Genomic DNA, 55,199 nt, shown 5'->3' with positions numbered 1-55,199 from the left:
GAGGACAGTGGCCCGCCCCGTAAGAGGATCATCAGGTAAGCGGATCACCAGTTCAAAAAAGCCCCAGCCCGCAGGGCCGGGGCTTTTTCGCGCCCGAAAACCACCATCCCGCGCACGAAATCCGTCCGGCGCCGAACCCGGGGGCTTGATCGGGAACAGGATTCCTATATGATTATCAAAATTCATATAGGAAATCATGACCGCCCCTCCAGAACTGCCCCGAGAGAAGAGATCCATGCCTTCCATTACCTCCATCAAGACCCAAGACGTGCGGTTTCCGACGTCCCTGGAACTCGACGGCTCCGACGCGGTCAACGTTGACCCGGACTACTCCGCCGCGTACGTGGTCATCCGCACCGACGCGGGCGATGAAGGCCACGGCTTCGTGTTCAGCTGCGGCCGCGGCAACGAGATACTGACGGCCGCGATCGACGCCTACGCCCGCCTGCTGGTAGGCCGGGACATCGATGAACTGATCTATGACCTCGGCGGCGCGTCCAAGCGGCTCGTCCATGACTCCCAGCTCCGCTGGCTTGGGCCTGAGAAGGGCGTGACACAGATGGCGTGCGGCGCCCTGGTGAGCGCCTTGTGGGACATCCGCGCCCGCCGCGAGAACAAGCCGCTCTGGCTCCTGCTGAGCGAGATGGCCCCCGAAGAGCTCGTGGACGTGGTGGACTTCACCCACATCCGGGACGCCCTCAACCCCCAGCAGGCGCTGGACATCCTGCGCGCTGGCCAGGACGGAAAGGCCGCCCGCATTGCGGCGCTCATGGCTGACGGGTTCCCGGCCTACACCACCTCGCCGGGCTGGCTGGGCTACAGCGACGAGAAGCTGGTGCGTCTGAGCAAGGAAGCGGCTGCCGACGGCTTCTCAATGATCAAGCTCAAGGTGGGCGGCGACATCAACGATGACCGCCGACGCATGGCCCTGGCCCGCCAGGCAGTGGGCGACCTCCCGATAGCCATCGACGCCAACCAGCGGTGGGAAGTGTCCGAGGCCGTCGAATGGGTCAACCAGCTCGCGGAATTCAACCCGTACTGGATCGAAGAACCGACCAGCACGGACGACATCCTGGGCCACGCCGAAATTCGAAAGGGCGTTTCCCCGGTCCGCGTTGCCACCGGCGAGGCCGTGGCGAGCCGCATCGTGTTCAAGCAGCTCCTGCAGGCCGGCGCCATCGACGTCCTGCAGCTCGATTCCACCCGTGTGGGCGGCGTCAACGAAAACATTGCCAACCTCCTGCTCGCGGCCAAGTTCGGCGTCCCCGTCTGCCCGCACGCCGGCGGCGTGGGCCTCTGCGAGTTGGTCCAGCACTTCTCCTTCTTCGATTACGCCGCTGTCAGCGGCAGCCAGGAGGGCCGCATGATCGAATACGTCGACCACCTTCACGAACACTTCGCCGAGCCCGTCCGGATCGTCAACGGCCGCTACGCCGCGCCGAAGCTGCCGGGCACGGGAGCCGAAATGTTTGCCGCCTCCCGCGTCCGCTGGGAATTCCCGGCCGGCGCGGGCTGGCAGGAAGTGGGCAACCGCGCCGCGGTCACGGGCGCATCCCTGGCCCCTGCCGGAGCTGGCCGATGACGGCCGCGGCGGCTACCGCCGTCGAACCGACTACCGCCGTTGAACCGGCTGCCTCGGGCGAGGCCACCGACGTCGACCGGCTCAACACAGCCGTCGAGGCGGCGCAGGCCGCCTTTGAAAAAGGCCGCACGGCGGATCCCGCCACGCGCTCCGGATGGCTCGAGGCCGTCGCGGCCGGCCTGGAGCGGGACGCGACGGAGCTCGTGGACATCGCCCGCCGGGAAACGCATCTGGGCGGACCGCGGCTGGAGGGCGAGCTGAAACGCACTGTCTTCCAGCTGCGGCTCTTCGCGGACGAAATCCGCCGGGGCGATCACTTTGACGCCACGATCGACCACGCGGATCCGGCCTGGGGCATGGGTCCGCGGCCGGACCTGCGCCGCTACAACGTTCCGCTCGGCGTCGTCGGAGTCTTCGGCGCCTCGAATTTCCCCTTCGCCTTCAGTGTCATGGGCGGCGACAGTGCGTCGGCGCTGGCAGCCGGCTGCGCCGTCGTGCACAAGGCGCATGACGCGCACCGGGAACTTGCTTCCCGCACCGCCGAAACAGTGGCTGCAGCGCTGGACGCCGCCGGGGCGCCGCCAGGCCTTTTCGCAGTCGTGACCGGACGGCAGGCCGGCGAAGCACTCGTGGACCACCCGCTGGTGAAGGCCATCGGCTTCACGGGCTCGACGGCGGGCGGCCGGGCGCTGTTCAACCGGGCCGCAGCGCGGCCCCAACCCATCCCCTTCTTCGGGGAGCTGGGCGGCATCAACGCCGTTTTCGTCACCCGCAGCGCCTGGGCAGCGCGCCGACAGGAAATCCTCACCGGCTTTGCCGGCTCCTTCACCCTGGGAATGGGCCAGTTCTGCACAAAGCCCGGGCTCCTGTTCGTCCCCGCCGGGCACGCGGCGGACGCCGGTGCCGAACTCCGGAAGGCTCTCGCGGAGTTCGCGCCGTCGCAGCTGCTCAGTCAGCGGCTGCACGGCGGTTACGTCGACGCGGTCCGGGCGCTCCGGGAGGCGGAGGGCGTGGATGTCCTCGTCGAAGGCGACTTCGCCGAGGCGCCCGCCCCCACCGTCCTGCACACCACCGCCGACGCAGTGCGCAAGGAGCCGGACATCCTGCGCCAGGAGATGTTCGGCCCGGCAAGCCTGGTGGTCGAATACGGTGACGAGTCGCAACTGGCCGGGCTGGCTGAACTGTTGGAGGGCCAGCTGACCACCACGCTGCAGGCCGAAGAGGACGACGACGTCACAGAGCTCGCAGCCCGGCTGAGCGACATCAGCGGCCGCGTCCTCTGGAACGGCTGGCCCACCGGCGTCACAGTCAGTTACGCCCAGCACCACGGCGGGCCGTACCCGGCCGCGACGTCTTCCACCACCTCCGTGGGAACGGCGGCCATCCGCCGCTTCCTGCGGCCGGTGGCGTACCAGTCGTTCCCCGCCGCGCGCCTGCCGGAACCGCTGCAGGACAGCAACCCCTGGGGCGTTCCGCAAAGGGTGGACGGCGTGTGGCACCATCCGACTGCGGCCGGCCGTTCACCAGAGGCGGGTCGGCTGTGAGCGCCCTGCCGCTCGACGCGTCAGCGTCAGTCCTGCCCGAGGACGCGGAGCAGGCCCTGCTCATCGGCCGTGTCTGGGACGTCGAAACGGGCGGCCCGCGCGTGGCGGCGGTCAGTGGTGAGTCGGTGTTCGACCTGCAGGACGTTGCCTGCACGGTTTCGGAACTTCTCGAGCTGCCGGACCCGGCCGCAACGGTGCGCGCCGCCATGCTGGACCCGGAACGGAGCCAACCGCGGTGGGCGACGTCAGACGTCCTGAGGGCCACTCTGGCAGGGGACACCAGCCGGCCGCACCTGCTGGCGCCGGTTGACCTGCAGGTCATCAAGGCCTGCGGCGTAACGTTCGTGGACAGCATGATCGAGCGGGTGATCGAGGAGCGCTGCGCCGGCGACGCCGGGCGGGCGGACGAAATGCGGGAGCTCGTTGGCAAGGCCCTCGGCGGCAGCATCGGTGCGGTCCGTCCCGGCTCCCCGGAGGCGGCCGAGGCCAAGCGGGTCCTGATCGCCGAGGGACTCTGGTCCCAGTACCTGGAAGTGGGCATCGGTCCGGACCCGGAGGTCTTCACCAAGGCGCCGGTGCTGTCCTCGGTGGGGCTCGGCGCGGGCATCGGCATCCCGGCGTTCTCCTCGTGGAACAACCCGGAGCCGGAGCTGGTCCTGATTGCCATGTCACAAGGCAAAGTGGTGGGCGCGACGCTCGGCAACGACGTCAACCTCCGCGACGTGGAAGGCCGCAGCGCCCTGCTGCTGGGCAAGGCGAAGGACAACAACGCCTCCAGTGCCCTGGGACCGCTGATCCGGCTGTTCGACGACAGCTTCACACTGAACACTTTGAGGGAGGAAGAGATCCTGCTGCGCGTCGATGGCCCGGACGGCTACCGGCTGGAGGGCCGCAACACAGTGGCGAGGATCAGCCGGCCCTTCGAGGAGCTCGTGGCGGCTACCCACGGAAGGCACCACCAGTACCCGGACGGCTTCGCCCTGTTCACCGGCACGCTGTTCGCGCCCACTCAGGACCGGGATCAACCGGGGCAGGGCTTCACGCACAAGCACGGCGATGTGGTGACTATCCGCAGCCGCCACCTCGGTGCCCTGATTAACTGTGTAGGTGCTTCCGAGGACCTGCCGGAATGGACGTTCGGCCTGCGGCAGCTGTTCGGCTACCTTGAGGCGCAGAGCCGCCAGCCGGCAGGATCCGCCGGGCGCTAGCCTGATCCGGACAGGCCGGACAGCCGGGCAGGGGAGTAAGCGCCCCTGCCCGGCTCCGGCACGCTGGCTCAGATTTTGGGGCCCGGGTGTCGCGCCGTCTCAGGCGTTGTGCGACGCCGCGGCGGAGGACAGCGAGGCCAGTCCCTTTTCGAAGTCGCCGCCCACCATCTTGTCCATGTTCATGAACAACGCAAAAACCTTGCCGATGCCCTTGTTCTCGCCGTTCATGGTCCAGGTGACGCGCGTGCCGTTGCCTTCGGGGACGAACGTGAAGTTGGTGGGGTTGACGGCGGCGAACGGCTTGGTGAATTCCAGCCGGATGTTGATGCTGTCCAGTTCCTGGGCGCCGACGATCTCCATGGTGCCGGAGCCCGCCTTGCGGTTGCCGCTCCAGGCGTACTTTGCGCCGACACCGGCTTCCGGGCCCGAGTAGGTGCGGCTCATGGTGGGGTCCACGGATTCCCACGGGGACCATTTGGTCCATTCGCGGAAACTGTTGACCAGCGGGAAAACGTCCTTGGCAGGGGCGGGAATGAGGGCGCTGCGTGTGACCGTATAGGTTGACATGGCCCCATCCTAAGGCCGGGTTCGGGGCATCGGGAGGAAGGTCTGGCCCGGCGGTTCCCAGCACGCCACCGTGTGGGAGCCTTGCCGAGACAAAGGATGCGGACACCGACCCTCACTGACAGCAACGCGGGGCCACATGCCGCGCAATAAACGGCCCGGATTGGGCCGGAGTGACCCCGCGCTGCAGCATGGGCTAGCTGTTGGCGGCCGCGTCGTCGTAGCCCTGCTGGGTGCCGTTGCCCCGGCCACCACCGCCCGGGCCGCCCATGCCCTCCTCGGTGCCCGTCACCTTGAAGCTGGCGTCCAGCAAGACGGTGGCCCGGGTGCCGTCCGCCTTGGTGATGTGGGCTTCGTACGTGGCGCCGTCGGCGTCGGTTTCCATTCGCTCGATGGTCGCGTCGGGCTGGGCAGCCTTGACGGCGGCCTCGACCTTGGCGGCGGTGTCGCCAGTCAGGACTTCCTCGGTCTTGCCGTTGGCCTGATGCGGCCCGCGGGTCCCGCCGTCTGTCCCGGCAGCGCCGTAGCCCTGCGTTGTGGACGACGCCGCCGACGACGTGCCGCTGTCGGCCATTGCCGGGAGTGCGGCGGCGCCGATCGCACCGCCTCCGGCTGCCGCGGCCAGGATGATGCCGGCCGTCACCTTGTTGATCTTGGACATGTGAATCTCCTATTCTCCGGACCCGGGCGAACGGGCCGGCCGCCTCTGCGGCCTGGGAAAATACTCTGATTCAGGCTTGTGTCCCTACTTCGCGGCCGCTGTGCCAGGCCTGTGAATGCCCGCCGCCAGTAACTTTGTGGTTCCCGCCGCTACTTCGGCGCCTGCTGCGATGTGTGCGCCTGCCGCGATTTCTGCCCCTGCTGCAATTTCAGCACAGCGCAGCGCGTCCTCCAGCCGTGCCACGGCGGGCGCGTAGCCAGGGCCAGCCAGCGTCCGCAGCAGCTCCGTTTCCCGCATCGCCTTGATGAATGCGGCGGTTTCCGGCCGTGCCACGTCCGCCATGTCAGGGAAGTCGATGGCCAGCGCCGGATCCAGTTCGTACCGCTGCCAGCGCTTCAGGACAGCATCGTGGAGATCTACGGCGGCCCGGCGGGCAGGCAAATCCTCCCGCTGGCGGCGCCGGGAGGCATACCAGCCCAGAATCTGCGGGCTGCTGCGGTACGCGGCAACGCCGCTGGCGCCGGTGACGGCGGCCAACGCCAGTCCAGCGAGCGGTGATGTCACCGCCGGGATCAGAAGGGCCGGAATTATCACGGCTGCCCCGCAGAAAAGGTCCCAGAACAGCGGGTCTGAACTGTCGCCGTCGGGCCTTCCGGCATGGTGCCGTACGGCGAAGACGGTGCAGGAAGCGGCGGCCACCAGCACCGCACCCCAGAAGACAAGCTGCAGCGCCCCAATCAGGACGGCTTCCGTTACGGCGGGCACTCCACCACCTCCAAGCAACGGGGCCCGGTAATTCGGGCTCCACTACAATTGCATCCCCTGCGGCCCCGGTGGTCAATGGGTCGCCGGGCCGCGCCAGCGACTGGCCGTGGCAAACGGTTTGCAGCGGGCGGCGCTCGGCGTAGCCTTGGCGGCATGCGACTCAAAATGTGCAGCATCCACGTCCAGGATCCGGCAGCGGCCCACTCGTTTTATACCGAGACCCTCGGCTTCGAGACCCTCATGGCCATGCCGGAACACAACCTGTTCATCGTTAAGGATCCGGGTGCCGCGGGCGGCGCGGGGCTGCTGCTGGAGCCGAGCGATAATCCAATCGCGGCCGCTTACATGACCGGACTTCACGACGCCGGGATCCCGGCGATCGTCTTCGGCGTCCCCGACGTGAAGGCCGAGCATGGGCGGCTCACCGCCGCGGGCGTCCGGTTCCAAGGCGAACCGTCGGAAGACCCCTTCGGGATCTCGGCCGTGTTCGACGACGGCTGTGGCAACTTCGTCCAGCTCCACCAGGACTGAAGGCCGTTCGCCGCAAGACCGCTGGCTTAACAAGACCGCTGGCTTAAAAGGTGGGAGACCTGAATGGACGCCGTTGACGCCTTGAATGAGATCGCGTTCTGGCTGGAACGCAGCGCCGCGCCAACGTTTAAGGTCCAGGCCTTCCGGAAAGCCGCCGGCATCATTGGCGACATCGCCCCTGAGGAGCTGACGGAGCGGGCACAGGACGGCCGGCTGAAGCGGACCAAGGGGATCGGGGACACGACGTTCCAGGTAATCCGGCAGGCGGTCGACGGTGGAGTGCCGGATTACCTGGAAAAGCTGAGGCAGAGCGGCGCGGAACCTCTCGCCGCCGGCGGCAAGGGGCTGCGACCTCTGCTGCGGGGAGACCTGCACAGCCACAGCGACTGGTCCGACGGCGGATCGCCCATTGGCCTCATGGCGGATGCCGCCCGCACCCTCGGCCGCGAGTACCTTGCCCTGACGGACCACTCGCCGACCCTGAAGATTGCGAACGGGTTGAGTGCCGAGCGGCTCAGCGAACAGCTCGAGGTTGTGGCCGCCGTTAACAAGGTCCACGCCGGTCCGGGGCCCGGCGGGTTCAGGCTGCTGGCTGGAATCGAGGTGGACATCCTCGAAAACGGCGAGCTGGACCAGTCTCCGGAGATGCTGGACCGGCTCGATGTGGTGGTGGCCAGCGTGCACTCAAAGCTCCGCGCGGACCGGAGCACCATGACGGACAGGATGCTCGGCGGCATCGGGGACCCGCACACCAACGTGCTGGGGCACTGTACCGGGCGCCTGCTGCAGGGCTCGCGCGGCACCCGTCCGGAGTCGGAATTCGACGCCGAACGCGTGTTTGCGGCGTGCGCGGAAGCCGGCGTCGCCGTCGAAATCAATGCCCGGCCCGAGCGCCAGGATCCGCCCGACAACCTCATGCAGCTGGCCCTCGATGCGGGGTGCCTCTTCAGCATCGACAGCGATGCGCACGCGCCCGGCCAGCTGGACTTTCTGCAGTACGGAGCCGAGCGGGCGGAACTGAACGGGGTGCCGGCGGACCGGATCATCACCACGTGGCCGCTGGAGCGGCTGCTGGAGTGGCTGAAATCGGGGACATAAGACATCTGGCCACGTGGTCGCATTCCATCACCGCGGCACCAACTAAGCGTGGTGACTATTACGTTGCAGAGTGGTAAACCTTAATTGTTCCGCTGAGGAACCCCGGCGGGCCCGTTCTCACTGCGAGGTGCACCATGACTTCCATGAATCCTGCCAATCATCTCGACGAACTGGGCCACAGAACACTGCGCAGGGTACGCGGGCGCATCATGCCGCTCATCGTCCTGCTCTATTTCGTGGCTTACCTGGACCGGAACAACGTGGGCTTCGCCAAGCTGACCATGAGCGAGGACATCGGGCTGAGTGCTTCAGCGTACGGGCTCGGTGCAGGCATCTTCTTCCTCGGCTATGCGTTGCTGGAAATTCCCAGCAACGGCGGCATGTACAGATTCGGCGCCCGAAAGTGGATAGCCCGGATCCTGATCTCCTGGGGCGTCTTTGCCACCGCCATGGCCCTGGTGAACGGGGAAACCACGTTCTACGTCGTCCGCTTCCTGCTGGGCGCGGCCGAGGCCGGATTCTTCCCGGCCATCCTCTTCTACCTGACCCTGTGGTTCCCGGCCGCCCAGCGCGTCACGGTCCTGGGTATCTTCATCCTGGCGCAGCCGGTCTCCAACGCCCTGGGCGCCCCTGTGTCGGGCCTGCTCCTCCAGATGGAAGGCATTGCGGGCCTGCACGGCTGGCAGTGGCTCTACATCATTGAAGGCATTCCGGCCATCCTGCTCGGCCTGCTCACCCCGATCCTCATGACGGACCGCCCGGGCCATGCGAAGTGGCTGCCGGCGGAGGAGCGCGAATGGCTGACCAAGACCATGGACGAGGAGCTCGCCCACAAGCAGAAGGGCCAGCCGCACCACTTCCTGGCCGGCCTCAAGGACCCCCGGACGATTGCGTACTCCGCGCTGTACTTCGGCCTGGTCTGCGGAATCTACGGCCTCGGTCTGTGGATGCCCACCATCGTTGCCGCCCTGGGCAAGTTCAGCACCACCCAGGTCGGTTTCATCGTGGCGATCCCGTACACGATTGCGGCGGTTTTTGTGTACTTCTGGGGCAGGCGCTCCGACCGGACGGGTAACCGCGTGCTGCACGCCAGCATCAGCATGGTCCTCGCTGCCGTAGGTCTCCTGGCTGCCGGCTTCCTGGTGCAGGTGAACGCTATTCTCGCCCTGATGGCGCTGACCCTGGCGGCCATGGGCATCTACTCGGCCATTGCCCCGTTCCTGGCGATGCCTTCCACGGCCTTGGTGGGAGCCGCGGCCGCCGCCGGTCTTGCCATGGTGAATTCACTGGGGAACCTGGGCGGTTTCGTGGCTCCCTACGCGGTGGGGCTGTTCAACGACGCCACGGGCGACAACCGCTCAGGCCTCGTGTTCCTGTCGGCGGTCCTGGCCATCACGGCAGTTGCCACCTATCTCTACGGACGCAGGCGGCCGGAAGGTCATGTGAAGCCCGGTACCCGTGCAGCCGTTGGTGAGGAAGCGGTTGCTGCCGACGAGTTCGACGACACCAAGTACTGACAACAGGCGACGAGAGGCTAAGGGACATGACGCATCACGAAACGTTGCCGGCCGAGCGAACCGCGGTGCTGACCGGCGCCGCGTCTCCGCGCGGCATCGGACGGGCGACGGCGGAAATGCTTGCCAGCCAGGGGTGGTCGGTGGCGATCCTGGATATCGACGGCGACGCGGCGCGGCTGGCGGCAGAGGAAATCACCGCCGTCTACGGCGTCAAGGCCACGGGGGCGGGCGCGGACGTCTCCGACCCGGCGGCCGTCAACGCCGCCATCGACGAGATCGAGTCCAGCATGCCGCCGATCGTTGGCCTGGCCAACCTTGCCGGCATCAGTTCGCCCACGGAATTCATGGATGAGACGCTCGAGGCGTGGGAGCGCGTGTTCAAGATCAACATGACCGGCACGTTCCTGGTTACCCAGCGTGTGCTCAGGGGCATGATCGAGCGCAAGCTCGGCAGAGTTGTCAGCGTCTCCTCCATTTCGGCCCAGCGTGGTGGAGGCACCTACTCCAAGGTGGCGTACAGCGCCTCGAAGGCGGCCATCATCGGCTTCACCCGAGCCCTGGCCCGGGAAATGGGCCAGCACGGCATCACCGTCAACTGCGTCGCTCCGGGGCCGGTGGACACGGACATCATGGGCGGAACGCTGACGGATGAACGCAAGGCCGCCATGTCCGCCGACATTCTGATGGGCCGGGTTGGCACCGTGCGGGACATCGCCGCGCTCATGGTGTTCCTGATGGGCGAGGACGCCGGCTACATCACGGCAGCGACGTATGACATCAACGGAGGGCTGCAGATTTCCTGAGGGTTCCGGGCCCAACGATCAGGACCGGGTGAACAACGGGCGTCCTACCCTTCGCACTCCGAGCAGTACTTTTTTCCGTCTTTTTCCCGCGCGAGCTGGCTGCGGTGATGGACCAGGAAGCAGGACATGCACGTGAACTCGTCCTCCTGCACCGGGATGACCTGGATGAGCAGCTCTTCGTGGGAGAGGTCGGCCCCGGGAAGGTCGATGCCTTCTGCGGTGTCGGCTTCCTCGACGTCCAGCAGGGCTGTCTGGGATCCGCCGCGCTGGGACTGCATCGCTTCGATCGATTCGGTCCCCGGCTGATCCTCTTGATTGACGCGCGGTGCGTCGTAGTCGGTTGCCATGGTGGTTTCACTCCTTCGCATGGGGGTCGGATTGGCGCCCATTCGCAGGCATCAACTCTACTGCCCTGCCAAGTATTCCCGGGGAGAGCCGGCGCCTGAAGTACAACTTACGGAGCGCACAAAAGTCCGGTGGCTACCGGCGCATTGCCGGCAGCCACCGGACTGGGTGGCGGAGCTGCCTGAAACTCTGCAGCCTCTCCGCGATTGTTGGTGATGCCCGACGTGGCCTAGCGGTTCACGACGGTGGCTGGCCCGGCCGTTCCACCTACGGTGGACTCAATCCAGACTCTGCCGGGGTTGCTGGCTCCGGCTGCGGCGTTGCGTAGCCGGAGGTTGTAGTCGCCACCGGTCGCCGGTGCGGCCGCCGCAGTGACGGCTACCTGGCCCAGCACGGGGCCGGTTGGGCTTCCGGAGTGGATGGTAATGACGCCGCCGACCACACTGCTGGTGCCGCTGATCCTGAGATCGCCTGCCCTCCACTGTGCGATACCGATCGTTACCGTGTCCGCTACCGGTGTCACGGTGACCTCGTCTGTCCGGACCGTGGTGCCAACCGTGACCGTCAGCCTGAAAGTGAGCGGACTGTTCGTCATCGGTGATTTGAAGACCGGCAGACTGAACGTCGGCTTCAGCGTGGTGCCGCCGGTAATCGTCACCTGGTTCGGATCAGTTGCCCCGGAAAGTACCTGTTCCCATTCGTACTTGGCGCCCGTTGTGGTGGATCCGGTGCCGTCCAGTGCCACGGTGGTGGCTGTGGTGCGGCGGGCGACGCTCTGGTCCGGGCCGGCGATGGCCACGACGGCGCCTTGGGCGGTCGCGGACGCGGTCTTGGCCGATTCGGGACTGGTGCCGTTGATGTTGCTGGCCCTGATGGTGAACTGGTAGGCGGTGTCGCCGGCGAGTCCGTCATAGACCAGGGACGTGGCCGTGCCGGGAGCCGTCTTGGGGGCGCCGAACGCGGTGCCGTCAGCTGTGTAGGCCTGGATCGTGTACCCGGTGATGGTCAGGCCGGGCGCGCCCGCGTCCGGTGCGGTCCAGGTCAGGCTTGCCGTACCCTGGCCCACGACGGGTGCTCCTGAGAAGGCCGGGGCGGCCGGTACGGGGTCGTTGGTGATGGAGAAGTTCAGTGTGCCGGCCTGGGACACGTTGCCCGAGGGGTCGATGGCGGCGAACTTGAGTGTGCCGGTCTGGGCGATGTTAACCGGGCCGGTGTAAAGGGTTGCGGCATCGGAAGTGACGCCGCCGGGGAGGACGGGTTCTGTTCCGTTGGTGGTGAAGAAGATGCTGCTTCCGGCCTCGCTGGCGGTCAGGGTGACGTTCTGGGCCGTGGAGAAAGTGCCTCCGCTGGGCGTGGCCGTCACTGTCGGGGCGGTGGTGTCAGTTTGCGGGATGGCGTGGACCCCGGGGAAGGTGTCTCCGGTGCTGCTTTCGGCCACGACGTAGACGTCGTAGTTCTCTCCGGCAGCCAGTCCGGTGATGGTGGTGCCGGAGGCTGCCTGGCCGGTGATGCGCTTGCCAATTTCTACTTGTTCGTTGGCGGTCACGGTCTGGGCGACCGCGGTTGCCCGGTAGCCAGTGATGGCCGGTGTGCCCGGGATAGCTACAGCGGGGGTCCAGGTCAGTTTGAGTCCGCCGGACACTTTCGCGGCAGAGACGCTGGTTGGCCCTGGAGGGCCGGACTGGAGGGGACCGTTGGGGCACCCGCCCATGCCCGGGCCGCCGGGTTCGCCGAACTCGGCGATGGTCACGCCCTGTCGGTTGGCCGCGGCGTCCTCCAGTTCCCAAGCCATGGCGCGCTCACCGAGTCCGGCGTTCGCGGCGATCTCGGCGTTGGCGGGGTCATCGAAAACGTAGGTTGCGGTGAAGGTGTTGGGACCGTCGACATCGAATTCAAGGCTGGAGGAGTAGCCGCCCTTGGGGGCCGCGGTGAGGAGGCCGGGGACGGCGCGAATATCGCGGCGGGCGATCGTGGTGGCGGTCAGGGCCGGCTCAATGATGCGCTGTTCCATTTGAGCCCGGTTGACGCCGGTCCCTACGTGTCCTTTGACCGTAACAGTGCTGCCGCTGAGGATCGAGTCGGCGGTGACATAGGTGTCCAGGACGCGAGTGTCGCCGGCGGCCGTGGCGCCGAACTTGAGGGAGACGGTATCGCCCGGCTGGATATCGGGGGTAACGTTCAGCCCCGTACCGGCCCCCCAGCAGTACCCGCCGGGGTGGTTGACTTCAAAGGCAACGTCTCCGCCAGAGACCACGCCCTTCGCCGAACCAATGACGCCGACTCCTGCGCGGGTGACCTCCACGGTTGCTGTCTCGCCCTTGTGGCTCTGGTAACCCTCGACAGTAACGAAGTCGCGGTTGGGAAAGACCAGGAGGTTGTCGGGGAAGGTCGGCACGGCCGCGCTGGCGGCCGGGATGGTGAACATGGACGTTGCGCAGACCACGGCCGAAACGGTTGCAATGATTCCGGCCCTGCGGGTACCGGGAAGGCGTGAAGTGCGCGCTTCCGGCTCGTGTTGTGCTGATTTCATGATGACCTCATCGATCCGAGGTGCGCGATACCTTCACGCACAATCACAGAATCAATAGGCCGCCTTGGGGAAACGCTGTTCTTCGCGGGCATTTCGAGCGTCTCCCCCCGCCATTTCTGCGGCCCCCTTGGGCCCCCAAATGGTGGGGGAGCGGACCGGATGAGCGGGGCCGTTCGTCGCGGCGGCAGATGGTTTGGCCGCGCCCCGTCTGGCTTCTGTGGGCGGCAGGCCGGCTGGGGGGCAAGGCCCCCCAGCCGCGCTCGCGTCCCCTCGGGATGGGGGATCAGGAGTCCGGGTTATCGCAAGGGTTACGGCAGCTTTCGTGCTGCCGGAAGCTCCAGCTAGGCCTGGCGCGCCTTCTTGGCGTCTTTCTTGGAAGCCTCGTCTTTGACGCGCTGAGCCTCGGCGCGCACCGCGGCGTGGGTGGAGCGCTCGGCGACCAGCCACGCGGGGGGAGCCTGCAGCAGCGCGGTGATTTCCGCCGTCGTCAGGGCCTCTTCGACGCCGCCGCGGGCCAGTCCGCTGATCGAGACATTCAGCTTCTGCGCCACCACCGGGCGGGGGTGCGGGCCGTTGCGGCGCAGCTCGGCCAGCCACTCCGGCGGGTTCGCCTGGAGTTCTGCGAAATCGGCGCGCGTGATGGTTGAATCCTGGAACTCCTGGGGTGTTGCGGGCAGGTAGATGCCAAGCTTCTTGGCAACGGTGGCCGGCTTCATGGACTGGGAGTTAGCAGAGGTCATGCTTCAAGGGTATCTGGCTGCGTACCGGAAGGGGACCAACGGTGAACCGAGAGCGGGCACCGCGCGGGGCACTGGCGGTACTGAGCTCCGGCGGTACTGCACTGGCGGTACTGAGCGCGGGCGGTACTGTGAACGTGTGCCCGCTGAAGATGAATCCACATTAGCCCCCGCCCCGCCAGAACCCGGCCAGCGGGAGCTTCGCTTCGCGTACGTCGCCGGCGTCACGCCGGGAAAGTGGATCCGCCGCTGGGAAGAGCGGATGCCGCATGTTCCGTTGCGCGGCTTCATGTCCGACGGCGGCACGCAGCTTTCCGTGCTGCGCGACGGTTCTGCCGACCTCAGTTTTGTGCGGCTGCCCGTGGACCGCGAGGGCCTGAATGTCATTCCGCTGTATGAAGAACAGCCGGTGGTGGTGGCACCCAAGGGCCATGAGATCTCGGTGTTCGAGGAAGTGGCACTGGAGGACCTCGCGGAGGAGACCTTCCTCGACGCCGACGGGCTCGGCGGGCCGGAAGCTGCCCTGCAGGTGGTGGCGTCGGGGGCGGGCCTGCTCATCCTGCCCATGTCCGTGGCCAGGCACTTCAACGTCAAGGACACCGTGGCCCGCCGGCTCACAGGGGCGCCCGGCACCGAAATTGCCTTGGCGTGGCCCAGCGATGCCACGGACGAGGTGATTGAGGAGTTCATCGGCATTGTCCGCGGGCGCACAGCCCAGAGCTCCCGGCAGCCGTCCGCCCAGCAGGAGAAGCCGAAGAAGGAACCCAAGCCGGACCGCCGCGGCACCGGCGCCAAGAAGCCCAAGGTGGCCCAGCGCTACGCCCCCAACCCGGACAAGGGCCGCGGCCGCGGCTCGCGGAAAAAGGGCAAGCGCTAGCCAAGCACCTGCGCTCTCAGCGCTCTCAGACGCCGTGAATGGCGACCTGCTGGGCCTCGGACCGGTCAAGGTACGCCAGCATCAGCTCTGACGCGCGCTCACCGTCCCCGGCTTCCAACGCGGCGCAGATCTGCTCGTTGTCCTTCAGGTATCCGCTGTAGAACTCGGCGTCCACCGTGGCCTTGTGGAAGAACAGGCGCATCTCGGCGAGCACCTGGGACATGATTGTGTCCAGGCGCCGGCTTCCGGCCATGGCCACAATGGCGCGGTGGAAATGCTGGTTGGCGCTGCCGAGCCCCTCATTGTCATTCGCGGCCGCGGCTTTCTTGCCCTCTTCCACAGCGGCGCGCACGGCCGCAATCTGCTCCGTGGTGCCCCCGTTCCGGATGGTGCTTACCTCGATGGCGCGGCGGACGGTGTAGACGTCGTGGATGTCACCGGCGCCAAGACTCGCCACGAACACACCGCGGTTGGGATGCCGGACCAGGAGCCGCTCGCTGGCCAGCTCGGCGAAGGCCTCACGGACAGTGTTGCGTGAAACGCCTAGATCCTCGGCCAGCGCGGCTTCCGTGAGCCTGGCGCCAGGCAGCAGCAGCCCTTCGGCAAGTTGGTGCCGCAGCTCCTGGGCAACCCGCTCCGCCACCGAGGGCACGGCTACCCGAAGGCGTGCCCCGGCAAGCGATGCGCCGTTGCCTGCAGCGGCTGGGGCGGAGGCACTCCGGGCGTTGCGGGCTGGGCTCGTCATGCCTTGAATTTACACGATTGCCACATCGTTTAATCGTTGGATTGTTGAACAATTCCTCAAAGTGGTGCATCCTAGAACTCAGGCTTCTATGAGACGAGGATCACAATGACGAAGATCGACCTGAACAGCGACGTCGGAGAATCATTCGGGCGGTGGACCCTGGGCGATGACCAGGCGATGTTCCGCTCCGTCACGAGCGCCAACGTGGCCTGCGGCTTCCACGCCGGTGATCCCAGCGTTATTCGGAAGACCTGCCGGCAGGCGGCCGCCGCCGGCGTCGTCATCGGCGCACATGTGGGCTACCGCGATCTTGCCGGTTTTGGCCGCCGCTTTCTGGACATAGCGCCCAACGAGCTCGCGGACGACGTCGTCTACCAGATCGGCGCGCTGCAGGCGCTGGCCGCGGCGGAGGGCACGCGCGTCCAGTACGTTAAACCGCACGGCGGGCTCTACAACGCGATCGTCCACCACACGGCGCAGGCACAGGCCGTGGTCGACGCTGTGAAATCGGTGGACGCCCAGCTGCCCATTCTGGGGCTTCCCGGCTCGGAGGTGCTCCGCCTGGCGGAAGCCGCCGGCCTGCGTGCCGTCCCGGAAGCCTTCGCCGACCGGGCATACAACCCGGACGGCACGCTCGTGTCCCGCTCCCTGCCAGGATCTGTCCTTGATGATCCCGCAGAAGTGGCGGAACATGTCCTACAGATGGCCACTGATTCCGCCGTCCGCACCGTGGACGGTTCCGTCCTGAAAATCCGCGCAGAAAGCATCTGTGTGCACGGCGATTCCCCCGGAGCCGTTGCCATGGCCACAGCCGTGAAGTCAGCCCTGACCGCAGCAGGCGTCACCGTCGCCGCCTTTGCCTGACCGCCCGGCCTGCCTGCCGCAGCATGGCCGAATAACCCTTCCAAGCACTCCAACACCCCAACCCCGGAGTATCTAATGACCGCCTCAAACCCATCACCGGCCGGGTCCACACCCGGAACGCCGTCCCCGGCAAAGAAGCCGCAAACCAAGAGGATGCCGCCCGGAGCACTCAAGGCCTACGTCGCCAGCCTCACCGGCACGTCCCTTGAGTACTACGACTTCGCCATCTATTCGGTGGCTTCCGCCCTCGTCTTCCCCAAGATCTTCTTCCCCGGCAATGACGAGTTCGTCGGGCTGCTCCTTTCCTTCTCGGCGTTCGCCGTCGGCTACCTCGCCCGCCCCATCGGCGGTGTGATCTTCGGCCGGCTCGGCGACAAGATCGGCCGCAAGCAAGTCCTGGTAGTTACCCTCATGCTGATCGGCGCAGCCACGGTGCTGATCGGTGCGCTGCCTGACTACTCGGTCATCGGCGTCGCCGCCCCGGTCATCCTGGTGCTGCTGCGACTGGCCCAGGGCATCGGCGTCGGCGGCGAATGGGGCGGAGCCGTCCTGCTCTCCAGCGAGTTCGGCGATGCCCACAAGCGCGGCTTCTGGTCTTCGGCCGCGCAGATCGGCCCGCCGGCCGGCAACCTGATGGCCAACGGAGTCCTGGCCGTGCTGGCAGCGACCCTCAGCAACGAGGCCTTCCTTTCCTGGGGCTGGCGCGTCGCTTTCCTGGCCTCCGCACTCCTCGTGGTCTTCGGCCTGCTCATCAGGCTCAAGCTCGAGGAAACCCCGGTCTTCAAGGCCATCCTTGCCCACGGTGAACAGCCCAAGGCCCCCATCAAGGAGGTCTTCACCAAGGAACCGCGTGCCCTGGTCGCGGCCGCCCTGTCCCGGGTCTGCCCCGATGTTCTCTACGCCCTCTTCACCGTCTTCGTGGCGGTCTACGCCACCAAGGAACTGGGCATGACCACCGGCAATGTCCTCGGCGCCATCCTGATCGGTTCCGCCTTCCAGCTGGTACTTATTCCCGCAGCCGGGGCCCTCACGGACCGCTTCAACCGCCGCCTCGTCTACGGAATTGCCGCAGTCGGAACCGCTGCTTACACCCCGCTGTTCTTCCTGATGATCCAGGGCAGGTCCGTCCTGATGCTCACCTTCGGCGTCGTGATCGGCCTGGCCTTCCACGCGTTCATGTACGGCCCGCAGGCGGCGTACATCACCGAGCAGTTCCCGGCCCGGCTGCGCTACGCCGGCAGCTCGCTGGCCTACACGCTGGCCGGAGTGATCGGCGGCGCCGTGGCACCGTTGATCTTCACCGCCCTCTACGCAGCGTCCGGCGACTGGCTACTGATCGCGGTGTACCTGCTGGTGGCGTCCGTGGTCACCGTCATCGGCCTGGCGCTCGGCCGGAACCCGCAGACGGCCGAGGAAGAACGGCTGCTGCAGGAATCGCGCGCCTAAGTGGCTCAGATCCCATTCACGGCACCGGCAACGATGGAAGCGGCTATGGAAACAGTGGCAGCACAAAAGGCGGCCGTTCAGAAGGTCAGGTCCGTGCGTGCGGTGGGGACCCGGGCGGTGCTCGCCGAACTCTCCGGCACCCGGGACGTCCTCGCCCTGCAGGCACTGCTTCTGGAGAACCCGCTGCCGGGCCAGCAGGACGTTCTGGCCGCGGCCGAGACGGTCCTGCTGACGGCGGATTCGCCGGCAGCTGCACGACGCATCGCCGCGCTGCTGCTGCAACTCGACCTCACCGCGCCGCCCCAGCGGGACGGCGACCTGGTGGTCATTGACACTGTGTACGACGGCGAAGACCTCACCGAAGTGGGGGAGCTGACCGGCCTCGGAGCGGACGGCGTGATAGCCGCTCACACCGGGCAGATCTGGACTGTGGCCTTCGCCGGCTTCGCCCCTGGCTTCGGCTACATGGTGGGGGAGAACCAGGTCCTCGAAGTGCCCCGCCGCAGCTCACCGCGCACCGCCGTTCCCGCCGGCTCGGTGGCCCTGGCCGGCAACTACTCCGCCGTGTACCCGCGCCGGTCCCCGGGCGGCTGGCAGCTCATCGGCCGCACCGGCGCGAAAATGTGGGACCTGGACCGTGAACAGCCCGCGCTGGCGAGCCCCGGCCACCGGGTGCAGTTCCGTGCCGTCCGGGACGCAGTAACACTGGCTGATGAAGCCGTTACCGTTGCCGCGGCGGAGCCGCAGGACGTTCCATCCGGCCTGCAGATCGTTTCTCCGGGACTTTACAGCCTGATCCAGGATCTCGGCCGCTACGGCCACTCCGCACTGGGGGTTTCCGCCGCCGGAGCGCTGGACCGGGCCTCGCTGCGGCGGGCCAACCGCCTCGTGGGGAACGCGCCGTCGGCCGCTGCCGTTGAGACTGTCGCCGGCGGACTCACGGTGACGGCCGTCGGGGACCAGGTCCTCGCCGTCGCCGGCGCGCCGTCGGAACTGACCGTTGACTCTGCTTCGGACGACTCTGCTTCAGACGAGGATTCCGGGACCGTCCGGCGCTCGGTTCCGGTAGCCACCCCCTTCGCCTTGCTCGACGGCGAGACCCTGACCATCGGCGCGCCGGAGAGTGGTTTCCGCAGCTACCTCGCCGTCCGCGGAGGAGTGGACGTAGCGCCCGTGCTGGGCAGCCGTTCCACCGACACCATGTCCGGCATCGGCCCGGCGCCGCTTGCCGCCGGCCAGGTCCTTGCCGCCGGTGGCGAGACCGAATCCGGCGTCGTCGGGACCCCCGAGCTGCAGCCGGAGTTCCCGGGCACCGGGGTGACCGTGCTCGACGTCGTCCCCGGACCGCGCGCCGACTGGTTCGATCAGGAGGCGCTGGCGTCTTTTGCCGGCCAGGAGTGGGAGGTGAAGCCGCAGTCCAACCGGGTGGGCATGCGCCTGAACGGCACGCCGCTGCAGCGCAGCCGCGCAGGCGAACTCCCCAGTGAGGGCACCGTTGCCGGAGCCCTTCAGGTCCCGCCGGAGGGCCTGCCCGTACTCTTCCTCGCCGACCATCCAATCACCGGCGGCTACCCGGTGATCGCCGTCGTGGTGGATCACCAGCTCGACATCGCAGCCCAGATCCCGATTGGCGGCAAGATCCGCTTCCGCTGGGCTCCTGCTAAAGACGTTCCAGCCCGCGTTTCCCCTTCCGCCGAGATCCCAGCCGCCGCAGCGGCCCCCGAAACCACTTCCGAACGAAAAGCGAGTAACTGATGCGCAAGGTCCTGATCGCCAACCGCGGAGAAATCGCCGTCCGGATTGCCCGGGCCTGCGACGACGCCCAACTGGGCTCCGTCGCCGTCTACGCGGACGTCGACGCTGACGCAGTGCACGTCGCCGCCGCGGACGAGGCGTACGCCTTGGGCGGGAACTCGCCCGCGGACACTTACCTGAACATCCCCAAGCTGCTCGCCGCTGCCGCCCAGTCCGGCGCGGACGCCATCCATCCCGGCTACGGCTTCCTCTCTGAGAACGCCGACTTCGCCCAGGCAGTCCTGGATGCCGGACTGACGTGGATCGGCCCGACGCCGGAGGCCATCTTGCTGCTTGGCAACAAGATCACCGCCCGGGAGACGGCCGTCCGCGCCGGTGCGCCGCTCGTGGCCGGCAGCGACGGTCCGGTGGACTCGGCCGCGGAAGCGCGCGCCTTTGCCGAAGAACACGGCCTGCCGATCGCCATCAAGGCAGCCTTCGGCGGCGGAGGGCGCGGCATGAAGGTGGTCCGCGCCCTGGACGAAGTGGAGGAAGCCTTCGACTCTGCGGTCCGGGAAGCCGTCGCCGCGTTCGGTCGGGGTGAATGCTTCGTGGAGCGCTACCTGGACCGTCCCCGCCACGTCGAGGCGCAGGTCCTGGCGGATACCCACGGCAACGTGGTCGTCGTAGGAACCCGCGACTGCTCCCTCCAGCGGCGGCACCAGAAGCTGGTAGAGGAGGCCCCTGCGCCGTTCCTCAGCGGTGACCAGCGGAAGCAGATTTACGACGCCGCCAAGGCAGTCTGCCGGGAAGCCGGCTATTCCGGCGCCGGGACAGTGGAATTCCTCGTGGCCACGGACGGCACCGTGGCGTTCCTCGAAGTCAACACCCGCCTGCAGGTGGAGCATCCGATCACCGAGGAAACTACCGGGATCGACCTGGTCCAGGAGCAGTTCCGGATCGCGGCGGGAGAACGCCTGCGTTACTCCGAGGACCCGGCACCGCGCGGCCATTCCTTTGAGTTCCGGCTCAACGCCGAGGATGTGGGCCGCGGCTTCCTGCCGTCACCCGGAACCATTGCCGAGTTCTCCGGTCCCACCGGTCCGGGCATCCGCCTGGACACCGGCGTCCGCTCCGGCTCGTTCGTCGCGCCGCAGTTCGACTCCCTGCTGGCCAAGCTGATCGTCACGGGCGCGGACCGCCAGCAGGCGCTGCGCCGGGCCCGCCGCGCTCTCGCGGAAATCCGCATCACCGGCGTGTCCACCGTGCTGCCGTTCCACCGGGCGGTCCTCGAGTCCCCGGACTTCACCTCCGAAACCGGCCTGGGCATTCATACCCGCTGGATAGAGACCGACTTCGCGGACCGGATCCCGGCCGATCCGGGCTACAGCACCACAGCGCCCGACGGCGAACGCCGCACCATCACCGTGGAGGTGGACGGCCGCCGCATGGCGGTGGGCCTGCCGGCGGATTTGTTGGACGGCTGGGCACTTTCTGCCCGGACACTGTCCGGTGGGGCACTGTCCGGTGGGGCGCTTCCGGCCGGGGTTTCGATTGGTTCGGGGTCCGGCGGCGGTGCTGACCGTTCGGGCACGGATGCCGCCGACCCTGGGGAGCTGCGCGCCGACATGGCCGGGACCGTGGTGAAGTGGCTCGTAGAGCCGGGCGACGAAGTTTCGGCGGGGGACGCCGTCGTCGTTCTTGAAGCGATGAAGATGGAAACCCGGATCGCGGCGCACCGCGACGGAACGGTGACCGGCATCCGTGCCGAAGCGGGCGGGGTGGTCACCGCGGGAGCGGTGCTGGCAATGATCGGGTAGCCGCACGCATCAGCGGACGAGCGTGCGGATGCCGCCCCAGCCTGTCCCGATGGTGCCCGGTGCTCCCCACCGGCCCTGGCCCAGCGGGTAGTAGCGCAGCGCGCCGTCGTGGAACAAAACGGTCAGGCCGCGGGTGCCGGCTCCCTGAAAACTGTAATTGGCGGTGATGCTGCGGGCGCTCCAGCCGGTGCCGATTTGCGGGCGGGCTTCGCTCAGGAAGTTGCCCCTCCCGTCCTGGCGGTAGAGGCGGAGAATCCCGTCCCGGCCGGAGGCCAGCAGATCCGGGCGGCCGTTGTTGTCCCAGTCCGCGATGGTGAAGTTGGAAACGTTGCCCCATCCGCTGCCTACCAGGCGCCGGGTGCCAAGCCCGCGGCCTGCGGGGTTGTCGTATAGCCACAGCTTGCCCGCGACGTCGCGCGCCAGAACACCCGGATACCTTCGTGAGGTGTCCCAGGTCCCGGCCGTGATGGTCAGCTGCTGCCACCCGCCGGCCCCGGCGGTAAACGCGGCGCCGAAACCGCCAGCCGGCCGGCCGGGGTAAACGGTCAGCGTTCCGTTGGGCCACTGCGCCAGCAGGTCCAGGGTGCCGTCACGGTTCCAGTCAATCTTTGAGACGGAGCGCGCGGATCCCCACCCTTTGCCGATGGCCGCGCGCTGGCCGAGGCCGCCATTGCCCAGGGCGGGGTAGTTCCACAAGGTTCCATCCGATGCCACGGCCAGAACATCGGAGCTGCTGTGGATAGAGGCAAGCGACTTGCCGGCAGTGTCCGAGGGCCCTGTCCTTGACGCGGAACGGAAAACGTCGCCCACCGCGCCCATGACGATTCGGTCCCCGGGCCGGCTGGTCCGGAGGAGACGGGTCACGGTGGAGAGGGTGGTGGAGATACAGCCAGCCGACGGAACGTTGCCGGCGTGGAAGAAGATGGCGTACGAGGCTCCCTGGATGGTGGAGGCATCGGGAAGGCGGTTGTAATTAATCACCGCGGCCTGCTCGTAGTAGCCCTGGTTCATGAAGGTCCACAGGTTTTCGTCGGCCGGCCCGCCGGCGCCTTCAAAATACTGGTTGTAAGTACTCCCGCGCTCGCCGCCCCAGCGCGAGGACGGTTTGATGGTGCGGTACCTCAAAGCCGTGCCCGGATTCCGCCGTCCCAGGGCCTCGGTGACGGTAAAGGACCCTGTGGGTGAGCGGTTGGTGTCTTCCCACGCCTTTCCAGGTGCGGAAAAGCCGTTGATGCCTGCGAATCCTGTGGTTTGCCATTCAGTGCTGTACCCGGATGCTGTTTTCACGCAGCTGGTAATCGCCACCTGGGTGCGGTTCCGGTCCGTGGCGGTGGCAAACGTGACACGCGGGGCGCCGTACGTGTTGAACTGCACCTGCCCTGCGGTGAGCCGGGAGCAGGCGTTGTAAACCTGGGCTGCGTATACCTGGGCCGCGGGGACCGTAGCGGACTGGGCGGCGGGAACGTTGGCCGCCGCCAGGATGGTGACCACGGCGGCAGCGATGAAAGTGGCCAGCCGCCGCGCCCGGTGCGACGGAGCGCGGCGTGACGGAGCCCGGTGCGATGGAAAAAGCGTCAATTAATCCCCCAAATAAATGCGCGGCATTGCCGCACGGCTTTGTCCGCGCCAGCGGATGTCCCCAATCTAAACCACCAATTCGGGTGGGCACGCCTGCACACCGAATTCCTCCCCCAAGGTTTTCAGAAGTCCGTTGGCGCACGATGGCTGTGTTCCACACCACAGGCAGTTGTGCAGGAAACTCGCGGCCGGTGTTCCTTCGAACACCGCACAATTCTTGGAGGAAGTCATGGCAACACGGAGAGACGTGCTGAAACTGAGCATGCTTGGCGGCGCTGTTGCCCTCACCGGGACCAACGGCGGCGCCGCCCTGGCCGGTGTGCCGGCAAAGGGCGGCGCGGACGATGCGGGATCGACGCCGATCACCACTCCCAGCAGGCTCTCGGCGAGCAACACGCCGGTTCCGTACACTGCAACGTTCCGCCGGCCTCCCGAGTTGCTCCCCTACTCGACCGGCAGGGACCCCAGCGGCCAGCTCTTCGCGAAGTATTCCCTGTCGCAAAAGCTGGGCAAGGCCCAGATAGCCCCGGGACTCTCCACCACGATTGCCGGCTATAACGGGACGTTTCCAGGCCCGACGATCCGCGTTCCTCAGGGCACCCGGACCGAGGTGCGGATCAGCAACCGCCTGCCGGCGCAAGGCCTGCTGTACACGGAGCCGTTCAACACCGTCACCCACCTCCATGGCTCGGCCTCGCTGCCGCAGTATGACGGGTATGCCAATGACCGCACGGCTCCGGGCAAGGTGAAGAACTACCACTACCCGAACTGGCAGGCTGCCCGGACGCTCTGGTACCACGATCACAACCACATGCTCACCGCGCAGGGTGTGTACTCCGGCATCGCGGCCATCTACGCCCTGTCGGACAAATATGAGCAGGCGCAGCTGCCGCAGGGCGAGTTCGACGTGCCGATCCTGGTCTCTGACGTGATGCTGAACGCGGACGGTTCCCTCGGCTACAACGACAACGGCCATGCCGGGCTGTGGGGCGACATCATCACGGTCAACGGCGTGCCGTGGCCCACCATGAAGGTCAAGCCCAGGATCTATCGCTTCCGCTTCCTGGTAGGCTCGATCACCCGGTCCTACCGGTTCGCCCTGTCCACCGGTGATCCGTTCTACGTGGTGGGCACCGACGCCGGGATGACGCCGAAGGTCCAGGCGGTTCCGTCGTGGCGGCAGGGCACTGCCGAGCGGTACGAGGTGCTCATCGACTTCCGGAAGTACAAGCCCGGGCAGACCGTGGAGCTGCGGAACCTGAGCAACAAGAACAACGTGAACTTCGCCAACACCGGCAAGGTGATGAAGTTCCAGGTCGTGGCCAACTCCCCTTCCCCGGCAGGATCCAGGAGCATCAGCGCCATCCCCTCGACGCTGGACATCGGCGCACACCCCACAAAGGCCGCGGGCGGGATCGAAACCATGGCACTGACCCCCGACATGGCCGTGGCCAAGAGAATCCTGCGGGTTCAGCGCAAGGGCGGAGAGTGGACCATCAACGGCGAAACGTGGGACACCGTGGAGAAGTCCAACTTCACCCGCTGTTTCGCGAACCCACAGCGCATGCAGGTGGAGCAGTGGACCATCGTCAACGAATCAGGCGGCTGGTTCCACCCGGTCCACATCCACCTGATCGACGGAAAGATCATCGGCCGGAACACGAACGGCGGCAAGCCGTTCGCCTGGGAAGGCGGTCCCAAGGACGTGTTCTATGCGGGCGAGAACGAATCGGTCACCGTGCTGATGCAGTTCGACACCGGCAAACACCTGGGCGGCCGCTACATGGTCCACTGCCACAACCTGGTCCACGAGGACCACGACATGATGGTCCAGTTCGCGGTCGGAGACCTCAGGAACAACGACCCCATCAACGCCGACAAGCCCGTCTGGGAAACGAAGCCCGAAGGGTCCTACGCATCAAAGTACAAGGCCGCCTACCCGGCAGGAACGTGACATGAACCGAATTCTCCTCATCGCCCCGGCAGTGCTGCTGTCCCTCTCGCTCAGCGGTTGCACCGGCGGGGTCCAGTCCAGCCCCTCAGCCACCCCGGCCCCAGCCGCCTCTTCGTCTGCGGCCGCCGCAGCAGACCAGGTGCTGGCCCAGGCGGAGGAGGGGCAGGACCTGGGCAACGGCCGGCCGGTGGTCAGCAATGACGGGCTGATGGTGCGCCGCCGCGTGGTGATCGCCGTCCACTCAGAGCTGGACGCCGACGTCGCGGGCATCCGCAAGAAGCTGGAAGCGGCCGCGGGGAACACCAAGCTTTCCAACATCTCCCCGGACGTGCTCGAGCCCGCGGTGCTCCAGCAGGTGGTGCCCGAAGTCATCGTGGCACTCCCCGCCACAGCCACGCTCGACGACGGCCGCGCGATCGTGAACCGCGCCACCCAAGAGGGCACCGGGAAACTTGGCGTCAACAACTTCTTCGTCCTCCCGGCCCTGGTCCACGACCTCCGGTTCAGCGTGGGCTCCGCCAACCCCACGGCATTGTCGGCGGCCGTGGACAGGGAGGGAATCGTCTCCGACGCGCTGGGGAACTATGACACCGCCATTAAGGACGGACAGCTCAGCATCAGCTACACGGGACCGCTCCTGGGCGATGAAATCGTCCAAAGTGTCCGTACCGGCATCGCACGGCCGGCCCACGCGGCGGCGTCCACCGTTACAGTGGGCCCGAGGTCCACGACGGGAACCGGTGTGGACATGGCCATCGAGCCGGAGTGGGATCCGGAACAGCTCGCACCCATTACCGACCACCCGCACAAATGACGGCCGCAAAATGAAGCTTGGATCGAACCCCACTATCCGCGACGTTGCCAACAAGGCCGGGGTTTCCCTGACCACTGTGTCCTACGTGCTGTCCGGAAGACACGGCGGCACCACCAGGATCAGCCAACCAACCCAGGACCGTGTACTCGCCGCCGCAGCCGGCCTGGGCTACGTGGCCAACAAAGCGGCCCGCGGGATGCGGCTGGGCCGGACCGACGTGATCGCCATTGCCGTCGGTGACCTGGAATGGCCTCCGGACCGTGCGCTGGCCACGGCTGCCTCGGCCATCCTCCCGAAGCACGGTTACCAGTCGGTCATCATGCTCGGCGAGGCGTGGCGGCAGTTCATGCTCGCGGGCTGCGCGGACGGGATCATTGTGGCGGGCCTGCCGCGGGACGCCCGTGAGGACGGCACCGTCACGGAGTTGGCCAGGCGAGGAGTCGCGCAAGTCGTCATTTCGACGGCAATGCAGCCGGCCGGTTTTGATGTTCTGGTTCCCGGCGCTGCCCAGCAGGCGTCATCCGCCGCGGGTTCGGAATCGATTCCCGAACGGGCCGTCGCCATGCTCGTGGACCGGTTGGTGGGGAACGCACCGCCCGACGGCGTCCGTGTCGCAGCACCGCGACGGCTGACGCTGCGCGGCACCTCACTGGACGTTTACCGTGCGGTTCCGTCCGCCGTCGACGCCTTCTCCTCCCGGATCGCCCGCACCTAGGCGCGAACGGGGCCTCAAGTGTTCGTCCGCGCTCAAGCTGACGCTGTGCCTCGACGCTGCCGCGTAACAATCAACGTTGGGCGCCTCCCTTGCCCAGCCAGCCCCGGGGTGGCGCGTTTTACGACGGCTCCTGTCACATGCCGTAGCGGTACTTAGTCCCGGCGTCACAATGGCCCCTTGGCGGGCCGGAGCGCCCGAACTCAGCGGCTCAGAAGTCGCTGCGCGTCGCCCTTCTTACGGACTGTTGCCCTGTGTGTCCGCCCCGGCCCGTGACCGCCCGGACGGCTCCGGGCGGAAGCGCATTACGCCCGGTTTCCCCGCGTGAACAGGCCCTTCAGGCGCGCATTCATCTCTGTTCTGATGGTGGACAGAAGCCAACCACCGGCACCATCACGAATCTCAGACGACCTGCTGAAGGGAACCCCCGACATGACCTCCGGTACCGGCCCCCCACCGAAAATAAGCCTCGAGAACATCACCAAGAAATTCACTGTCCGGCCGACCAAGGAGAACCCCGAGGGGTCCGTCCTGACGGCACTCGACGGAATCTCCCTGGACGTGTCCGCCGGCGAATTCATTACCCTCGTAGGCCCGAGCGGCTCCGGCAAAACCACACTCCTTGACCTCCTTGCCGGCCTGACCAAACCGGACACCGGCAGAGTCCTCGTGGACGGCAGGGAAGTCACGGGACCGGGCCGGGACCGCGCCGTCGTCTTCCAGCAGTACGCACTCTTCCCGTGGCGCACGGCGGCAGCGAATGTATCCTTCGGGCTTGAAGGAACGGGCAGCGACGGCAAGCGCTACAGCCGCAAGGAGCGTGCAGAAAAGGCCCGCGAATATCTGGACCTCGTAGGCCTGGGTGGTTTTGAGGACCGGTACCCCCATGAGCTCTCCGGCGGGATGAAACAGCGGGTGGCCATCGCACGCAGCCTGGCCTATGAGCCGGACGTCCTGCTCATGGACGAGCCGTTCGCGGCACTGGACGCACAGACGCGCGAGCAGCTTCAGACGGAACTGCTGCGCATCTGGGCCACCACCGGCAAGACCATCATTTTCATCACCCATGGCATTGACGAAGCCGTTTACCTGGGACAACGCGTGGCGGTGCTCAGTTCCCGGCCTGGCCGGCTCAAGCAGATCGTTGACATCGACGTCGGAGACCGGTCCGGAGATGAGGATGTCCGCTCCAACGCAGCGTTCGTTGAGCACCGGCACAAGGTCTGGTCGCTGCTTCACGACGAAGTCCGGCGGGCACAGGAAGCCGGGCACGCCAAGATCCAGCCGGACGGCTCAGCGCCGGACGAAGCAAGGAACGTCTCCACCGGAAAGGCAGCATGATGAGCACTCCGACACTGACAAAAGATCCAAACACCCTTGCCGCGCCGGCCCCGTCCCCGGCGACCAAAAGACGGGGAATCAAGCCGCGTTCCTGGGCTCCGAATACCGGCGCAGCCCGGTTCCGCTCAGGTGCCAGACGCGCTGGCCGGGGCATCTGGGGCTCCGGCGCCATCATCCTGTTCCTGCTGCTCTGGGAACTTGGCCCCATCTACCTGGCGCCCGCCTCGACACGCGTATTCCTTCCGCCGCTGCATGTGGTGCTTCAGGCCCTGGCCCGCCTCGTCGAGAACGGACAGCTGCAGAACCACCTGGCAGCGAGCCTCACCCGCTCGGCCAGCGGCTTCGGCATCGCCGTGGTGGCAGCCGTGGCCCTTGGCCTGCTGGTCGCCTGGTACCGGTCGCTGGACCAGTTTCTGAATCCCCTGCTGGAAGTCTTCCGGAACACGGCCGCGCTGGCGCTGCTGCCGGTCTTCACACTGCTCCTGGGGATCGGGGAAATATCAAAGATCAGCATCGTGGCCTACGCCGCATTCTTCCCGGTGCTGCTGAACACCATCGCCGGCGTGCGGACCGTGGATCCGCTGCTCATCCGCGCCGCCCGGTCCCTCGGGCTGTCCAACTTCCAGCTCTTCCAGAAGGTCATCCTGCCCTCTGCCGTGCCCACCATCTTCACGGGCATCCGGATGGCCGGGACATCCTCCATCCTGGTGCTCATCGCGGCCGAAATGGTGGGTGCCAAGGCCGGCCTGGGCTACCTGATCGTGAATTCGCAGATGAGCTTCCTCATCCCGGACATGTATGCGGGGATCCTGACCGTTTCGCTGCTCGGCCTGCTGGTCAACTACCTGCTGGTCGCCGTCGAACGTCATTTTTCCCGCTGGCGCACCGCCGTCGGATCCCAGGCCGCCTGAGCGGCGTCAGACTCTTCGAAAAGGAACCAAGCCATGACAAAACCATCCAAGCGCGACGCCGACGGCGGACGCCAGCTGCACCTGAACGCGTTCCTCATGAGCACCGGACACCACGAGGCATCGTGGCGGCTCCCGGAAAGCGACAGCTTCGCGGGCACGCAGGTGGCGCACTTCCAGCAGCTGGCCCGGACTGCCGAGCGCGGAACGTTCGATTCAATCTTCTTCGCCGATTCGCCGGTGCTCCATGGTGATGTTGGCCAGCGACCCTACGGCACGCTCGAGCCCACGCTGCTGCTCAGCGCCATCGCGGCCGTCACGGACCGGATCGGGCTGATCGCCACCGCCTCCACCACCTACAACGATCCTTACAACCTGGCCCGGCGATTTGCCTCACTGGACCACATCAGCGGCGGCCGGGCCGGCTGGAACGTGGTGACCACAGCCGGCGAGGCCGCCGCGCGGAACTTCTCGCTGGAAGACCAGCCGGCGCACTGGCGACGCTACGAGAGGGCGGCCGAATTCCTGGACGTTGCGCGGAAGCTCTGGGACAGCTGGGAGGACGAGGCGCCGGTAGGGGACAAGGCAGCCGGCGTCTGGGCGGACAGCTACCGTGTCCATGCCGTGAACCATACCGGCCGGTACTTCCGGATCCAGGGACCGCTGGACGCGCCCCGTCCGCCGCAGGGCCATCCGCTGATCGTCCAGGCCGGTTCCTCAGAGGACGGAAAGGACTTCGCGGCCCGCTACGCCGAGGCAGTCTTCACAGCGCAGCAGACGCTGGCGGAAGCCCAGCGGTTCTATGCGGACCTGAAAAGGAAGACCGCCGCCGTGGGAAGGGACCCGGAGACGATCAAGATCCTGCCGGGCATCGTCCCCATCATCGGCTCCACCGAGCAGGAAGCACGACGGCTGGAACGCCAGCTCGACGAGCTCATCCACCCCGAGCACGCGCGGAAGCAGCTGGCAGGCGTCCTGAGGGTTTCTCCGGAGTCCCTCCCGCTGGACGCCCAGCTGCCGGAAGACCTCCCCTCGGAGGATGAGATCGAGGGGGCCAAGAGCCGGTACACGCTGATCGTGGAGCTTGCGCGGCGGGAGCGGCTGACCGTCCGCCAGCTCATTGGGAGGCTTGGCGGCGGCCGCGGCCACCGCACGTTCTCCGGCACGCCGGAGCAGGTGGCCGACGCGATCCAGGAATGGTTCGAGAAGGGCGCGGCGGACGGGTTCAACATCATGCCGCCGGTGCTTCCCTCCGGGCTGGACGCCTTCGTGGACCACGTCATCCCCATCCTGCGCGCACGCGGGCTGTTCCGGCGCAAGTACACCGGGCGCACGCTCCGTGAACACTACGGGCTGGCCCGGCCGGCGAACACCTTCGCGGAAGCCGTTGACCTATCCGAACTGACGGGAAGAGAACTCCTTGTTTCTGAATCGTGAGCCCTTGAACCGTGAGCCTTTGAAGCGTGATCTGGACCCGTCCTCGCTGCGCGAAGCCTTCGGCCACGTCCCGTCAGCCGTAGCGGCGTTGTGCACCCTCGTGGACGGGGCTCCGCAGGGAATTGTGGCGTCGACCTTCACCGTGGGCGTGTCATTGGACCCGCCGCTGGTGATGTTTGCCGTGCAGAACAGCTCCCGCACCTGGCCGCTTGTCCGGGCAGGCGGACGGATCGGAGTCTCGGTGCTCGCTGCCTCCCAGCGCGACGTCTGCCGCCAGATTGCGTCGAAATCGGCGGAGCGCTTCGCCGGCGTCGACATCACCACCACCGGGCCGGGGGCAGTATTCCTGAACGACGCCGGGCTCTGGCTCGACTGCTCGGTGGAAAGCGAAGTCCCGGCCGGCGACCACTCGGTTGTCCTGCTTCGCGTCCACGGAACATCGGTCCGGGACAACAGCGGCGATCCGCTGGTCTTCCAAGGCTCTGAGTTCCGGAGCCTGGAGCAGCCGAGCTACGTCTAGCTATTGGTGCTTCCGGGCATGGGCTTCGCCTTACTTGACCGGGGGGCCGAAGGCGAAGCCTACGCCGGCGGGCACCAGCCGGAAAGCTAGAAGTCGATCCGCATCACTACCCGCCGGGGGGGGGTGGGCCTGCTGACCTCGGTGAATCCGGCCTCGGCGAAGATGCTTCGGCTGCCGACGTAGAGCTCGCCCCAGCTGAACTCCTGCCCCGGCTGGGTGATCATCGGATAGCCTTCGATCGCACGGGCGCCGCGCTCGCGGGCGAAGTCGACGGCGGCATTCGCCAGTGCGCGGCTGATGCCGCGGCGCCGGAAGCCGGTGCGGGTGACGAAGCAGGTCACGGCCCAGACGGCGTCGTCGTTTTTGTCTTCGGTCCGGTCTGCCCACGGGACGCGCATCCGGAGCAGGCGCACATATGCCGGGCGGGGCTCCACCGCGCACCAGCCGGCGGGTTCGCCGCCGAGGTAGGCGACGAGCCCGGTCGTGGCAAGTTTCTCTGGACTTCCGCAGCCGGTCTGCGCGCGGAGCCGCCGGGAGCGTTCCTCGACGGGAACTGAGCGCCAGTCCTTGTCCCGGATTTTGAACCACTGGCATTGGCATCTGGAGGCCTCGCCGCGTTGGCCCATGACCGCCTGAAGGTCATCCCAAGGCGTTTCATTGGCGGGCACCACCCGGATTCCCGCATCCGCCCCATCGGTCATCTGTATTGCACCGCCTCCCCAGGACCGACCGCCTCTACGAAACCGGCCGCTTCCCCGTGGCCGGTGGTAACGACGTTGCCAGCGCCGTCCGCGGACGTCAATATCCCCGGAGGTCACCGCGCTGCCCAGCGTCGGGAGGAAGCCCCGGGAAGAACCGCCCCCGGCCATTTGTTTAGTCAATGTGGCAAGCAAACAGTTCCGGAGGGGAGACCTGCCATGACAAGGATCGCGATCGTTCTTGGAAGCACCCGGCCGGGCCGGCTGGGAAAGCCGGTGGCGGACTGGGTCATGGCGCGCGCCGCCAAACGCACTGACGCCCGGTTCGAACTCCTTGACGTGGCCGACTACGACCTCCCGCTGCTCGACGAACCGCTCCCGCCGTCCCTGGGCCACCACGACCAGGAGCACACCAAAGCGTGGGCAGACGCAGTGACCCGGTTTGACGGCTACATCTTCGTGACCGGCGAATACAACCACTCGATTCCCGGTGCGCTCAAGAACGCCCTGGACTACGTCTACGAGGAATGGAACAACAAGGCGGCCGGCTTCGTCAGCTACGGCAGCGCGGGTGGAATCCGCGCCGTGGAGCACCTGCGGGGCGTGGCTGCTGAACTCCAGATGGCCGACGTCCGCGCCCAGGTAGCGCTGCCGCTGGCCACGGAATTTGAGAACTACCGGACCTTCACGCCCTCGGAGATGGCGGAAAAGAACCTGGAAAGGCTTTTCGGCCAGGTGGTCGCCTGGGCAGGGGCGCTGAAGGCGCTTCGCAAACCCGCCGCGGATCCCGGGAACCGTCCGCACTTGGCGGCGTCTGCTTAAGCGTCCGTTTCGCCTCTAGGAATCGCGCAGCGGCTTCCGGGCGAGCCACGCGGCCACGATCGCACCGGAGATGTTGTGCCACAGCGAGAAGACGGCCGACGGCAGCGCCGCCAGCGGGCTGAAGTGAGCGGTGGCGAGCGTTGCAGCCAGGCCCGAGTTCTGCATGCCCACCTCGAAAGCCAGCGCCCTGCGGGCCTTGTCGTCCAGGCGCCCCAGCTTCCCGGCGAGGTGTCCCAGCCCCAGCCCGAAGCCGTTATGCAGAACCACGGCGAGGAACACAATGCCCCCGGCGGCCACGATCTTGCTGGCGCTGCCAGCCACTACCACTGCCACAATCAGGGAAATTACGACGGCGGACGCCCACGGAAGTGCCGGCAGTGCCTTTGCGACCAGGTTCTTGAGGAACAGCCGCGCCAGCAGCCCGGCGATGACCGGCAACAAAACCGTCTTGACGATGTCGAGAACCATGCCCCCGGCGTCGATGCTCAGGAACGATCCGGCGAGGAAGAGCACCAGCACCGGAGTGACGATCGGGGCGATGAGCGTCGAAACGCTGGCGACGGCCACTGAGAGCGCAACATCGCCCTTGGCCAGGAACGCCATCACGTTGGAAGCCGTGCCGGAGGGTGCGCAACCCACCAGGATCAGGCCCACGGCAAGCGCGGGCTCCAAGTGAAGCAGCTGTGCGATCAGCCAGCCCGCTCCGGGCATGATCACGTAGTGGGCAACGATGCCGAGCACCACCGCCCAAGGCCGCTTGGCCACCGCCGCGAAATCCGGCGGCGTGAGCGTCAGGCCCATGCAGAACATGATGATGCCCAGCAGGTAAGGAACGCCGGGGCCAAGCGGTTTGAACGCACCGGGGAGAAGGAAGCCCGCCACGCCGGCGGCGAGCACCAGCAGGGGGAAAACGGTCACGGCGACGCGGGCAATCTTCGCCTCCGCGGCCAGCGCCGGGTTCAGGGGCTCGACGGCGGCGTCAGCGGCGAGCGGAGCGGCGAGCGGAGCGGTTTCGGGTTTTGTTGTTGCCTCAAGCATCCAATAATGCTGACACTGAATTGCGCGTCGGGGAAATTCGTGAACAGATGTCAGACAAATGTGTCGGCGCTTACAAAAATTTTGGTAAGCGTCCTGATAGTTGAGCCTTCAGCGGTGCGATACTGGGTCAGCAATGAATGGGGATTCGGGGGAGATGCGGCATGGTGCTCGACACGGCAACACTGCGGGTTGCCTTTGCCGTGATGGCTCTGGCCCTGGGTCTCTTGTTTTACTTCTCGGCTTTCCGCAGTACGCGCTCCCCGTACAGCGGGTGGTGGTGCCTCGCCTTGCTGCTGTTTCTCTCGGGTTCCGCCTGCTTTCTCCTCAACGGCACGCCCCAGCAGTGGTGGGCCAATACGTTGGGGAATATCCTGCTCGTTGCCGGTGCGTCCAGTGCCTGGGCAGGCGCGCGTTCGCTGCGAACGCCGGGATACAACTTCTGGCTCCTCACCGCCGTGCCCGTCTCCGCGGGAATAGCTTCCGCTGTTGATCACCCCGGTTCGAACATCTGGTCCGGCGGCGCCGTTTTCCTGGCGTCGATGTCCCTGATGATCGGCCTCACGGCACGCGAACTGTGGCGCTTGGAGCCGGGCTATTCAAGGGTCCGTATACCCATGGCCATCGTGGCTGCGGGCGTGTCGGCGTTCTACCTGGGCCGGCTGGTCGTGTTTATCGCCGAGGGCCCGAACAGCCCAACGTTTGTCGCCTACTTCGGGTCCGCCATAACCACGCTTGTCACCATGGTGCTCCTGGCGGTGGTTTCGTTCAGCATGGCCGGGCTCAGTACCGAACAGCAGACGCGGGCGCTGCGAACCGTCGCCACCCAGGACGGCCTCACGGGCCTTCTCAACCGTTCTGCGTTCCTGGACAGAGCAGCCAAGCAGTTGCGCCGCAGCCCGCTGACCGAGAGCTTTGGATCGCTGATCCTGGCGGACCTTGATCACTTCAAATCCATCAATGACACCTACGGCCACGCGGCCGGCGATCTGGCGCTTCGGGCCTTCGCCGACGCCTGCCGCGCGACCGTCCGCTCAACTGACATCGTGGGCAGGTATGGCGGCGAGGAGTTCATCCTGGTGGTACCGGGGGCAAGCCCCTACCGCGCCGAGACCATCACGGCGGAGATCAGCCGTCGGCTCGCCGACGGCGCCCTGCCCGATGTGCCCAGGATGCCCACGGTCAGTTACGGCATCGCGCTGATCGAAGCCGGAACGGCAAGCCTGGACCAGCCGATCGCCGCCGCCGATGCCGCGCTGTACGAGGCAAAGTCCCGGGGGCGCAACCGCAGCGTGCAGGGCTAAGTGGGGCGGGCCCGCCGAGCACGAAAGAGCCGGTGCACCGCTGCCCCCAAGGCAGCGGAACACCGGCTCGTTCCAGCGCGCGGCTCGTTCCAGCGCGCGGCTCGTTCCAGCGCGCGGCTCGTTCCAGCGCGCGGCTCGTTGCAGCGCGCGGCTCGTTGCAGCGCGCGGCTGGAGTGCGCGGTGATGCGCACAGCGAATGCGGGCTGTTAGGCGTGGGCTCGCACGAAGGTGACCGGACCCGTGGCTGTCAGCCAGGACAGCGGGTGCACCACGGTCTCGTTGACACCGTTCATGCCGCCGCTGAGGACCTTGCCTCCGCCGACGAAGATTCCCACGTGGCCGGACTGCACAACCATGTCTCCGGGCTGGGGGGTGGAGACGACGGATCCGTAGTTCATGAACTGCATCGGAGCGAGGTCGCCCACCGGAATGCCGGAAGCGCCCAGGGCCTTCTCCACCATCGCGGTGCAGTCCTGGGTGATCCCCAGCTGTGCGTAGGCCGCCGAGACCATCGAGGCGTTCACGCTGCCGGCTGCTGCTGCGTGAGCAGGAGCCTTTGCGGGGGCCGGGGCGGCCTGGACGGTGATCTTCGGAGCCGGCGCGATTTTCGGTGCCGGAGCGGCAACAGGTGCAGCAATCGGAGCGGCAGCAGGTGCCGGGGCAGCAGCGGGGGTTGCGGGGGCCGGTGCTTCAACCACGGGCGCTTCCACCACGGGTGCCGGGGTGGACTTCACGGCGGGGCGCTCGAAGTCGATCTTGACGCTGGCGTCCGCGCTCAGCGGCGCTTGTACGTGGCTGACGGCTTCGGGGGCCGCGGCCGGGGCCGCGTTCTTCTGGGCCGGGGCGCTGGCGGCGTTCGCTGCCATGCTGCCGGTGAAGGCAAGTCCCGATGCTGCGAGGATGACGGCGGCCTGGCGTCCCAGTCCTCCGGCGTTGGCCGTGACAGCGCGGGAGACGGAAGCGAAGCGGTTTGAACGGCTGGCCGCTGTGCGGCGGGCAGGGGTAGTGCGTGACGACATGAAGGAGCCTCTCCCGATGCCTGCGAGGTGAGCTGTCGGATTCGGATGGGAGACACCCGGCCGCGCGCCTGAACGGAATCAGGAACTGTGCGGCTTCACCCCAAGGCCCGTAGAAACAGGCCGAAAATTGGTTTCCCCGTCTCTGCCGGACATGGTCTTCGAGAGGATCCCGGGCTGCGGCAGAGTTAGGCAATCAGCGCGGGAGCGCCCTCCTCGGTGAGGAAGGCACGGTTTCAACGGTACGCGAGCGAACGCCGAAAGTCACATTAAGGTAACGACACGCTGTTATGTGCGGGATTTTTGGGCTGTATGCATTAGTGCCCGGCGTTGAGTTTACCGGCCAGCCTTTCGCGCATCTGGATGCTGGCAGAGTTCAGGCCGATCAGCTCAACCTCCCGGCCGTGGCGCCGGTACTTCTCCGTCACCGCGTCCAGTACGGCGACGGTGGAGGCGTCCCAGAGGTGCGAGGCGTGCAGGTCGATGACCACTCCGGAGATGCGCGGCTCGGCGTCCTGGGCGTAGTCGAACTGCGTGTAGAGGTCGTTGGAGGAGGCGAAGAACAGTTCGCCGTCTACGGTGTACGTGGCCACGGTCCTGCCGTTCAGCTCCACCTCGGTCCGTTCAACGGTGGCGAAGTGGGCCACGCGCCGGGCGAACATGGCCATCGCCGCGAGCACCCCGACGCCGACGCCGATCGCCAGGTTGTGCGTCGCCACCACGGTGGCCACGGTAATCACCATGACAGCGGTCTCGGACCTCGGCATGCGCTTCAGGGTCTCCGGAGCCACCGAGTGCCAGTCGAAGGTGATAGCCGAAACGAAAATCATGACGGCCACCAGGGCGGCCATGGGGATCAGCCCCACGACGTCGCCCAACACCACCACCAGCACCAGCAGGAAGACGCCGGCCAGGAAGGTGGAGATCCGGCTCCGCGCACCGGAGCTCTTCACGTTGATCATGGTCTGGCCGATCACGGCACAGCCGCCCATGCCGCCCAGGAAACCGGTGAGGATGTTAGCCACGCCCTGCCCCCAGGATTCACGGGTCTTGTTGGAGCGAGTGTCCGTGATGTCATCCACGAACTTGGCTGTCATGAGTGATTCCAGCAGTCCCACGAGCGCCATGGACAGTGCAAAGGGCGCGACCACCTGGAGCGTCTCCCAGGTCAGGGGAACGTTGGGGATGAATACCGAGGGGAGGCTTTCCGGCAGCTGCCCCTTGTCCTGGACGGCGGGGACTTCGATGCCGGTAAGGACGGTGACGACGGTGAGCAGCACGATCGCCACCAGCGGCGACGGCACCGCCGTCGTGATTCGGGGAAGGCCGACGACGATCAGAAGCCCCGCTGCCACCAGCGGATAAACGAGCCACGGGACACCGATGAGTTCAGGCAGCTGGGCCATGAATACGAGGATGGCCAGCGCGTTGACGAACCCCACCATCACGGAGCGGGGGATGAAGCGCATGAGCCGTGTGACGCCGAGGGCAGCCAGCAGGATCTGGAACACGCCGGCCAGGATCACTGCGGAAATCAGGTAGTCCAGCCCGTGGCTTCGCATCAGCGGGGCGATCACCAGGGCCACGGCACCCGTGGCTGCCGAGATCATGGCGGGCCGGCCGCCCACGAAGGAGATGGTCACGGCCATGGTGAAGGAGGCGAACAGGCCGATCCGGGGATCCACCCCGGCGATCACCGAGAAGGCGATGGCCTCAGGGATCAGGGCGAGGGCCACCACGAGGCCTGCCAGCGCCTCGGTTTTGAGGCGGCGCGGGGAGCGGAGTGTTGCCCGGACGGACTGGAGCTGTTCGGGTTTCATGGGTCCCTACTTCTTGGTCTGGCGGTAGCGCTCGATCTGTTTCAGCCGCCGCAGGAGGCTGTCGCGCCGCGGGTGTGGAACGGCGTCGGGCGCCTCTGCAGTGAGGTCAATGTGTTTGGTGCCGTACTGCCAGAGGAGGAGGTCATCCAGCAGCCGGTCCGGGCCGGGGGAGTAGCGGTGGTCCAGGGCCTTGCGGACCTCAGTGATGCGGTTGGCGCTGAGGAGGCCGGCGAGCTGGACCGTCTGGTTCAGGCCGTGGGCTGCCATGAGTTCGGCGGCCCAGCCCCAGTCGTCATCCACTTTTCGGTCTACGTGCGGCAGCAGCGTACGCCAGACGTCGCGGATGCGGTTGGGCGTGAGCTGCGCCGCGCCCTCACCCTCCAGATCCCAGTAGCCGCGGACCTCCTCGTAGCGTTCATGCAGGTCCGCGAAGGCGCTCTCGACGGTTTCCAGCATGGCGGCCGTGGCCGTGAACTGGCGGTCGAAATGCGGAGTCCATGCCCGGGGGTCCTCGGCCTTGAAGCGGATGTCATGCTCGATCTCGCTCCACGCGTGCGCAAACACCGTGCGGATCTGGCATTCGAAGAAGTAGCTGCCGTTGGGCTGTGCTTCGGAGTTTAAGACGTGCTGGTACTCCTTGACGGCCTCGTTCTGGATGGTCCGCAGGATCAGGTGGCGGCTGGAGTAGCCGTAGGTCCCGGACTCAATGGAGCCGATGTCCTTCTCGCGGTCGCCGCGGCAGTCGAACAGCTGGCGCTGCCGTTTGATGAGGTTGGCCACCACGGCGTTTTCCGTGGGCAGCTTGGTGATGACGCGGACGCCCACCATGTCATTGAGCGTGCGGAACGGATCGGGGAACTTCAGCACCCTCGGGCCATCCGGCTCCAGGGACTCCTCAGTCCGCGAGATTTTTTCCCGGAAGGACTCCACGGTCTTGGTGCGGCCGGTGACGAACAGCGGCGTGACCTCGGTGTCCTTAAGCATGGTCCGGAGAGTCAGCAGGACCTCGCGGGTGACAAGCTTCAGGGCAGGCCGGACGCGCTCATAGAGTTCCACGTTTTCCTGCACGGAGTCGCGCTGACTGACGTCCAGGCGATCCCAGTTGCTTGCCATGCTCCCAAACTATCAAGGGCGTGCGACAGTCGCAGGTGTGACACCACCCGCTGCTGCCGTCGTCGGTCAGGTTGTCGGCGGTCTTCAACGCGCGGACGGCCGGGCGGCTCACCCTTCCGCGCGCCGGGAGCGGCGTCACTGTAGGCTCGGCACATGGCTGATGTGCGCCGTCGGACCCCGCTTTCCCATGGACTGCCGGGCACCGCGGCAGTGGTGACGCCGGAGGCGCTGGTCGCCTCCTGCCCACCGGGACCCAAGGAGGATGCAGTGAAGCGGCAGAAGTACCAGTACGGTGACCACCCCAGCCAATGGGGCGAGCTCTTCCTGCCGGAAACGCCGCCGCCGTCCTCGTCCCGGAACCCCAGGCGTCCGGCATTCCGCGGCGTGGTGGTGGTCATCCATGGCGGCTACTGGCGCTCGCAGTACGGTGCCGAGCTGGGCGAGCCACTGGCCAAGGACCTTGCGGCCCACGGGATGGCGGCCTGGAACCTGGAATACCGCCGGGCAGGCAACGGCGGCGGCTGGCCCCACACCTTCGAGGACGTGCTGGCGGGGATCGACAAACTCCGCGGAATCGCGGACGAGCACGGACTTGACCTTGGCCGCGTGGTGGCGCTGGGGCACTCCGCCGGCGGCCACCTCGCCGTCTGGGCCGCCGGCCGGGACCGGCTGGCAGGACTTGGCACCCCGGACGCTGACCGGCAGGTCCTGCGGAACCTCAATGGCGAGGCCGTGCATCTGACGGGAGTGGTCAGCCAGTCCGGGCTGCTCAACCTCGCCCAGGCCGACTGGCTTGATCTCAGCAACGGGGCTGTGACCAACCTGATGGGCGGCTCGGCCGGAAAGTATCCCAAGCGCCACAAATATGCGGACCCCATGAGCGCGGTTCCGCTGGACGTGCCGGTCTACGCGGTCCATGGCCTTGACGACGACACCGTTCCGATGAGCCAGTCCGAAGCCTATGCCGCGGCGGCCCGAGCCGCGGGGGCACCGGTCCAGGTGGTGAAAGTCCCGGGCGACCACTTCGCGCTGATCGACCCGAAGGCCTCGTCCTACCGGAAATGCCGGGAACTCGTGCAGGAGCTGCTCGGACTTTAGGTGCAGCGGTGAACCGCTTTCTGGAAGCGAAACCGCCGCCGGCGAGGCCAGCGGCGGTTTCGTTGAAGCGATTGCCGGCGGGCAGTGCCGGCGCGGGTCAGCGGGTCAGCTGGTCCTGGCAGTCCGCGTGCGGGCCAGGGCGGTCCCGCCGGCGGCGAGGCCGATCAGTCCGGCGGCGAGTCCGACCCAGCCGGCGACGTCGCCGCCGTTGGACGATGTTGCCGCGGCAGGAGTCGTTGACGAGGCCTCGGTGGCTGAATGTGCCGTCTCAGCCGTTTCGCCTGCTGTCGTGACAAAGGACGGCGCCGGGTGGGACTCTTGCTCCTCTGTCGCCGGCGTTGAGGAGGCCGTCGCGGTGTGATCGTGTGCGGCCTCTGCCTTGTCGGACCAGTTGACGGTGGTCCCGTCGGTGTAGCCCTGCACGGCAGGCAAGGTCACGGTGGTTCCGGCGCCGGGAAGCCTGCCCACGGAAAGGGTGAAGGTCTGGAATTCGTTCTGCCCGATCTGGTGTGCAGTGTCGGCAGTCCAGACGACGCTTGAGGGTGCCTTGGTTATGGTGGCCCCGTCCACCTTCACCGGTTTGGGCAGGCTGGCGGTGATGACCTGGGCCTTCCAGCCGTCCATGGGCTTGACCGACACCGAGGTCAGCGGCGTATCTGTGGGGAGCTTGACCTCGAGCCGGTTGGTCTTGGCGGTGGGGGACTCGTTCGGGACGCTGAAGGTCAGCTTGGTGAATCCGCCCTCGGCGGTCGCGGACGGATCGACGGTGACGTGCGCTGTGGCGGCGGCGGCGCCGGCGGCCAGGAGTCCTGCGGCCATGGTGGTGGCGGCAGCAGTCTTGAGGGTACGGCGAACGGAGGTCTTCATGGCGGGAGTGCCTTTCACAAGTAAAAACGGATCAGGAACGGGCGGCCGGTGCGGCGGCCCGGGACAGCGGCGAAGCGCCGCCGTCGGCCCCTGTCCGTGGATGAAAGGGGCTGGCTCTAGGCGGCGGGCGCGAACACGGGAGGACCCCGCCGGGTGGGCAGCCGCAGCCCAAGGCGAGCCGGGCGAAGGATGGCGGTCACCGTGCAGGGCCCGGGAATCCTGGCCGGAACGATGGCGGCAGGTTCGGGCGGCCGCAGCAACGGGCGCAGCCAGGAGGCCAGGATCCCGAGGGCCTGTTCGCCGCGGGCCAGGAGAAGCGCGGCGCCCAGCGTCGCCACAGTGTGGACGGCAAACATGAAGCCGTCGGGCGCGGACGAATGGATCGGCGTGGCCATCAACGTCTCGTGGACCAGGGATGTCCCCGGGTGCGCGGCGTGGCCGGCAAGAAGAGCCTGTGGAACCCCGGCCGGGGGCGACGCGGCGGACAGGGTGTTGAAGGCCCAGTGAAGCCAGAGCTGTCCGGCGCCGAGGAGGCCGGTCAGTACCGGAAACGACAGCCGGAATCGGGTCAGCGCAGCCACCGGGACCATGGTCACGGCACACAAAGCCGCCAGGATGGCCGGTTGCGGAAGCAGGCCCCCGCCGCCCAGGTGCCCACCGGCCGCGAAACCTAGGACGATTGACCCGATCAGCCCGGTGCGGAAAAGCCGGAACGAGGCACGGGGCATCATCGGCGGTCCTTTCCGGAAGATCAACGGTCACAGCAGCGGTGGCACAAATTCTACTGCCAGACCCGTTTCAGGGGCCGCGCCGGACGGCAATCATGACGCTGCACCGCTCCGGGGGCCTACGGCTCTTCAGCGGTGTCGTTGCCGGTCAGGCGACGACGCACGTACAAGCCTGTGACGAGCAGCCCGGCGGCGAGCACCGTTCCCCCCGCGGCCGGGATCCACGGAAAGCCTGTTGCCTCGCCGGGTTTCCGGGCAGCGGCGGAGGGTGAGGACAGTTCCGCGGTTCCGGGCTGCGCGGTGCTGTTCGTGCGTCCTGCCGTGAAACTGAAACGTCCCTCGATCGGATGTGAATCCGAGGACACCACACGCCACACGACCGTGTACCGGCCAGCCGGCGCGCCGGGCTTCACCGCCTGGTCGACGTGGTTGTCCACGATGACCACCGGGCCGTCGGATTGGCTCGTCCCGCTTTCGTCCTTGACCAGGATCTCTGAACCCAGCGCGATCGGCGGATTGTTGAGCGTCAGCCGGACCGCCGCCGGGACCGCCGCAACAACGGATCCGTCAGCGGGCTCCGCCGCCTCGATCACATCGTGCGCGGCAGCCGGCGTCAGCGGGGCCAACGACAGGAGCGCCACCAGCGCCGCAAGGACGAGGCCGCCAACAGGGACGCGCACCCGCTTCCTCCAATGCTGGAAACCCATGGCGCACCATCCTCTGTCATCAGGGAGTATTTCCGCCCCAGTGTACGGCCCGCACAAGCTTTGCGAACCACCAATCCGGGGCGGTCACCGGAACGAATGGCCATCAGCCGTCCAAGGTTTTTCCACGCTGACCTGCCTACCGTCAGCCTTGTCATACCGTTGTGGACCCAGGGGAGGAGACGCGGATGGAACTACGTCATTCACTGCGCCTCTTCCGTGCGGTCCTCATCACGGCCGCGACGATGTCCGTGGCCGCCGCGGGGCATGTCCTCGGCGGCGGCGCGCTTCCCGCTCCCGGGACCGTTGCCGTTCTGGCCGCGCTCCTGCTGATACCTGTGGCGTGGCTTGCGGCGCGGGAGCTTTCTTTCCTGACCCTGCTGGGCGTGCTGGGAGCCGGGCAACTGCTGCTCCACGACGCCTTCACCTCCTTTTCAGCCCCGGCGGTTTGCCTGCCGTCGCTCGCTGGCCAAATGTCACATCACGGACAGGCCATGGTCATGGGGTGCCCTGCCGCCGGGCCGGCTTCCATGCCGCTTCACCTCGGCATTGGTTCCGACTCGCCGCCCATGCTCGCCTGCCACGTCTTCGCACTGCTGGTGACCGCCTGGCTGCTGCGCCGGGGCGAGGTGGCACTCTGGTTACTCCTGGCCTGGCTCCGCCCCCTCGTGCAGCTGCCCCAACCCTCGGTGGTCATTCCCGTCCGCCAACGGACCCTGGCCGCAGGCCGGCCCTTCGTGCCCGCGCCTTGGCGGAACCTGCGGACCAACAGCCTCCGGGGGCCGCCCGCGGCCGCCCCGTGCGCTCTGCCCTGACCTTTCGAAAACGGGGGCTGGGTGCACGGGACGCAGACTCCCTTCACCCATCACCGCGCTGTCCTCCGTCCGAGAGCGGCAGCACCCCCGAAAGGCTTTGTCATGAACACCGCAACCCCGCGCGCCCTGAAAACCGTCACCGTCCTCGCCGCCGCAGCCGGCCTCATGGCCTTGGGCGTCGGTGCCGCCTCCGCCCACGTCCACGTCGATCCGGAGTCCACCTCCGCCGGCGGATTCTCCCAGCTGACCTTCAAGGTTCCCAACGAATCCGAGGCGGCCAAGACCACCAAACTCACCGTCACCCTCCCCACGGGCACGCCCTTCACGTCGGTTTCGGTCAAGCCCCTGGACGGCTGGTCGGCCAAAGTTGCCGAAGCGAAGCTCCCCGCACCCGTCACCGTGGAAGGGGCCACGATCACCAAGGCCGCCTCCACTGTCACCTGGACCGCGGACGCCGCCCATCAGCTCGGGCAGCACGAATACCAGACCTTCTCCATCTCCGTTGGCCGGCTCCCCTCTGCGGGCACCACCGTGTCGCTGCCGGTAGCACAGGCGTACTCCGACGGAACCGTCGTCAACTGGAACGAGGCCGAAACCCCCGGCCAGGCCGAACCCAACCATCCCGTTCCCTCCTTCGTCACCACCGCGGCAGCCGACGAGCATGCCCCGGCAGAGGCCGTCGTCGACACCACCGCCGCATCCGCAACCGCGCCGGTCACGCCCGCTCCGGACAACACCTTCGGCATCCTTGGCCTCACCGCAGGAGCACTCGGGCTGGGTGCGGGCGCGACGGCCCTGGTCCGGACACGGACAGTCCGGACGCGGACCGTCCAAAAGGACTGACTCAACGCACGTCCAGGCAGAAGCCCGGCCCCCGGTACCTGATGCGCAACGCATCCCGGCGGCCGGGCTTCGCCATGACGCGCAGAGGGTCATCCGACAGAGAGCGGGAACTCCGCCGATGTCTGTTCGTTGCAGAGCCAGGGGGTAGATCGCAAAGCAGCACTCTGGAGGCGGCGTACCAGCCCTGCCAATAGGTTCTGCTGGGCCTTGAGCGTCGCGCGGTAAGTACACTTACTATTTATGTCTGATGGGTAAATTTTCACGTTCCGGCGGCCCGGTTGCTAGTGGCACCGGCTTGCGGGACTCTTATAGCGGGGGTTGAGGTAGTTTTGTATATTACGATCACCGGTTTCACTAGGAGATACAAATGGGTGAATCCAACAGGTGGTGGACAGCATGATTCGGCTCCGTAAATTGGCGCGCGCCGCGTCTGTTTTGACCACCCCGTTGGCGCCGGAGGATATTCTCGCGCTTTTTAATCCAGTCTTTTCGGCCCGCCAGCTGCGCGGCGTCGTCACCAAAGTTGTGCCGGAAACGGCGGACTCTGCCACCATCCACTTCCGTCCCGGGCGCGGCTGGAAGGCCCATAAGGCCGGCCAGTGGGCCCGGATCGGCGTGGAACTCGACGGCGTGCGCCACTGGCGCTCCTACTCGCTCAGCGCTCCCGCCGGGCAGGACCCTGCCATCACCGTGAGTGACGTGGGCGCGGTGTCCGGCGTCCTGGTCCGGACCACGCGTCCCGGAGATGTGCTGTTCCTGGCGCCGCCGCAGGGCGACTTTGTCCTGCCGGAGCACCCGCGGCCGCTGCTGATGCTCACCGCGGGGAGCGGTATCACCCCCGTCATGTCCATGATCCGCACCTTGGTGCCGCACCGCCCGGATGCCGACGTCGTGCTTATCCACTCGGCCCGGACCCCGCAGGACAGCATCTTCCATGAGGAGCTCTCCGAACTCGCGGACCAGTTCCCCAACTTCCGCGTCACCCACTGGTACACCGGCGAACGCGGCCGCATGGACTTCGGATCCCCCGCCCAGCTGGAGGACCTCTGCCCGGACTGGCGCCAGCGCGCCGCCTATGCGTGCGGCCCCGAGGGCTTCCTGGACGACGCCGAGGCGCTGTGGTCCGCCGAAGCGGCCGCCCACGTGGAGGCGGCGCCGGGACCGTTTGCGGCAGACCCTATCAACCTGATCATCGAACGCTTCAACACCAGCCTGCTGGGCGGGGCCGGGCACGACGGCGGACTGGTCACCTTTGAAGCCTCCGACCGCGAAGTGGAGGCGGACGGGAACACCCCGCTGCTGGATGTGGGCGAAGACGCCGGCGTCCTCATGCCCAGCGGCTGCCGCATGGGCATCTGCCACAGCTGCCTCACGCCGCTGCGCGCCGGCCACGTCCGCGACCTTCGCACCGGCGAGGTCCATGGTGAGCCGGGCCAACTAATCCAGACGTGTGTCTCGGCAGCCGCCGGGCCCGTTAACCTCGAGATCTGAGGAGCAACAAAGCATGACAGCAATATCTGACCGCACAGCCGCAGAATCGACGTCGATCAACGGGCCGACGGCCAAACCCCGTCCCGGAGCCCTGGCCACGTCGGGGAGCCCGCTCGTGCGACCGCCCGCGGCCGCTCACCTTACCGACGAGCAGGTGGCCGAGCTCGGCCGCGAGCTGGACGCCATCAAGGATGAGGTCCTCGCCAAGCGCGGTGCGTCCGACGCCGCCTACATCCGGCGCGTTATCAAGGTCCAGCGGGGCCTGGAAATCTCCGGCCGGGCAGCCCTCCTGATGGGCCGCAACAAGGCCGCCTGGATCACTGGCACCACGCTGTTGAGCGTCGCCAAGATCCTGGAAAATATGGAGATCGGCCACAACATCCTGCACGGACAGTGGGACTGGATGCGCGATCCCGACATCCACTCCACCACCTGGGAGTGGGACTTCGTGACCCCGGCCCGTTCGTGGCAGCACACCCACAACGACCTCCACCACCGCTGGACCAACGTGGTGGGCAGGGACAACGACGTCGGATACAACCTCCTGCGCATGGACGCCGACCAGCCGTGGAAGCCGCACAACCTCGGCAACCCCCTGTACAACGCCATCCTGGCTCCCATCTTCGAATGGGGAATCGCCATCTACGACCTCGAGCTGGTGGACTACCAGGAGGGCAAGAAGACCAAGGAGGCCATGCAGCGTGACCTCAAGGCCCTGGGCCGCAAGGTAGTCACACAGTTCACCAAGGACTACGCCGCCACTCCGGCCGTCGCCATGCTGACCGGCTCGGGCAAGCAGGCGCTGTACGGCACGCTGACCGCCAATGCCGTCCGCAATGTTTGGGCCCATGCGGTGATCTTCTGCGGCCACTTCCCCGAAGGGGCGGACACGTTCACCGAGGAAATGGTGGAAGGCGAGACCCGCGGCGACTGGTACGTCCGGCAGATGATCGGCTCGGCCAACATCTCCGGCTCCAAGTTCATGCACCTCATGACCGGAAACCTGTCCCACCAGATCGAGCACCACCTTTTCCCGGACCTGCCGTCCAACCGGTACGGCGAGGTTGCCCCGAAGGTGCAGGAAATCTGCAAGCGCTACGGCCTGCCGTACACCACGGGACCGCTGCTCAAGCAGGTGGGTTCCTCGTGGGCCAAGGTCTTCAAACTCGCGCTGCCGGGAAAGAAGAAGTCCTAGACAGCCAGTGACCGCAACAGCGCGGCGGGCCCAACAGTCCGCCGCGCTGTTTGTGCCCGGACGGACAGAGCGCCGGGCGGCGTTCTCTGGCAGAGTATGACCATGCTCACAGTTATAGGCGAGGGCCTCGTTGACGTGGTCCAGCGCACCTCCGGAATCGAAGCCCACGTGGGCGGCAGCCCGCTCAACGTCGCCGTGGGGCTCGCCCGCCTGGGCCATCCCGTGCAGTTCGTCGGCCGCTACGGCCGCGACGCCTACGGCGAATCCGTCGCTGCGCACCTGAAGGCCAGCTCCGTCATGCTCCCGCAGACCCCGGATTCCCTGCCCACCAGCGTGGCCACCGCCTTAGTGGACGACGACGGCGCGGCCACCTACACGTTCGACCTCGCCTGGGAGCTTCCCGGCCTCGCGGAGCGCCTGCCCTTCATGCTGCAGGGCACCACCCTGCTGCACACCGGCTCCATTGCCACCATGCTGGCGCCGGGCGCCGCTGACGTACTGGCCGCCGTCGAACATTCCCACCCGGCGGCGACCATCAGCTTCGACCCCAACTGCCGGCCCAGCATCATCACCGACGCAGACTACGCCCGCCGCCAGGCGGAGAAATTCGTGACCCTCTCAGACATCGTCAAGGCGTCCGACGAGGATCTCGCGTGGCTGTACCCTGGTGCGGACGTGCTTGATTCCGCCCGCCGCTGGCTGTCGCTGGGCGGCTCGGAAGGGCCGGCCATGGTGGTGGTGACGCGCGGTGCGGCCGGACCGTGGGGCATCACGGCGGCAGGTGAAACTGAGTTCGCTGCGCCCAAGGTGGAAGTGGCGGACACCGTCGGGGCAGGTGACTCCTTCATGGCGGCGCTGCTCTCCGGGGTGGTGGACCGCGGACTGGACGGCGCCCAGAACCGGGCGGACCTGCGGGCTTTGCCGGCCGAGGGCCTCGCTGCGCTCCTGGCCCACGCGAGCCGCGCCGCCGCCGTAACGGTGTCCCGTGCCGGCGCCAACCCGCCCACCAGGGCGGAACTCAACCGCATCGAAGAAGCAGCAGAGGAAGCAGAAGTTCCCACCATCTGAAAGGCAGCCATGACATCCTCCGGTCCATTTTCAGACCTGCCGGACGTACCGTCGTTCGGGCTCAGCAGCGAATCATTCCGGAACGGTGAAACACTGCCGCCCGCCCAACGCAGCGGCAGGATGCACGCCGGCGGGCAGGATGAATCGCCGCAGCTGAGCTGGAGCGGGGCGCCCGAAGGGACCAGAAGCTACGCCGTTACCGTGTTCGATCCGGACGCACCGGGTGCCGGCGGGTTCTGGCACTGGGCCGTTCTTAACCTTCCGGCGGACGTCACCTCGCTGCGGGAGGGGGCAGGGGCCGAGGGCGGACAGCAGCTTCCGGACGGCGTGGTGCAGTTGAAGAATGACGCCGGATTCCGGGGCTACCTTGGTGCCGCGCCGCCGCCCGGGCACGGCCCGCACCGTTACATTGTCACGGTCTATGCGCTGGGTGTGGAGGACCTCGACACCCGGGCGGGTGCGCGGCCGGCGAGCCTGGGAACTGAGTTGGCGAAACACCTGCTCGGTTCGGCGACGATCACCGGCGTCTACAGCCGTTGAGCAACAAAGCCGTCGTTGTGCATGCCGTGGATCGGGCGCACACTGGAAAAAAGCGTGAGAGGAGTCTTTGCCATGCGCAAAAGAACAGCGTGGATTGTCGGCGGGGCGCTGGCTGCAGCAGCCCTTGGAGGAGCAACGGTTGCAGCGGCGGCCGGGAACCCCTTCGACGATGACAAGGCCACGACCGGAGGCACCCAGAGCCCGCTGAGCCAGACCGACCGCGACAAGGCGATCCAGGCCGCCCTGGCCAAGGTGGGGCCGGGCACGGTTACCGACGTGGAGGGCGGCCGCGACCCCGGCTCTGCCTATGAAGTGGAGATCCAGCTGAACAGCGGTTCGGAAGTCGAAGTGAACCTCGGCCCGGACTTCCAGGTCCTGAACCAGGGAGCTGAGAACGACTGACCGCGGTTAGCCAATGACGGTCTGGAGCGCAGGCATTCTGCTGTACCGGCGGACGGCCAGATCCGAATTAGAGTTCTGGATAGCCCACATGGGCGGCCCGTTCTGGGCCCATAAGGATGCGCACGCCTGGTCAATTCCCAAGGGCGAGTACCTCGAGGACGAGGACCCGATGGTGGCGGCGAAGCGTGAGTTCGCCGAGGAGATGGGCGCGCCTCCACCCTCCGCCGATTACATCCAGCTGGGCTCCTTCCGGCAACCCTCGGGCAAGGTCGTCACCGTCTTTACAGCCGAGTCCGACTTCGCGCCCGGGGAAATCGTGAGCAACACCTTTTCGCTGGAATGGCCGAAGGGATCCGGCACAGTCCGCAGCTTCCCGGAGATCGACGACGCCAAATGGGCCACAGAGCCCGACGCCCGCACCAAGCTGGTAAAAGGCCAGGTGCCGATCCTCGACGCGCTCATCCAGCACGTCCGGAACGGCGGCGCCTGACGGGAGCGGCGGGCCGGCACCAGGTGCCGGACTTCATGGTCGCGGCAACCTTGAGGCCCTCATCGAGCACCACCAGGTCCGCGCGCCTGCCCGGTTCAAGACGGCCGACGTCGGAGAGCCCCAGCATGTCCGCCGGATTCTGGGTTGCCGCGCGGACCGCGTCGGCGAGCGGGAGGCCGGCATGGTTTACCGCGTGCCGGATGGCGGCGTCCAGCGTCAGCACGCTGCCGGCGATGGCGCCGTTGCTGGCCAGCCGCGCCTCGCCGTTGGCGACATGGACTTCAAGCCCGCCAAGCTGGTACGTCCCCTCAGAAGCACAGGCCGCCGCCATCGCATCGGTGACGAAGACTGCCCGGGCAGGGCTTCCCGAGATGAAGCGGACCAGCGACGGGTGCAGGTGCACGCCGTCCGCAATCACCTCTGCAAAGACGTTCGGGTCTTCCAGCAGTGCCAGTGCGGGCCCGGGTTCACGGTGGTGCAAGGGCCGCATGGCGTTGAACACATGGGTCCCCACTGTGGCCCCTGCGGCGATCGCCTGGCGGGCAAGGTCATAGCCGGCACCGGTGTGGCCGATTGCTGCGACTGCGCCGTGGCCGGTGATCTGCCGGATCGCCGCCAGACCCCCTTCAAGCTCGGGTGCCACCGTTACCATCCGTACCGTGCCCCGGCCGGCCAGCATCAGCCGGTCGATGCTGGCCGGGTCCGGCAACTGCAGCAGGTCTTTGGTGTGCGCGCCGCGGTGGGAGGGGCTGAGCCAGGGTCCTTCGAGGTGGATTCCGGCCAGCACGCCATCCTCCACCAGGCCCGCCAGGGCGGCAACAGCCGTCTTAAGCTCTGCCAAAGGCGCAGTGACGAGACTTGCCATCAGCGTGGTGGTGCCGTGCTCCAGGTGTACTGCGGCGATCTTGACGGCTGCTGCGGCGGGGTCCGGATCGTTGAAGCTGAAGCCGCCGCCGCCGTGAATGTGGGCGTCAATGAAGCCCGGTGCCACAGTCCCTTCCGGAAAGCTTGCGTCGGGTTCGCGGGGAGGGGACCCGGCACCTACCGCGCTGATCTGGCCGGACCGGGTTTCCACCCAGCCAGGCTCGAGGACCGCGCCGGGTGCGATGACACGGGCTGCGGAAATGAGCGTGGTACTCACCAGGTTTCCGTGATTTTACGCAGCCCCCGGGGTGCGTCGGGGTCGCGGTGGCGGGCAGCGGCCATGGCGTGGGCCAGGCGCTGCAATGGCAGGATTTCAAGGATTGGAGCAAGCTGCTCGTGCACCGCCGGCAGGGGCACCAGATGGTTCAGTGGCCGGGCTGCGGCGGGGTCGCCGACAACGCAGACGTCTGCCCCGCGCTCAGCCAGCCGTTCCAGCACCGGCTGCAGGGCACGGCCGCCGGCGCCGGGCGAAGCGATGGCGATGACGGGGCGGTCCTCGTCAATCATCGCGAACGGCCCGTGCAGGAGGTCCGCTCCGGAGAAGGCATGGGCTGCCAGGTAGGACGTCTCCATGAGTTTCAACGCCGCCTCTCGTGCCGTGGGATAGGAGAAACCGCGCCCCGTGGTGATGATGTGATTGACGAACCGGTAGCGGTCTGCCACCTCAAGTATCTCCGGTCCGGCGAGGACGTCGGCGGCGTGGCCGGGCAGGACCGACGCGTCGGCCCCTTCCCCGCCGGCCCAGGCATCGATGAGCAGCCAGAGCGCCAGCAGCTGGGACGTGTAGCTCTTGGTGGCGGCCACGGCACGTTCCGGCCCTGCCAGAATGTCCACATGGTGCTGGGCGGCACCCGCCAGTGGCGACGACGGCGCGTTGGTCACGGCCACGGTGACGGCGCCGCCGCGCGCCGCGGCGGCGGTGGAGTCCACCAGGTCGGGGGACCCGCCCGACTGGCTGACCGCCAGCCAGAGGACGCCGTTCATCTTCGGTTCAGCGCCGTACACGGTGAGGCTCGACGGCGAGGCCAGCCCGGCGGGCAGCCCCAGCACCGTTTCGATGAGGTACTTCGCGTACAGGGCCGCGTGATCGCTCGTGCCCCGGGCGGCCAGCAGGACGTAACGGACGTCTGAGGCGCGAAGTGTGGCGGCAAGACGCCGGATGTCGGCGCGGCCGACGTCGAGCTGGCGGGTGAGGGCGTCGGGCTGCTCGAGGATTTCAGCTGCCATCAGCGCCCCCGGCGCCTGAAGGGTGGAACCGGCTGCGGGCAAAGTGATGTTCGGCGGTGTCATGGGATCTCCTGTTGATCGAATGGATGGTGAAGCGATGGTTTTAGGCCGGAGAGTGGATGGAATGGTTCGAACGGTGGGGCATGCCGGCGCCGGTGGAGTTGGCCAGTTCCTGGGCCAGCTTCACGGCGCCCCAGGCGGGGGCGCGGTCCAGGACCCTGACGTCGGTCAGCCCGCGTCCTTCCAGAAACGCCCGGACACGGCCGGCCAGGAGCGGCTGGTTGACCAGCATCCCGCCGGCCAGGAGGACGGGTGGACCTGCTGATCCGGGAGCGCCGGACCCGTGACCATCGGATCCCGGAAGGCCGCCCAGCCGCTCGTTGACGGCGACGGCCAAGGCTGCCAGTTGCCGGGCGGCGTCCTCGGCGATGGCGTTGGCGGCCACGTCCCCCATGGCAGCCACGTCGAACACTGTGCCGGCAAGGCCGGCCCAATACCGGCGTTCCGGGTTGCGGTAGAAGAGGTCCAGCAGCGCCAGGGGTTCGGCGGCGCCGGTCCGTTTCAGGATGCGCACCGACAGCGGCCCGGGAGGCTTGCCCGCGTCGTGTTCAGTGAGTACGTTGCGAACGGCGCTGCGGGTGACGGCGTAGCCGCTTCCTTCGTCGCCCAGCAGGTACCCCCAGCCGCCCGCCCTGGCTTCGCGGCCGTCCGCGCTCTGTGCCCAGGCGGCGGAACCGGTGCCGGAGATCAGGACCGTGCCGGCGTCCAGGCTTTCCGCTGCGAGGATGATGCGGGTGTCGTGGACCACCTGGATCCGGGCTTCCGGGAACCTTCGCGAGAGCATGGCCGCGAGCCGGTCCCGGCTCTCGGGAGTGTCTGCCCCGGCAGCGCCGGCGCAGACGGTGTGGATTCCGTGGCCGTCAGGGTTTCCGGCGCCGAGCCGGCGGGCGAGGCCGTCCAGTGCGGCGGAAGCCGCCGGCTCTCCGACTGAGGTGATGTTCGCGCTGCCGCCGGTGCACTCGACGACAGCCTGCCCGCCGTCGTCGGCGTTGTCATTGACAGCGTTGCCCGCCAGGATGGCGTGGGTCTTAGAGCCCCCGATATCCAGGCCGAGGACGCGGGGCATTACTTGGCCGCCGGCTTGCTGCCGGTCTGCTCCGGCCAGCGGGCGCCGTTTTCCCAGTAGTGCCGGATTTCTTCGAGGTTTCGGCCCTTGGTTTCCGGTGCGAGGCGGTGCACGAAGATGAACCCGGCGACGGCGAGGGCGCCGAACACGGCGAAGGTCCCGGCTCCGCCCAGGCGCTGCAGCATCGTGAGGAAGAACGCTGCGACGATGACGTTGGCCACGAGGTCGGAGGTCAGCATGGCGCTGGCGCCCAGGGACCGCAGGCGTGCCGGGAACGATTCCCCGGCGTAGACCCAGACCAGCGCGCCGAATCCGAACGTAAAGCCGACGGTGAACAGGAGGACGCCCAGGAATCCGATGACGGTCAGGGCTCCGCCGAAGTCGCGGCCCGCCATGAAGACGGCAACGAGAATGATGTTGGCGACGATCATCATCGCGATGCCGCCGAGGAGAATGGGCCGCCGCCCCACCTTGTCCACCAGGGACAGCGACACGAAGACGGCAACCAGCGAGGCGGCCTGGACCAGGGCAGGGAGCAAAAGCAGGGCGGCGTTGCCCGTGAAGCCCATCGCTTCGAAGATCCGCGGGCTGTAGTAGACCACGGCGTTGATGCCGGTGATCTGGATGAAGAAGCCCAGCCCGACCACGAAGACTGTGGCCTTGAGGTACGGGGAGCGCAGCATTTCCCGCAGGCCTCCGCCGCGTTCGTCGCCGATGGCGCGCTGCATGTCGGCCAGTTCGGCGTCCACGTCGGTGTGCGGTTCGATGGAGGACAGTGTGCGGCGGGCATCCTCGGTGCGTCCGCGCATCATGTACCAGCGGGCGGTGTCAGGGAGCCGGAGCGTGACGGCGAGGACCGCTGCCGCAGGGACGGCCGCCAGGCCCAGCATCAGGCGCCAGTTTTCGGTGGCGGACAAGGCATAGGCCGCCAGGTATCCGACGATGATGCCGATGACGGTGGCCACCTGGTAGGCGACGAGCAGGGCGCCCCGGACCTTCGGGGGCGCGGATTCGGCCACGAACACGGGCACCACCACCACGGAAATGCCGATCGTCAGGCCCAGCAGGAGCCGGGCAATGAGCAGCATGGGGACGTCCGCAGACAATGCGCTCAGGATGGCGAAGGCGGCATAGGCGCCGGCGACTCCCACCATGCACGCCTTGCGGCCAAAGAGGTTGGCGAGCCAGCCGCCCAGTACAGCGCCGAGGACTTCACCGACGACGACGGCGGTGGTCACCAGTTCCTGCTGGCTCGTGGAGAGCTGGAATTCCTTGGTGATGAAGAGCAGGGCGCCGGCGATATTTGAAAGATCGTAGCCGTAAATGATCCCGATGGTGGCGGCGGTGCCGCCGACCAGGAGGCCCAGACGGGGCGTCTGGCGAAGGTCTTGCAGGAACGACATCTTTGGGTCCTTGTCTGCCTAGGGGAGGGGTTTGGGTTCTCATTAAGCGAGTGCCTGAATTGGTATAAACCAATTTTCTCCATTTTGGCGTAGACCAATTTTCCTGTCAATAGGTAATATCGCAGTCATGGAGACCCACGCCGCTGCGCTGCCCAAGTACTACGTGCTCAAGGAGCAGATCCTCGCGCTCATCGAGGACGCAGCCCCGGGCACCTTGATTCCCACGGAGCGGGCGTTGGCCGAGCAGTACTCGACGTCCCGCACCACGGTCCGCCAGGCGATCGGGGAACTCGTGGCCGAGGGCCGCCTCGACCGAACACAGGGGCGGGGCACCTTTGTCGCGCCGCCGAAAGTCACGCATGTCCGCCAGCTCACCTCGTTTTCCGACGACGCGGCGAGTCAGGGGCTCACGGCGTCGGCCAAAATCCTGGATATGAGCACGGTGGCCGCCGATCCCGTCACCGCCCGGAGACTGGGAGTGGATCCCGGGACCGATGTCCATCGCGTCGAGCGCATCAGGCTGGTCAACGGCGAACCGCTCGCCCACGAAACAGCCTTCCTCGCCGGAGCGCTGCCGGACCTTGCGCACAACGTGGAGACCCGGGGATCGCTGTATTCCGCCTTAAGCGAGGACTACGGAATCCGCATCATTGAAGTGGAGGACACGGTGGAGACCAAGCTCGCCGGCCCCGATGAGGTCCGGCTGCTGGATGTCGAAATGGGGGCCCCGATGCTGCTGGTGCACCGGCTCGGCTTCAACCCGGAGGGCAGTCCTGTTGAGTGGACCCGGTCGGTTTTCCGGGGCGACAGGTTCCGCTTCGTGGCACGAATGCGCCTCTAGATCCCGGCCGCCGGCTGCCTGCGCCGGTGGCCTGCGCCCTGCGTTTCTTTACGCCATACTGCCGTTCGTTAAGCCGTGTTGCGTCCTGAGTCCGTCCGTGTCCTTGTGCATTGTGGACTAACCGTCCGAGTGGTTGGTTTGGTCCACAAGTACAGACAAGAACGGAGTCCCGATGATCACCGCTTTGGCTCGCAGGATCCGCGCACAGTGCAGCGAGGAACTGACTGTGTTCCGCGACCAGGTGTGTGCCTTGACCTGTCAGGACATCGGTACCGGCGGCCTGGACGGCGCCGCCACGGCCATGGCGCCCCGGCCGTCCTTGACCACGCCGGGTGTGTCAGTGGACATCGTGGGCTTTGCCCAGCGGCAGGCTTCGGGCGGCCCTGCTGAGGTGGGATTTTCGGTGGCCCTGCGTCTTGTTTCCGAGCGCGGTCCGGCCGGTGTCCACTGGGACGAGGCCCATGCCTGGGCGGGGGCTGTGGCCGGGGGACCGTGGACGGCGGCGGAATACACCGGCAGTCAGGCGGCGCCCGCGGCGATTGTCTTCCATTATCTGCTGAAGGCCCACGAGGCGTCCTACGTCCTCGACGAACTTCAGGGCGCGCTGTAGGCGCAGAATTCAGAACAGCAGGCGGACTGGTTCACCCCTGGTGCAGCACAAACAGCGAGGAGATCCGGCGGGAATGTTCCCGCCGGATCTCCTCTTTGTATTGAACTGGATTGTATTGAACTGGAACTGCCGGTCTGGCCTGAGGGTCAGTCCTTGCCGAGTCCGGCCGCGGAGGTCTTTTGCCCGGTGACGCCGTTCAGCGTGGTGAGGTCGAAGATGCCGTTGAGGTCGGCCAGTTTGGTGGTGCCGGCGTCCACGCCGTCCTGCAGCAGCTTGTTGAAGGCTCCGGCCAGCGGGTCAACGGTGAACACGATGTTCTTCAGGGACCGGTCGATGACGTCCTGCGGGAGCGCCTTGCCGGCCGCCTCCTTCAGGGCCGCGTTG

At 67.1% G+C, this 55,199-nt stretch carries 53 protein-coding genes, 1 pseudogene and 1 riboswitch (1 of these 55 running past the window's edge); of the genes and pseudogenes, 33 read left to right on the top strand and 21 right to left on the bottom strand.

What is annotated here, in order from left to right; translation table 11 throughout:
* The 4 genes from AC1DD3_RS16070 to AC1DD3_RS16055 form a co-directional block, all read left to right on the top strand.
* Nucleotides 1–39, top strand: the final stretch of a protein-coding gene (locus AC1DD3_RS16070) for a GntR family transcriptional regulator (protein ID WP_230118206.1). 690 nt of this gene lie to the left of the window's left edge; 39 of the gene's 729 nt are visible here — the last part of the coding sequence; its start codon lies beyond the left edge, outside the window; the stop codon is at nucleotides 37–39.
* Nucleotides 40–235: 196 nt separating this feature from the next.
* Nucleotides 236–1,582, top strand: a complete 1,347-nt coding sequence (locus AC1DD3_RS16065) for an L-fuconate dehydratase (RefSeq protein WP_230118205.1) — start codon at nucleotides 236–238, stop codon at nucleotides 1,580–1,582.
* Nucleotides 1,579–3,126, top strand: a complete 1,548-nt coding sequence (locus tag AC1DD3_RS16060; protein ID WP_230118204.1) for an aldehyde dehydrogenase (NADP(+)) — start codon at nucleotides 1,579–1,581, stop codon at nucleotides 3,124–3,126. Before AC1DD3_RS16065 ends, AC1DD3_RS16060 begins: the two co-directional genes overlap by 4 nt.
* Before the next feature lie 5 nt (nucleotides 3,127–3,131).
* Nucleotides 3,132–4,334 (top strand): fumarylacetoacetate hydrolase family protein, encoded by a 1,203-nt coding sequence (locus AC1DD3_RS16055; RefSeq protein WP_476882091.1) that lies wholly within the window; start codon nucleotides 3,132–3,134, stop codon nucleotides 4,332–4,334.
* 99 nt (nucleotides 4,335–4,433) lie between these two features.
* Here AC1DD3_RS16055 and AC1DD3_RS16050 read toward each other — a convergent pair whose 3' ends face one another.
* The 3 genes from AC1DD3_RS16050 to AC1DD3_RS16040 all read right to left on the bottom strand — a co-directional run bounded on the left by AC1DD3_RS16050 (nucleotide 4,434) and on the right by AC1DD3_RS16040 (nucleotide 6,324).
* The gene (locus AC1DD3_RS16050) at nucleotides 4,434–4,901 is read right to left on the bottom strand and encodes an SRPBCC family protein (protein WP_476882073.1); all 468 of its coding nucleotides are present in this window, start codon (nucleotides 4,899–4,901) and stop codon (nucleotides 4,434–4,436) included.
* Between the two features lie 193 nt (nucleotides 4,902–5,094).
* On the bottom strand, nucleotides 5,095–5,559 hold the full coding sequence (locus AC1DD3_RS16045; RefSeq protein WP_230118201.1) for a hypothetical protein: 465 nt from the start codon (nucleotides 5,557–5,559) through the stop codon (nucleotides 5,095–5,097).
* A gap of 84 nt (nucleotides 5,560–5,643) precedes the next feature.
* A complete protein-coding gene (locus tag AC1DD3_RS16040; RefSeq protein ID WP_476882072.1) occupies nucleotides 5,644–6,324 on the bottom strand; it encodes a hypothetical protein in 681 nt (226 codons plus the stop codon).
* A 153-nt stretch (nucleotides 6,325–6,477) separates the two neighbouring features.
* On the opposite strand from AC1DD3_RS16040, the gene AC1DD3_RS16035 reads away from it, so the two are divergent.
* The 4 genes from AC1DD3_RS16035 (at nucleotide 6,478) to AC1DD3_RS16020 (ending at nucleotide 10,273) form a co-directional block, all read left to right on the top strand.
* Nucleotides 6,478–6,855, top strand: coding sequence for a VOC family protein (locus AC1DD3_RS16035; RefSeq protein ID WP_230118199.1), 378 nt, complete (start codon nucleotides 6,478–6,480; stop codon nucleotides 6,853–6,855).
* A 63-nt stretch (nucleotides 6,856–6,918) separates the two neighbouring features.
* Nucleotides 6,919–7,953 carry a PHP domain-containing protein gene (locus tag AC1DD3_RS16030; RefSeq protein WP_230118198.1) on the top strand — a complete coding sequence of 345 codons (1,035 nt, stop codon included), beginning with the start codon at nucleotides 6,919–6,921 and terminating at the stop codon, nucleotides 7,951–7,953.
* A 134-nt stretch (nucleotides 7,954–8,087) separates the two neighbouring features.
* Nucleotides 8,088–9,470: an MFS transporter gene (locus AC1DD3_RS16025; RefSeq protein WP_230118197.1), complete on the top strand. Its 1,383-nt coding sequence runs from the start codon at nucleotides 8,088–8,090 to the stop codon at nucleotides 9,468–9,470.
* 26 nt (nucleotides 9,471–9,496) lie between these two features.
* The gene (locus tag AC1DD3_RS16020; RefSeq protein ID WP_230118196.1) at nucleotides 9,497–10,273 is read left to right on the top strand and encodes an SDR family NAD(P)-dependent oxidoreductase; all 777 of its coding nucleotides are present in this window, start codon (nucleotides 9,497–9,499) and stop codon (nucleotides 10,271–10,273) included.
* A gap of 44 nt (nucleotides 10,274–10,317) precedes the next feature.
* On the opposite strand, the gene AC1DD3_RS16015 is transcribed toward AC1DD3_RS16020, so the two are convergent.
* The 3 genes from AC1DD3_RS16015 to AC1DD3_RS16005 form a co-directional block, all read right to left on the bottom strand.
* Nucleotides 10,318–10,620 carry a DUF4193 domain-containing protein gene (locus AC1DD3_RS16015; RefSeq protein WP_230118195.1) on the bottom strand — a complete coding sequence of 101 codons (303 nt, stop codon included), beginning with the start codon at nucleotides 10,618–10,620 and terminating at the stop codon, nucleotides 10,318–10,320.
* A 227-nt stretch (nucleotides 10,621–10,847) separates the two neighbouring features.
* The gene (locus tag AC1DD3_RS16010) at nucleotides 10,848–13,148 is read right to left on the bottom strand and encodes a fibronectin type III domain-containing protein (protein ID WP_230118194.1); all 2,301 of its coding nucleotides are present in this window, start codon (nucleotides 13,146–13,148) and stop codon (nucleotides 10,848–10,850) included.
* Between the two features lie 341 nt (nucleotides 13,149–13,489).
* Nucleotides 13,490–13,888 (bottom strand): DUF5997 family protein, encoded by a 399-nt coding sequence (locus AC1DD3_RS16005; protein WP_230118193.1) that lies wholly within the window; start codon nucleotides 13,886–13,888, stop codon nucleotides 13,490–13,492.
* A gap of 136 nt (nucleotides 13,889–14,024) precedes the next feature.
* Here AC1DD3_RS16005 and AC1DD3_RS16000 point away from each other — a divergent pair, with 136 nt between their 5' ends.
* Nucleotides 14,025–14,762, top strand: coding sequence for a LysR family substrate-binding domain-containing protein (locus AC1DD3_RS16000; RefSeq protein WP_476882071.1), 738 nt, complete (start codon nucleotides 14,025–14,027; stop codon nucleotides 14,760–14,762).
* A gap of 25 nt (nucleotides 14,763–14,787) precedes the next feature.
* Here the strand turns inward: AC1DD3_RS16000 and AC1DD3_RS15995 are convergent, their stop codons facing one another.
* Nucleotides 14,788–15,507, bottom strand: a complete 720-nt coding sequence (locus tag AC1DD3_RS15995; protein WP_230118191.1) for a GntR family transcriptional regulator — start codon at nucleotides 15,505–15,507, stop codon at nucleotides 14,788–14,790.
* A 105-nt stretch (nucleotides 15,508–15,612) separates the two neighbouring features.
* On the opposite strand from AC1DD3_RS15995, the gene AC1DD3_RS15990 reads away from it, so the two are divergent.
* From AC1DD3_RS15990 to AC1DD3_RS15975, 4 genes are all read left to right on the top strand, one after another.
* The gene (locus AC1DD3_RS15990) at nucleotides 15,613–16,371 is read left to right on the top strand and encodes a LamB/YcsF family protein (RefSeq protein WP_230118190.1); all 759 of its coding nucleotides are present in this window, start codon (nucleotides 15,613–15,615) and stop codon (nucleotides 16,369–16,371) included.
* A gap of 153 nt (nucleotides 16,372–16,524) precedes the next feature.
* Nucleotides 16,525–17,817 carry an MFS transporter gene (locus tag AC1DD3_RS15985; RefSeq protein ID WP_230118242.1) on the top strand — a complete coding sequence of 431 codons (1,293 nt, stop codon included), beginning with the start codon at nucleotides 16,525–16,527 and terminating at the stop codon, nucleotides 17,815–17,817.
* Nucleotides 17,818–17,862: 45 nt separating this feature from the next.
* Entirely contained in the window at nucleotides 17,863–19,572 is a 1,710-nt protein-coding gene (locus AC1DD3_RS15980) for a 5-oxoprolinase subunit B/C family protein (protein ID WP_230118189.1), read from the top strand.
* Complete coding sequence (locus AC1DD3_RS15975; RefSeq protein WP_476882070.1) at nucleotides 19,572–21,371, top strand: acetyl/propionyl/methylcrotonyl-CoA carboxylase subunit alpha; 1,800 nt, start codon at nucleotides 19,572–19,574, stop codon at nucleotides 21,369–21,371. The genes AC1DD3_RS15980 and AC1DD3_RS15975 overlap by 1 nt, the downstream gene beginning before the upstream one ends.
* 9 nt (nucleotides 21,372–21,380) lie before the next feature.
* Here AC1DD3_RS15975 and AC1DD3_RS15970 read toward each other — a convergent pair whose 3' ends face one another.
* Nucleotides 21,381–22,949: an FG-GAP-like repeat-containing protein gene (locus AC1DD3_RS15970; RefSeq protein ID WP_230118187.1), complete on the bottom strand. Its 1,569-nt coding sequence runs from the start codon at nucleotides 22,947–22,949 to the stop codon at nucleotides 21,381–21,383.
* Nucleotides 22,950–23,178: 229 nt separating this feature from the next.
* On the opposite strand from AC1DD3_RS15970, the gene AC1DD3_RS15965 reads away from it, so the two are divergent.
* From AC1DD3_RS15965 to AC1DD3_RS15935, 7 genes are all read left to right on the top strand, one after another.
* Nucleotides 23,179–24,903 (top strand): multicopper oxidase family protein, encoded by a 1,725-nt coding sequence (locus tag AC1DD3_RS15965; protein ID WP_230118186.1) that lies wholly within the window; start codon nucleotides 23,179–23,181, stop codon nucleotides 24,901–24,903.
* Nucleotide 24,904: 1 nt separating this feature from the next.
* Nucleotides 24,905–25,717, top strand: coding sequence for a hypothetical protein (locus AC1DD3_RS15960; protein WP_230118185.1), 813 nt, complete (start codon nucleotides 24,905–24,907; stop codon nucleotides 25,715–25,717).
* 10 nt (nucleotides 25,718–25,727) lie between these two features.
* Complete coding sequence (locus tag AC1DD3_RS15955) at nucleotides 25,728–26,432, top strand: LacI family DNA-binding transcriptional regulator (protein WP_230118184.1); 705 nt, start codon at nucleotides 25,728–25,730, stop codon at nucleotides 26,430–26,432.
* A gap of 429 nt (nucleotides 26,433–26,861) precedes the next feature.
* Nucleotides 26,862–27,770, top strand: a complete 909-nt coding sequence (locus AC1DD3_RS15950) for an ABC transporter ATP-binding protein (RefSeq protein ID WP_476882069.1) — start codon at nucleotides 26,862–26,864, stop codon at nucleotides 27,768–27,770.
* Nucleotides 27,770–28,681: an ABC transporter permease gene (locus AC1DD3_RS15945; protein WP_230118182.1), complete on the top strand. Its 912-nt coding sequence runs from the start codon at nucleotides 27,770–27,772 to the stop codon at nucleotides 28,679–28,681. The genes AC1DD3_RS15950 and AC1DD3_RS15945 overlap by 1 nt, the downstream gene beginning before the upstream one ends.
* A gap of 33 nt (nucleotides 28,682–28,714) precedes the next feature.
* Complete coding sequence (locus AC1DD3_RS15940; RefSeq protein WP_230118181.1) at nucleotides 28,715–30,115, top strand: LLM class flavin-dependent oxidoreductase; 1,401 nt, start codon at nucleotides 28,715–28,717, stop codon at nucleotides 30,113–30,115.
* Between the two features lie 19 nt (nucleotides 30,116–30,134).
* Nucleotides 30,135–30,635, top strand: coding sequence for a flavin reductase family protein (locus AC1DD3_RS15935; RefSeq protein WP_230118180.1), 501 nt, complete (start codon nucleotides 30,135–30,137; stop codon nucleotides 30,633–30,635).
* A gap of 86 nt (nucleotides 30,636–30,721) precedes the next feature.
* Here the strand turns inward: AC1DD3_RS15935 and AC1DD3_RS15930 are convergent, their stop codons facing one another.
* Complete coding sequence (locus AC1DD3_RS15930) at nucleotides 30,722–31,336, bottom strand: GNAT family N-acetyltransferase (protein ID WP_476882068.1); 615 nt, start codon at nucleotides 31,334–31,336, stop codon at nucleotides 30,722–30,724.
* A gap of 216 nt (nucleotides 31,337–31,552) precedes the next feature.
* Between AC1DD3_RS15930 and AC1DD3_RS15925 the strand changes: the two genes are divergently transcribed.
* Nucleotides 31,553–32,155 carry an NADPH-dependent FMN reductase gene (locus AC1DD3_RS15925; RefSeq protein WP_230118178.1) on the top strand — a complete coding sequence of 201 codons (603 nt, stop codon included), beginning with the start codon at nucleotides 31,553–31,555 and terminating at the stop codon, nucleotides 32,153–32,155.
* A 15-nt stretch (nucleotides 32,156–32,170) separates the two neighbouring features.
* Here the strand turns inward: AC1DD3_RS15925 and AC1DD3_RS15920 are convergent, their stop codons facing one another.
* A complete protein-coding gene (locus AC1DD3_RS15920) occupies nucleotides 32,171–33,193 on the bottom strand; it encodes a bile acid:sodium symporter family protein (protein ID WP_230118177.1) in 1,023 nt (340 codons plus the stop codon).
* A 161-nt stretch (nucleotides 33,194–33,354) separates the two neighbouring features.
* Between AC1DD3_RS15920 and AC1DD3_RS15915 the strand changes: the two genes are divergently transcribed.
* Nucleotides 33,355–34,494 carry a GGDEF domain-containing protein gene (locus AC1DD3_RS15915; RefSeq protein WP_230118176.1) on the top strand — a complete coding sequence of 380 codons (1,140 nt, stop codon included), beginning with the start codon at nucleotides 33,355–33,357 and terminating at the stop codon, nucleotides 34,492–34,494.
* Between the two features lie 206 nt (nucleotides 34,495–34,700).
* Here AC1DD3_RS15915 and AC1DD3_RS15910 read toward each other — a convergent pair whose 3' ends face one another.
* The 3 genes from AC1DD3_RS15910 to AC1DD3_RS15900 form a co-directional block, all read right to left on the bottom strand.
* On the bottom strand, nucleotides 34,701–35,513 hold the full coding sequence (locus AC1DD3_RS15910) for a C40 family peptidase (protein ID WP_230118175.1): 813 nt from the start codon (nucleotides 35,511–35,513) through the stop codon (nucleotides 34,701–34,703).
* Between the two features lie 3 nt (nucleotides 35,514–35,516).
* Nucleotides 35,517–35,705, bottom strand: a riboswitch (cyclic di-AMP (ydaO/yuaA leader).
* A gap of 122 nt (nucleotides 35,706–35,827) precedes the next feature.
* Complete coding sequence (locus AC1DD3_RS15905; RefSeq protein WP_476882067.1) at nucleotides 35,828–37,330, bottom strand: SulP family inorganic anion transporter; 1,503 nt, start codon at nucleotides 37,328–37,330, stop codon at nucleotides 35,828–35,830.
* A 6-nt stretch (nucleotides 37,331–37,336) separates the two neighbouring features.
* Complete coding sequence (locus AC1DD3_RS15900; RefSeq protein WP_230118173.1) at nucleotides 37,337–38,443, bottom strand: GTP pyrophosphokinase; 1,107 nt, start codon at nucleotides 38,441–38,443, stop codon at nucleotides 37,337–37,339.
* A gap of 267 nt (nucleotides 38,444–38,710) precedes the next feature.
* On the opposite strand from AC1DD3_RS15900, the gene AC1DD3_RS15895 reads away from it, so the two are divergent.
* Nucleotides 38,711–39,541: an alpha/beta hydrolase gene (locus tag AC1DD3_RS15895; RefSeq protein ID WP_230118241.1), complete on the top strand. Its 831-nt coding sequence runs from the start codon at nucleotides 38,711–38,713 to the stop codon at nucleotides 39,539–39,541.
* A 105-nt stretch (nucleotides 39,542–39,646) separates the two neighbouring features.
* Here the strand turns inward: AC1DD3_RS15895 and AC1DD3_RS15890 are convergent, their stop codons facing one another.
* The 3 genes from AC1DD3_RS15890 to AC1DD3_RS15880 all read right to left on the bottom strand — a co-directional run bounded on the left by AC1DD3_RS15890 (nucleotide 39,647) and on the right by AC1DD3_RS15880 (nucleotide 41,843).
* A complete protein-coding gene (locus AC1DD3_RS15890) occupies nucleotides 39,647–40,408 on the bottom strand; it encodes a YcnI family copper-binding membrane protein (RefSeq protein ID WP_230118172.1) in 762 nt (253 codons plus the stop codon).
* A 116-nt stretch (nucleotides 40,409–40,524) separates the two neighbouring features.
* Nucleotides 40,525–41,139, bottom strand: a complete 615-nt coding sequence (locus AC1DD3_RS15885; protein ID WP_230118171.1) for a hypothetical protein — start codon at nucleotides 41,137–41,139, stop codon at nucleotides 40,525–40,527.
* A 116-nt stretch (nucleotides 41,140–41,255) separates the two neighbouring features.
* On the bottom strand, nucleotides 41,256–41,843 hold the full coding sequence (locus AC1DD3_RS15880; RefSeq protein ID WP_230118170.1) for a copper resistance CopC family protein: 588 nt from the start codon (nucleotides 41,841–41,843) through the stop codon (nucleotides 41,256–41,258).
* Between the two features lie 185 nt (nucleotides 41,844–42,028).
* Here AC1DD3_RS15880 and AC1DD3_RS15875 point away from each other — a divergent pair, with 185 nt between their 5' ends.
* The 8 genes from AC1DD3_RS15875 (at nucleotide 42,029) to AC1DD3_RS15840 (ending at nucleotide 48,684) form a co-directional block, all read left to right on the top strand.
* Entirely contained in the window at nucleotides 42,029–42,655 is a 627-nt protein-coding gene (locus tag AC1DD3_RS15875) for a hypothetical protein (RefSeq protein ID WP_230118169.1), read from the top strand.
* 102 nt (nucleotides 42,656–42,757) lie between these two features.
* A complete protein-coding gene (locus AC1DD3_RS15870) occupies nucleotides 42,758–43,498 on the top strand; it encodes a YcnI family copper-binding membrane protein (protein WP_476882066.1) in 741 nt (246 codons plus the stop codon).
* Between the two features lie 396 nt (nucleotides 43,499–43,894).
* Nucleotides 43,895–44,989, top strand: coding sequence for a ferredoxin reductase (locus AC1DD3_RS15865; RefSeq protein ID WP_230118240.1), 1,095 nt, complete (start codon nucleotides 43,895–43,897; stop codon nucleotides 44,987–44,989).
* 13 nt (nucleotides 44,990–45,002) lie between these two features.
* Complete coding sequence (locus tag AC1DD3_RS15860; RefSeq protein ID WP_230118167.1) at nucleotides 45,003–46,184, top strand: fatty acid desaturase family protein; 1,182 nt, start codon at nucleotides 45,003–45,005, stop codon at nucleotides 46,182–46,184.
* Nucleotides 46,185–46,286: 102 nt separating this feature from the next.
* A complete protein-coding gene (locus AC1DD3_RS15855) occupies nucleotides 46,287–47,252 on the top strand; it encodes a carbohydrate kinase family protein (protein WP_230118166.1) in 966 nt (321 codons plus the stop codon).
* A gap of 9 nt (nucleotides 47,253–47,261) precedes the next feature.
* The gene (locus AC1DD3_RS15850; RefSeq protein WP_230118165.1) at nucleotides 47,262–47,792 is read left to right on the top strand and encodes a YbhB/YbcL family Raf kinase inhibitor-like protein; all 531 of its coding nucleotides are present in this window, start codon (nucleotides 47,262–47,264) and stop codon (nucleotides 47,790–47,792) included.
* Between the two features lie 72 nt (nucleotides 47,793–47,864).
* Nucleotides 47,865–48,194: a PepSY domain-containing protein gene (locus AC1DD3_RS15845; RefSeq protein ID WP_230118164.1), complete on the top strand. Its 330-nt coding sequence runs from the start codon at nucleotides 47,865–47,867 to the stop codon at nucleotides 48,192–48,194.
* 13 nt (nucleotides 48,195–48,207) lie between these two features.
* Nucleotides 48,208–48,684, top strand: coding sequence for an NUDIX hydrolase (locus tag AC1DD3_RS15840; protein ID WP_476882065.1), 477 nt, complete (start codon nucleotides 48,208–48,210; stop codon nucleotides 48,682–48,684).
* Here the strand turns inward: AC1DD3_RS15840 and nagA are convergent.
* Genes nagA through AC1DD3_RS15820 form a run of 4 tightly spaced genes read right to left on the bottom strand, consistent with a single transcriptional unit; the run spans nucleotide 48,653 to nucleotide 53,364 of the window.
* A complete protein-coding gene (gene nagA / locus AC1DD3_RS15835; protein WP_230118162.1) occupies nucleotides 48,653–49,825 on the bottom strand; it encodes an N-acetylglucosamine-6-phosphate deacetylase in 1,173 nt (390 codons plus the stop codon). The genes AC1DD3_RS15840 and nagA overlap by 32 nt on opposite strands.
* Complete coding sequence (locus tag AC1DD3_RS15830) at nucleotides 49,822–50,898, bottom strand: SIS domain-containing protein (protein ID WP_476882064.1); 1,077 nt, start codon at nucleotides 50,896–50,898, stop codon at nucleotides 49,822–49,824. The genes nagA and AC1DD3_RS15830 overlap by 4 nt, the downstream gene beginning before the upstream one ends.
* 40 nt (nucleotides 50,899–50,938) lie before the next feature.
* On the bottom strand, nucleotides 50,939–51,961 hold the full coding sequence (locus tag AC1DD3_RS15825; RefSeq protein WP_230118160.1) for an N-acetylglucosamine kinase: 1,023 nt from the start codon (nucleotides 51,959–51,961) through the stop codon (nucleotides 50,939–50,941).
* Complete coding sequence (locus AC1DD3_RS15820) at nucleotides 51,961–53,364, bottom strand: sugar porter family MFS transporter (protein ID WP_230118159.1); 1,404 nt, start codon at nucleotides 53,362–53,364, stop codon at nucleotides 51,961–51,963. Before AC1DD3_RS15820 ends, AC1DD3_RS15825 begins: the two co-directional genes overlap by 1 nt.
* Nucleotides 53,365–53,491: 127 nt before the next feature.
* On the opposite strand from AC1DD3_RS15820, the gene AC1DD3_RS15815 reads away from it, so the two are divergent.
* On the top strand, nucleotides 53,492–54,205 hold the full coding sequence (locus AC1DD3_RS15815; protein ID WP_230118158.1) for a GntR family transcriptional regulator: 714 nt from the start codon (nucleotides 53,492–53,494) through the stop codon (nucleotides 54,203–54,205).
* Between the two features lie 172 nt (nucleotides 54,206–54,377).
* Complete coding sequence (locus AC1DD3_RS15810; protein WP_230118157.1) at nucleotides 54,378–54,815, top strand: hypothetical protein; 438 nt, start codon at nucleotides 54,378–54,380, stop codon at nucleotides 54,813–54,815.
* A 146-nt stretch (nucleotides 54,816–54,961) separates the two neighbouring features.
* Here the strand turns inward: AC1DD3_RS15810 and AC1DD3_RS15805 are convergent.
* Nucleotides 54,962–55,199, bottom strand: a pseudogene (locus tag AC1DD3_RS15805) (sulfonate ABC transporter substrate-binding protein); the annotation flags it as partial.

The organism is Arthrobacter sp. 05T444 (assembly GCF_056395905.1).
This window is presented reverse-complemented; position numbering and strand designations above follow the sequence as displayed.

Bases quoted from the DNA above. Each gene is read 5' to 3' on its own strand.
- AC1DD3_RS16065 (WP_230118205.1), top strand. From the start codon at position 236: ATGCCTTCCATTACCTCCATCAAGACCCAAGACGTGCGGTTTCCGACG.
- AC1DD3_RS16060 (WP_230118204.1), top strand. From the start codon at position 1,579: ATGACGGCCGCGGCGGCTACCGCCGTCGAACCGACTACCGCCGTTGAA.
- AC1DD3_RS16050 (WP_476882073.1), bottom strand. From the start codon at position 4,901: ATGTCAACCTATACGGTCACACGCAGCGCCCTCATTCCCGCCCCTGCC.
- AC1DD3_RS16045 (WP_230118201.1), bottom strand. From the start codon at position 5,559: ATGTCCAAGATCAACAAGGTGACGGCCGGCATCATCCTGGCCGCGGCA.
- AC1DD3_RS16035 (WP_230118199.1), top strand. From the start codon at position 6,478: ATGCGACTCAAAATGTGCAGCATCCACGTCCAGGATCCGGCAGCGGCC.
- AC1DD3_RS16030 (WP_230118198.1), top strand. From the start codon at position 6,919: ATGGACGCCGTTGACGCCTTGAATGAGATCGCGTTCTGGCTGGAACGC.
- AC1DD3_RS16025 (WP_230118197.1), top strand. From the start codon at position 8,088: ATGACTTCCATGAATCCTGCCAATCATCTCGACGAACTGGGCCACAGA.
- AC1DD3_RS16020 (WP_230118196.1), top strand. From the start codon at position 9,497: ATGACGCATCACGAAACGTTGCCGGCCGAGCGAACCGCGGTGCTGACC.
- AC1DD3_RS16015 (WP_230118195.1), bottom strand. From the start codon at position 10,620: ATGGCAACCGACTACGACGCACCGCGCGTCAATCAAGAGGATCAGCCG.
- AC1DD3_RS16010 (WP_230118194.1), bottom strand. From the start codon at position 13,148: ATGAAATCAGCACAACACGAGCCGGAAGCGCGCACTTCACGCCTTCCC.
- AC1DD3_RS16005 (WP_230118193.1), bottom strand. From the start codon at position 13,888: ATGACCTCTGCTAACTCCCAGTCCATGAAGCCGGCCACCGTTGCCAAG.
- AC1DD3_RS15995 (WP_230118191.1), bottom strand. From the start codon at position 15,507: ATGACGAGCCCAGCCCGCAACGCCCGGAGTGCCTCCGCCCCAGCCGCT.
- AC1DD3_RS15990 (WP_230118190.1), top strand. From the start codon at position 15,613: ATGACGAAGATCGACCTGAACAGCGACGTCGGAGAATCATTCGGGCGG.
- AC1DD3_RS15985 (WP_230118242.1), top strand. From the start codon at position 16,525: ATGCCGCCCGGAGCACTCAAGGCCTACGTCGCCAGCCTCACCGGCACG.
- AC1DD3_RS15980 (WP_230118189.1), top strand. From the start codon at position 17,863: ATGGAAACAGTGGCAGCACAAAAGGCGGCCGTTCAGAAGGTCAGGTCC.
- AC1DD3_RS15975 (WP_476882070.1), top strand. From the start codon at position 19,572: ATGCGCAAGGTCCTGATCGCCAACCGCGGAGAAATCGCCGTCCGGATT.
- AC1DD3_RS15965 (WP_230118186.1), top strand. From the start codon at position 23,179: ATGGCAACACGGAGAGACGTGCTGAAACTGAGCATGCTTGGCGGCGCT.
- AC1DD3_RS15960 (WP_230118185.1), top strand. From the start codon at position 24,905: ATGAACCGAATTCTCCTCATCGCCCCGGCAGTGCTGCTGTCCCTCTCG.
- AC1DD3_RS15955 (WP_230118184.1), top strand. From the start codon at position 25,728: ATGAAGCTTGGATCGAACCCCACTATCCGCGACGTTGCCAACAAGGCC.
- AC1DD3_RS15950 (WP_476882069.1), top strand. From the start codon at position 26,862: ATGACCTCCGGTACCGGCCCCCCACCGAAAATAAGCCTCGAGAACATC.
- AC1DD3_RS15945 (WP_230118182.1), top strand. From the start codon at position 27,770: ATGAGCACTCCGACACTGACAAAAGATCCAAACACCCTTGCCGCGCCG.
- AC1DD3_RS15940 (WP_230118181.1), top strand. From the start codon at position 28,715: ATGACAAAACCATCCAAGCGCGACGCCGACGGCGGACGCCAGCTGCAC.
- AC1DD3_RS15930 (WP_476882068.1), bottom strand. From the start codon at position 31,336: ATGACCGATGGGGCGGATGCGGGAATCCGGGTGGTGCCCGCCAATGAA.
- AC1DD3_RS15925 (WP_230118178.1), top strand. From the start codon at position 31,553: ATGACAAGGATCGCGATCGTTCTTGGAAGCACCCGGCCGGGCCGGCTG.
- AC1DD3_RS15920 (WP_230118177.1), bottom strand. From the start codon at position 33,193: ATGCTTGAGGCAACAACAAAACCCGAAACCGCTCCGCTCGCCGCTCCG.
- AC1DD3_RS15915 (WP_230118176.1), top strand. From the start codon at position 33,355: ATGGTGCTCGACACGGCAACACTGCGGGTTGCCTTTGCCGTGATGGCT.
- AC1DD3_RS15910 (WP_230118175.1), bottom strand. From the start codon at position 35,513: ATGTCGTCACGCACTACCCCTGCCCGCCGCACAGCGGCCAGCCGTTCA.
- AC1DD3_RS15905 (WP_476882067.1), bottom strand. From the start codon at position 37,330: ATGAAACCCGAACAGCTCCAGTCCGTCCGGGCAACACTCCGCTCCCCG.
- AC1DD3_RS15900 (WP_230118173.1), bottom strand. From the start codon at position 38,443: ATGGCAAGCAACTGGGATCGCCTGGACGTCAGTCAGCGCGACTCCGTG.
- AC1DD3_RS15890 (WP_230118172.1), bottom strand. From the start codon at position 40,408: ATGAAGACCTCCGTTCGCCGTACCCTCAAGACTGCTGCCGCCACCACC.
- AC1DD3_RS15885 (WP_230118171.1), bottom strand. From the start codon at position 41,139: ATGATGCCCCGTGCCTCGTTCCGGCTTTTCCGCACCGGGCTGATCGGG.
- AC1DD3_RS15880 (WP_230118170.1), bottom strand. From the start codon at position 41,843: ATGGGTTTCCAGCATTGGAGGAAGCGGGTGCGCGTCCCTGTTGGCGGC.
- AC1DD3_RS15875 (WP_230118169.1), top strand. From the start codon at position 42,029: ATGGAACTACGTCATTCACTGCGCCTCTTCCGTGCGGTCCTCATCACG.
- AC1DD3_RS15870 (WP_476882066.1), top strand. From the start codon at position 42,758: ATGAACACCGCAACCCCGCGCGCCCTGAAAACCGTCACCGTCCTCGCC.
- AC1DD3_RS15865 (WP_230118240.1), top strand. From the start codon at position 43,895: ATGATTCGGCTCCGTAAATTGGCGCGCGCCGCGTCTGTTTTGACCACC.
- AC1DD3_RS15860 (WP_230118167.1), top strand. From the start codon at position 45,003: ATGACAGCAATATCTGACCGCACAGCCGCAGAATCGACGTCGATCAAC.
- AC1DD3_RS15855 (WP_230118166.1), top strand. From the start codon at position 46,287: ATGCTCACAGTTATAGGCGAGGGCCTCGTTGACGTGGTCCAGCGCACC.
- AC1DD3_RS15850 (WP_230118165.1), top strand. From the start codon at position 47,262: ATGACATCCTCCGGTCCATTTTCAGACCTGCCGGACGTACCGTCGTTC.
- AC1DD3_RS15845 (WP_230118164.1), top strand. From the start codon at position 47,865: ATGCGCAAAAGAACAGCGTGGATTGTCGGCGGGGCGCTGGCTGCAGCA.
- AC1DD3_RS15840 (WP_476882065.1), top strand. From the start codon at position 48,208: ATGACGGTCTGGAGCGCAGGCATTCTGCTGTACCGGCGGACGGCCAGA.
- AC1DD3_RS15830 (WP_476882064.1), bottom strand. From the start codon at position 50,898: ATGACACCGCCGAACATCACTTTGCCCGCAGCCGGTTCCACCCTTCAG.
- AC1DD3_RS15825 (WP_230118160.1), bottom strand. From the start codon at position 51,961: ATGCCCCGCGTCCTCGGCCTGGATATCGGGGGCTCTAAGACCCACGCC.
- AC1DD3_RS15820 (WP_230118159.1), bottom strand. From the start codon at position 53,364: ATGTCGTTCCTGCAAGACCTTCGCCAGACGCCCCGTCTGGGCCTCCTG.
- AC1DD3_RS15815 (WP_230118158.1), top strand. From the start codon at position 53,492: ATGGAGACCCACGCCGCTGCGCTGCCCAAGTACTACGTGCTCAAGGAG.
- AC1DD3_RS15810 (WP_230118157.1), top strand. From the start codon at position 54,378: ATGATCACCGCTTTGGCTCGCAGGATCCGCGCACAGTGCAGCGAGGAA.